48 protein-coding genes, 2 tRNA genes and 1 pseudogene (1 of these 51 running past the window's edge) are annotated in these 57671 nt (G+C 41.0%); 33 read left to right on the top strand and 18 right to left on the bottom strand.

Translation table 11 applies throughout. The features are described from left to right. Positions 1-1861, top strand: partial view of a hypothetical protein gene (locus CDG77_RS10900; RefSeq protein ID WP_190233951.1) — the 3' portion only. 1370 nt of this gene lie to the left of the window's left edge; 1861 of the gene's 3231 nt are visible here — the last part of the coding sequence; its start codon lies beyond the left edge, outside the window; its stop codon occupies positions 1859-1861. Positions 1862-1931: 70 nt separating this feature from the next. Here CDG77_RS10900 and CDG77_RS10895 read toward each other — a convergent pair whose 3' ends face one another. Both CDG77_RS10895 and CDG77_RS10890 read right to left on the bottom strand, forming a co-directional pair. Then, on the bottom strand, positions 1932-2363 hold the full coding sequence (locus CDG77_RS10895; RefSeq protein ID WP_094329405.1) for a hypothetical protein: 432 nt from the start codon (positions 2361-2363) through the stop codon (positions 1932-1934). Between the two features lie 557 nt (positions 2364-2920). Next, entirely contained in the window at positions 2921-3328 is a 408-nt protein-coding gene (locus CDG77_RS10890) for a hypothetical protein (RefSeq protein WP_094329397.1), read from the bottom strand. A 703-nt stretch (positions 3329-4031) separates the two neighbouring features. Between CDG77_RS10890 and ppk1 the strand changes: the two genes are divergently transcribed. Beyond that, positions 4032-6212, top strand: a complete 2181-nt coding sequence (ppk1, locus tag CDG77_RS10885; protein ID WP_094329396.1) for a polyphosphate kinase 1 — start codon at positions 4032-4034, stop codon at positions 6210-6212. 298 nt (positions 6213-6510) lie between these two features. Next, positions 6511-6927 (top strand): response regulator, encoded by a 417-nt coding sequence (locus tag CDG77_RS10880; protein WP_094329395.1) that lies wholly within the window; start codon positions 6511-6513, stop codon positions 6925-6927. A gap of 129 nt (positions 6928-7056) precedes the next feature. Here CDG77_RS10880 and CDG77_RS36420 read toward each other — a convergent pair whose 3' ends face one another. Then, positions 7057-7230 carry a hypothetical protein gene (locus tag CDG77_RS36420; protein ID WP_094329394.1) on the bottom strand — a complete coding sequence of 58 codons (174 nt, stop codon included), beginning with the start codon at positions 7228-7230 and terminating at the stop codon, positions 7057-7059. 493 nt (positions 7231-7723) lie between these two features. Here CDG77_RS36420 and CDG77_RS10870 point away from each other — a divergent pair, with 493 nt between their 5' ends. Beyond that, positions 7724-8293 carry a DUF2854 domain-containing protein gene (locus CDG77_RS10870; RefSeq protein ID WP_094329393.1) on the top strand — a complete coding sequence of 190 codons (570 nt, stop codon included), beginning with the start codon at positions 7724-7726 and terminating at the stop codon, positions 8291-8293. A 104-nt stretch (positions 8294-8397) separates the two neighbouring features. On the opposite strand, the gene CDG77_RS10865 is transcribed toward CDG77_RS10870, so the two are convergent. Further along, positions 8398-8470 (bottom strand) — tRNA-Arg (locus CDG77_RS10865). Between the two features lie 146 nt (positions 8471-8616). Here CDG77_RS10865 and CDG77_RS38485 point away from each other — a divergent pair. The 4 genes from CDG77_RS38485 (at position 8617) to CDG77_RS10850 (ending at position 11503) form a co-directional block, all read left to right on the top strand. After that, a complete protein-coding gene (locus CDG77_RS38485) occupies positions 8617-8742 on the top strand; it encodes a hypothetical protein (RefSeq protein WP_262985148.1) in 126 nt (41 codons plus the stop codon). 85 nt (positions 8743-8827) lie between these two features. Further along, positions 8828-9487, top strand: a complete 660-nt coding sequence (locus tag CDG77_RS10860) for an Npun_F0813 family protein (protein WP_094329392.1) — start codon at positions 8828-8830, stop codon at positions 9485-9487. Between the two features lie 141 nt (positions 9488-9628). Then, on the top strand, positions 9629-10480 hold the full coding sequence (locus tag CDG77_RS10855) for a hypothetical protein (protein ID WP_094329391.1): 852 nt from the start codon (positions 9629-9631) through the stop codon (positions 10478-10480). Positions 10481-10501: 21 nt separating this feature from the next. Then, positions 10502-11503 carry a transposase gene (locus CDG77_RS10850; protein ID WP_094329390.1) on the top strand — a complete coding sequence of 334 codons (1002 nt, stop codon included), beginning with the start codon at positions 10502-10504 and terminating at the stop codon, positions 11501-11503. Between the two features lie 74 nt (positions 11504-11577). Here CDG77_RS10850 and CDG77_RS10845 read toward each other — a convergent pair whose 3' ends face one another. Together CDG77_RS10845 and CDG77_RS10840 are read right to left on the bottom strand one after the other, a co-directional pair. Beyond that, positions 11578-12519 carry an ADP-ribosylglycohydrolase family protein gene (locus CDG77_RS10845; RefSeq protein ID WP_094329389.1) on the bottom strand — a complete coding sequence of 314 codons (942 nt, stop codon included), beginning with the start codon at positions 12517-12519 and terminating at the stop codon, positions 11578-11580. An 87-nt stretch (positions 12520-12606) separates the two neighbouring features. Next, on the bottom strand, positions 12607-13548 hold the full coding sequence (locus tag CDG77_RS10840; protein WP_094329388.1) for an ADP-ribosylglycohydrolase family protein: 942 nt from the start codon (positions 13546-13548) through the stop codon (positions 12607-12609). Between the two features lie 393 nt (positions 13549-13941). Here CDG77_RS10840 and CDG77_RS10835 point away from each other — a divergent pair, with 393 nt between their 5' ends. The 7 genes from CDG77_RS10835 to CDG77_RS10805 all read left to right on the top strand — a co-directional run bounded on the left by CDG77_RS10835 (position 13942) and on the right by CDG77_RS10805 (position 22488). Next, positions 13942-14481, top strand: coding sequence for an outer membrane beta-barrel protein (locus tag CDG77_RS10835; protein WP_094329387.1), 540 nt, complete (start codon positions 13942-13944; stop codon positions 14479-14481). Positions 14482-14721: 240 nt separating this feature from the next. Further along, positions 14722-16638: a sulfite reductase, ferredoxin dependent gene (gene sir / locus CDG77_RS10830; RefSeq protein WP_094329386.1), complete on the top strand. Its 1917-nt coding sequence runs from the start codon at positions 14722-14724 to the stop codon at positions 16636-16638. Positions 16639-16750: 112 nt separating this feature from the next. After that, positions 16751-17395 carry a Uma2 family endonuclease gene (locus tag CDG77_RS10825; protein ID WP_094329385.1) on the top strand — a complete coding sequence of 215 codons (645 nt, stop codon included), beginning with the start codon at positions 16751-16753 and terminating at the stop codon, positions 17393-17395. 13 nt (positions 17396-17408) lie between these two features. Beyond that, on the top strand, positions 17409-18137 hold the full coding sequence (locus tag CDG77_RS10820; protein ID WP_094329384.1) for a 16S rRNA (uracil(1498)-N(3))-methyltransferase: 729 nt from the start codon (positions 17409-17411) through the stop codon (positions 18135-18137). A gap of 68 nt (positions 18138-18205) precedes the next feature. Beyond that, positions 18206-19270, top strand: a complete 1065-nt coding sequence (locus CDG77_RS10815) for a tetratricopeptide repeat protein (RefSeq protein ID WP_094329383.1) — start codon at positions 18206-18208, stop codon at positions 19268-19270. Between the two features lie 18 nt (positions 19271-19288). Further along, positions 19289-20167, top strand: coding sequence for a DUF4351 domain-containing protein (locus CDG77_RS10810; protein WP_094329382.1), 879 nt, complete (start codon positions 19289-19291; stop codon positions 20165-20167). Between the two features lie 5 nt (positions 20168-20172). Then, the gene (locus tag CDG77_RS10805; protein ID WP_094329381.1) at positions 20173-22488 is read left to right on the top strand and encodes a VIT domain-containing protein; all 2316 of its coding nucleotides are present in this window, start codon (positions 20173-20175) and stop codon (positions 22486-22488) included. A gap of 34 nt (positions 22489-22522) precedes the next feature. On the opposite strand, the gene CDG77_RS10800 is transcribed toward CDG77_RS10805, so the two are convergent. Next, positions 22523-23047, bottom strand: a complete 525-nt coding sequence (locus CDG77_RS10800; protein ID WP_094329380.1) for a hypothetical protein — start codon at positions 23045-23047, stop codon at positions 22523-22525. A 400-nt stretch (positions 23048-23447) separates the two neighbouring features. Here CDG77_RS10800 and CDG77_RS10795 point away from each other — a divergent pair, with 400 nt between their 5' ends. Beyond that, entirely contained in the window at positions 23448-24128 is a 681-nt protein-coding gene (locus CDG77_RS10795; protein WP_223269778.1) for an esterase/lipase family protein, read from the top strand. Here the strand turns inward: CDG77_RS10795 and CDG77_RS35360 are convergent. Beyond that, on the bottom strand, positions 24027-24458 hold the full coding sequence (locus CDG77_RS35360) for a VOC family protein (RefSeq protein ID WP_143857004.1): 432 nt from the start codon (positions 24456-24458) through the stop codon (positions 24027-24029). The two genes, CDG77_RS10795 and CDG77_RS35360, sit on opposite strands and share 102 nt — an antisense overlap. Before the next feature lie 611 nt (positions 24459-25069). Here CDG77_RS35360 and CDG77_RS10790 point away from each other — a divergent pair. The 5 genes from CDG77_RS10790 to CDG77_RS10770 all read left to right on the top strand — a co-directional run bounded on the left by CDG77_RS10790 (position 25070) and on the right by CDG77_RS10770 (position 35863). Beyond that, positions 25070-25867: a TIGR00297 family protein gene (locus CDG77_RS10790; RefSeq protein WP_094329379.1), complete on the top strand. Its 798-nt coding sequence runs from the start codon at positions 25070-25072 to the stop codon at positions 25865-25867. A gap of 309 nt (positions 25868-26176) precedes the next feature. Next, positions 26177-26959 (top strand): peptidylprolyl isomerase, encoded by a 783-nt coding sequence (locus CDG77_RS10785; RefSeq protein WP_094329378.1) that lies wholly within the window; start codon positions 26177-26179, stop codon positions 26957-26959. Continuing rightward, the gene (locus tag CDG77_RS10780; protein WP_094329377.1) at positions 26908-29610 is read left to right on the top strand and encodes a type I secretion system permease/ATPase; all 2703 of its coding nucleotides are present in this window, start codon (positions 26908-26910) and stop codon (positions 29608-29610) included. The genes CDG77_RS10785 and CDG77_RS10780 overlap by 52 nt, the downstream gene beginning before the upstream one ends. A 383-nt stretch (positions 29611-29993) precedes the next feature. Further along, entirely contained in the window at positions 29994-33764 is a 3771-nt protein-coding gene (locus CDG77_RS10775; RefSeq protein ID WP_223269777.1) for a CARDB domain-containing protein, read from the top strand. Between the two features lie 458 nt (positions 33765-34222). Then, positions 34223-35863: a S8 family peptidase gene (locus CDG77_RS10770; protein WP_094329376.1), complete on the top strand. Its 1641-nt coding sequence runs from the start codon at positions 34223-34225 to the stop codon at positions 35861-35863. A gap of 240 nt (positions 35864-36103) precedes the next feature. On the opposite strand, the gene CDG77_RS10765 is transcribed toward CDG77_RS10770, so the two are convergent. Continuing rightward, on the bottom strand, positions 36104-36595 hold the full coding sequence (locus CDG77_RS10765) for a Dps family protein (protein ID WP_094329375.1): 492 nt from the start codon (positions 36593-36595) through the stop codon (positions 36104-36106). A gap of 117 nt (positions 36596-36712) precedes the next feature. Further along, on the bottom strand, positions 36713-36976 hold the full coding sequence (locus CDG77_RS10760; protein ID WP_094329374.1) for a ParB N-terminal domain-containing protein: 264 nt from the start codon (positions 36974-36976) through the stop codon (positions 36713-36715). Positions 36977-37091: 115 nt separating this feature from the next. On the opposite strand from CDG77_RS10760, the gene CDG77_RS10755 reads away from it, so the two are divergent. Next, complete coding sequence (locus CDG77_RS10755) at positions 37092-38840, top strand: SpoIID/LytB domain-containing protein (RefSeq protein WP_094329404.1); 1749 nt, start codon at positions 37092-37094, stop codon at positions 38838-38840. Between the two features lie 264 nt (positions 38841-39104). Here the strand turns inward: CDG77_RS10755 and CDG77_RS10750 are convergent, their stop codons facing one another. After that, entirely contained in the window at positions 39105-39404 is a 300-nt protein-coding gene (locus CDG77_RS10750) for a ferredoxin (RefSeq protein WP_094329373.1), read from the bottom strand. Between the two features lie 475 nt (positions 39405-39879). On the opposite strand from CDG77_RS10750, the gene CDG77_RS10745 reads away from it, so the two are divergent. Genes CDG77_RS10745 through CDG77_RS10735 form a run of 3 tightly spaced genes read left to right on the top strand, consistent with a single transcriptional unit; the run spans position 39880 to position 42280 of the window. Continuing rightward, entirely contained in the window at positions 39880-40863 is a 984-nt protein-coding gene (locus CDG77_RS10745; RefSeq protein ID WP_223269776.1) for a Gfo/Idh/MocA family protein, read from the top strand. A 10-nt stretch (positions 40864-40873) separates the two neighbouring features. After that, positions 40874-41641, top strand: a complete 768-nt coding sequence (gene map, locus CDG77_RS10740) for a type I methionyl aminopeptidase (protein WP_094329371.1) — start codon at positions 40874-40876, stop codon at positions 41639-41641. A gap of 24 nt (positions 41642-41665) precedes the next feature. Further along, complete coding sequence (locus CDG77_RS10735) at positions 41666-42280, top strand: Uma2 family endonuclease (protein ID WP_094329370.1); 615 nt, start codon at positions 41666-41668, stop codon at positions 42278-42280. A gap of 10 nt (positions 42281-42290) precedes the next feature. On the opposite strand, the gene CDG77_RS10730 is transcribed toward CDG77_RS10735, so the two are convergent. Beyond that, entirely contained in the window at positions 42291-43625 is a 1335-nt protein-coding gene (locus tag CDG77_RS10730; RefSeq protein WP_094329369.1) for a pentapeptide repeat-containing protein, read from the bottom strand. 275 nt (positions 43626-43900) lie between these two features. Between CDG77_RS10730 and rsmA the strand changes: the two genes are divergently transcribed. The 6 genes and pseudogenes from rsmA to CDG77_RS10700 all read left to right on the top strand — a co-directional run. Beyond that, positions 43901-44743 (top strand): 16S rRNA (adenine(1518)-N(6)/adenine(1519)-N(6))-dimethyltransferase RsmA, encoded by an 843-nt coding sequence (rsmA, locus tag CDG77_RS10725; RefSeq protein ID WP_094329368.1) that lies wholly within the window; start codon positions 43901-43903, stop codon positions 44741-44743. Between the two features lie 52 nt (positions 44744-44795). Next, positions 44796-45749: a 4-(cytidine 5'-diphospho)-2-C-methyl-D-erythritol kinase gene (ispE, locus tag CDG77_RS10720; RefSeq protein WP_094329367.1), complete on the top strand. Its 954-nt coding sequence runs from the start codon at positions 44796-44798 to the stop codon at positions 45747-45749. A gap of 70 nt (positions 45750-45819) precedes the next feature. After that, the gene (locus CDG77_RS10715) at positions 45820-46149 is read left to right on the top strand and encodes a DUF3082 domain-containing protein (RefSeq protein ID WP_094329366.1); all 330 of its coding nucleotides are present in this window, start codon (positions 45820-45822) and stop codon (positions 46147-46149) included. Between the two features lie 302 nt (positions 46150-46451). Then, positions 46452-47072: a sporulation/spore germination protein gene (locus CDG77_RS10710; RefSeq protein WP_442946415.1), complete on the top strand. Its 621-nt coding sequence runs from the start codon at positions 46452-46454 to the stop codon at positions 47070-47072. 176 nt (positions 47073-47248) lie between these two features. After that, a tRNA-Gly gene (locus CDG77_RS10705) sits at positions 47249-47320 on the top strand. A 998-nt stretch (positions 47321-48318) separates the two neighbouring features. Next, positions 48319-48510, top strand: a pseudogene (locus tag CDG77_RS10700) (DUF2811 domain-containing protein); the annotation flags it as partial. A 770-nt stretch (positions 48511-49280) separates the two neighbouring features. Here the strand turns inward: CDG77_RS10700 and CDG77_RS10695 are convergent. Next, on the bottom strand, positions 49281-50000 hold the full coding sequence (locus tag CDG77_RS10695; RefSeq protein ID WP_094329363.1) for a response regulator transcription factor: 720 nt from the start codon (positions 49998-50000) through the stop codon (positions 49281-49283). Positions 50001-50646: 646 nt separating this feature from the next. Between CDG77_RS10695 and CDG77_RS10690 the strand changes: the two genes are divergently transcribed. Continuing rightward, entirely contained in the window at positions 50647-51273 is a 627-nt protein-coding gene (locus CDG77_RS10690) for a CPP1-like family protein (protein WP_094329362.1), read from the top strand. A 150-nt stretch (positions 51274-51423) separates the two neighbouring features. Here the strand turns inward: CDG77_RS10690 and CDG77_RS10685 are convergent, their stop codons facing one another. Next, positions 51424-52116, bottom strand: coding sequence for an HAD family hydrolase (locus tag CDG77_RS10685; protein ID WP_094329361.1), 693 nt, complete (start codon positions 52114-52116; stop codon positions 51424-51426). A gap of 242 nt (positions 52117-52358) precedes the next feature. On the opposite strand from CDG77_RS10685, the gene CDG77_RS10680 reads away from it, so the two are divergent. Then, entirely contained in the window at positions 52359-52964 is a 606-nt protein-coding gene (locus CDG77_RS10680; protein WP_094329360.1) for a hypothetical protein, read from the top strand. Between the two features lie 31 nt (positions 52965-52995). On the opposite strand, the gene hppD is transcribed toward CDG77_RS10680, so the two are convergent. The 4 genes from hppD to CDG77_RS10660 form a co-directional block, all read right to left on the bottom strand. Then, a complete protein-coding gene (hppD, locus tag CDG77_RS10675; protein WP_094329359.1) occupies positions 52996-54072 on the bottom strand; it encodes a 4-hydroxyphenylpyruvate dioxygenase in 1077 nt (358 codons plus the stop codon). A gap of 106 nt (positions 54073-54178) precedes the next feature. Continuing rightward, complete coding sequence (locus tag CDG77_RS10670) at positions 54179-54883, bottom strand: SDR family oxidoreductase (RefSeq protein ID WP_094329358.1); 705 nt, start codon at positions 54881-54883, stop codon at positions 54179-54181. Between the two features lie 81 nt (positions 54884-54964). Continuing rightward, on the bottom strand, positions 54965-56239 hold the full coding sequence (locus CDG77_RS10665) for an IS1/IS1595 family N-terminal zinc-binding domain-containing protein (protein ID WP_094329357.1): 1275 nt from the start codon (positions 56237-56239) through the stop codon (positions 54965-54967). A 185-nt stretch (positions 56240-56424) separates the two neighbouring features. Continuing rightward, complete coding sequence (locus CDG77_RS10660) at positions 56425-57204, bottom strand: phosphate ABC transporter ATP-binding protein (RefSeq protein WP_094329356.1); 780 nt, start codon at positions 57202-57204, stop codon at positions 56425-56427. Between the last annotated feature and the right edge of the window lie 467 nt (positions 57205-57671).

Here is a 57671-nt window from a genome sequence, read left to right as displayed (position 1 = left end):
TTTAGATGCTGCCAATGCTCCCAAAATTTTGCAAGGCTTTCCAACGACGAACATACAGCCTTTATTAGATGGTGGAAATGTCAAACTCAAGATAGGTGAAGTTATTCCTAATAGTGCCCTAGAAGCTGCTGGTATCTCCTGGGGAAATATATTGACAGGAGAAGGTTTTGGTTTTAATGCTCCTGTTTCTTCCTTACCAGGTATTAAGGTTGCTCAACTTGGCAAATTTGATAACTTTGACTTGTTAAATGTAGCAGTCAATCCTTTTCTATCTCAATCTGAGAAAGACTTTCATTATCTTAACTCTTTACAGTGGGTATCTTTAGGGAGAAGACAACCTGTATTTGAGACACTATCCCAAACTCAAGAAAGTTCAGATTGGCACAGACTGTATGTTAGTCGTCCTCATAATCGCAGCTTAATTCAATACGATCCAGTTGCAGCTAAGGCTACTTATTCTAATATTTTTTCTGCCCCAGGATTATCTCTCACAGCTAAATTCAGCGATACTAGCCTTGATGCTATTCAATCAGTAAATTCTACATTAGGTTTACTATTAGGTGAAGTTTTTGAAGCTATTAAAATTGATAATATTCAACAAGGTTTACATGAAGCTAGGGAAAAGTTTAAGAATGGGGAAGATTTTACTTCTTTAAGTACAACTGCTACATCTGAACAAAGAAGACAAATCAATAACAGGTTGAATCGCACCTTATCTTATGCCAATGCATCTAGTGGACTAGAGCAGGTATCTGGAACTTACACATTTCCGAGTCAAGTAACTCCTAAGAACTCTAGTATCTTGCAAATAAGAACGGGAAATCACAAACGAGCAGTTCAGTTTCTTGAAAGAGATATTTCTATTTTAAATGAAGGTAATACATTCTTTTCCGATCTCAGGCTCTCTAATGAAAAATTTGGCCCTTTGACTTACATTGGTCTTCCAATTCCTTTAAATGATACTTCCATTGATCCTGTTAATCAATCCTCTGCTGCCGAAGTTATTTTGACAAACGCCCAAGGACAACAATTTGTAGAAAAATTTAATTCAGCAGATTCGACCATAGTACCGATACAGGTGCGAGCAGCCGATTTAGCATTTGATTATATGGAACTCACTAGAGTTGACAAAATAGGTGTTAGTTTTAATAGCTTTAACGGTTATCTATCTTTGCCAACAGTTGAATTATTAGCAGCAGGCTCTTCTGGAAATTTTAACTATAGTGCCAATGTAGGAACGTGGTTTAATATAGATGCTAACTCAGCACCAGGCGTTTCTAATAATAATTTAGGCATAGAAGAACCAACTTTAGGTTTCTACACTAATATACTTCTTAATTATATTAAAACTGATGTGCGTCTAAATTCGGCCAAAAAACCTGTAGCTATTAACACTCACGTACCATACTTGAGAGTTGATTGGAATAGTGCCTCTAATAAAAATAATCCTTTTTCTACTTATTTAAGTTATTTATATCAGCATCAAGAAAGAAATTTCGGTTTTTCTTTAGCTCCTGGCATCGCTTTTATTGAGAATAATAGCAATGGGGAATTACTAGGTCTTTTTAATGGAGAATTTAGTACTAGTCATGGTTTGAACCTCAAGACAAATTTAGAAATGGGTAAAGAGTATTTCTTTCAATTTCAAGGCTTGCATCGAGTCAGCAAAAATATTTCTGCTGGTATTTATTTTAAAAATTATAGTATTAATAATCTAGGTTTGAGCAGCCGAGTTTCTGGTTTCAACTATGGAGTTATTCTGAGGCATAGTTTTCCAGATAATAGTGTGTTTATAGAAACTCAAATTGGTACAGGCGAGAATGGATTTGACCTACAGCTTCAAGGTGGTTATCGATTTTGATGGCATCAAAAAATATCCCCCAACTTTAAAAAAATTCGGGAATCTAAGGTTTTTAGTTTGTCAATTCTGTTTAATCTAAGCCACCTAAGCTATTATTACCAGCGCCCGCTCGGATTATAGTTGTTAAATCTTCAACAGAAGTAGTATTTTTTAATAAATTCGCTGTTGTATCAATAAATGAGCTTGGATTAGAAAGTGTAGTAGTTTGAACTAATCCTGGAGTTATAGTCAGACTAGTTATGGTTTCGTCATTTCCACCTGCGATACCTCCATAGGTGGGAGAAATTGTTAAACCTCCGTTAAAGGAAGAGCCAGAAGGTAAAGTTACCTCGCCGCTGATACTGAGAAAACTACCAGAAGGTCTAATAAGAGTAACAGCACCACGAGCAGTAGCTTGTTGTGCATTTGCTGGTGTAGCTAAAAAGTTTCCTACACTTATTAAACCTAATAGGCAGATACTTCCTTGAAGAATTATAGATAATTTGTTGGATAAGCTATTCATTTTTTCTAAACTCCTCATGTTCTTCGCCTTAGCTTGTTTCCAGATTCTGCTTGGAAATGCAAAATTAACCTCGACTAGCAAAAGTAAAGGCGGAATCTTTCTTTATCGTTTTTTATTACTCTGGTCAGATAAAAATATAGAATCCCTGATATGAGCGTTTTGTTAACGATGAACATTCTGAGGGTTGGTATTGTTACGTAAGCGCTCGATTCATTATTTTCTAGGAGTTTCAGGGTTTATATTGATATCACTAAAGCTATGTAAAGGATTGATGAGGAGTCGCATCATAATTCTAGAACTTACGTAAAACACAAAGGAAAAATGTAATCTTTGTATCAGAGTTGTAACAGAAGGTAGGAGGAACTATGTTCCTCTACGAAAAACTCGTACAACAAAATTCCCGACTTCTTAAAAAAAGTCGGGAATCTGAGCCACAAAATAAATATAGGGAACAGATATAGCATTTGCTATTTCTCCTCCCTACGATCTATTAATTTATTCAACTGTTCTGTGAGTTGTTAAAAATTTTGTAAGTACTTACTAGGCAAAAATTCAATCTACTCTAGACCGCCACCAGCACCAGCTGCTCTGACAAGGGTTGCTAAATCTTCAACAGTTGTAAAAGTCTGTGCTGCAATCTGTCCTGCAATAGCTGCTGAAATTGTGGTAGGAGGTGTGGTTGAAGATGCTGCACTAACTGGGGTTAATGTGAGACCTCCGACAGTTTCTTGGTTTGTACCTTCACCAATAGGATTATTAACGATAACTTCTAGTCCGGTAAAGTCTGTACCCGGAGCTGCAACCACTTCACCACTGACGCTGATAGAAGAACCTGATGCTCTAACTATTGTAACCGCACCCCGTGCAGAAGCTTGATCTGCACTTGCTGGTGCAGCTAGGATGTTACCAACGCCAACCAAACCTAATAAGCAGATGCCGCCTTTAACGATCGCAGAAATTTTCATAATTAACGAACCTTTCGTGTTGTTTACCTTTGCGTTTTCAATATAACCATTGCTTACCAAAAATATCCCAGCAATAATACTGAAATTTTAAAAAATTCCATAGTCCTAAATAAAAAAGACTAATACATTGATATCTTAGCCTTTATTTGAGTAACAGCAAGGGAAAACTCATGAAAATAGAGTTAAAAAAAAGCTTCTATATACTTAATACCTGTACAGAAATTGTTCTAATAATTACTAAAAATCTAGATTTTAAGTTCTAATCCAGAAATCACTATAGGTAAGGCTTTAGACTGCTTCTTACACCACGAGCCTATGTAAACACCGCTTGAGAATTCGTCAGCAATTGTCAGAAACGCCTATGTCATATCTTTGCTAAATCTTAGAGGTTGAATGAATAAGTGTTTTGCTGTGATTTTAGGCACTTTTAGATCGCCCCTAACCCACACCAGTTGCTCCATTTGGGGAAACCCCTTGGCGTTAGCCTCTCCCTTTGGGAGAAGGTTTATTTTTGAGTCTTTGACTGACGTTATTTAAATACAAATAGATTTTTGATTAAGTATGATATTGATTCCTGACCAGTAGGAGGTAAAGAATCAATATGACCAAAAATTGCTTCAGCGTTCTGCTCAAGCACCCTTTAACTTAATATGTTTATTGTCCCCCAATTCAATGGGCTACATCTGCCTGCCCTTAGGTCATTATGGCAAAATCTAAGAAAAGCGCTACCCCCATCAATCTCAGCGATCCACAATATTATCTTAACCGAGAGTTAAGCTGGTTAGAATTTAATGGCAGGGTGTTACATGAAGCCTGTGACGATCGCACGCCGCTTCTCGAACGCCTCAAGTTTTTAGCAATCTTCAACTCTAATTTAGATGAATTTTTCATGGTGCGGGTTGCTGGTTTAAAACAACAAGTAGAGGCGAAAGTCAGCCTATTAACTCCCGATGGTCGGACACCACAACAACAGCTAGACGATATTAGGTCTACCCTGATTCCTCATGTAAAGAAAGAGCATCAACATTTTGAGGAAATACTTCGTCCATTATTAGCAAATCATGGCATCCATATTCTGGATTACATAGATTTGAATCAAAAACAGCGCACTCATCTAAATAACTATTTTGAGGAACATATATTTCCAGTTTTGACCCCTTTGGCTGTTGATCCTAGTCATCCGTTTCCTTTTATTTCTAATCTCAGTCTGAATCTTGCTGTGGTAGTTAAAAACCCAGACACTGAAGAAGAATTCTTTGCCAGAGTTAAAGTCCCTAGCGTATTACCACGATTTTTACCGATTCCGCCTGAATTGGGAGAGCAAAATAATGACAAACCTACCCACTGGACTGGAGTATCTTTAGAACAAGCGATCGCTCATAACTTGGAATCTCTATTTCCAGGGATGAACATTCAAGAATATCATCCGTTCCGCATTACCCGTGATAACGATTTGGTATTAGAAGAAGATGAAGCAGATGATTTGCTATTAGCGATTGAACAGGAATTGCGAAAACGCCGATTGGGTGGAAGTCCAGTCAGGCTAGAAATTCAATCCCAGACTCCTGAAATAGTGCGATCGCGATTATTGCACGATTTGGAATTAACAGAAAGCGATCTCTACGAAGTAGACGGTCTGTTGGGATTGCGAGATTTGATGTCTTTTATGGCCTTGCCATTGCCGGAACTCAAAGATCCACCACGCCAATCTGTTGTACCATTACGCCTGCAAAGGCTGAGGGAACCAAGTTTAGATCCAGATGCACTGGAGACAGACGAAGGAAAAGACTTTTTTGCTGTGATTCGAGAAAAGGATTTACTAGTACACCATCCCTATCAATCTTTTTCGGCAACAGTAGTGCGCTTTATTACCCATGCCGCCTACGACTCGGATGTGTTAGCTATCAAGATGACACTTTATCGGACTTCTGGCGACTCACCCATAGTCAACGCCTTAATTGCTGCCGCCGAAAATGGCAAGCAGGTATCCGTGTTGGTGGAATTAAAGGCGCGATTTGATGAGGAAAATAATATTTACTGGGCAAAACGACTAGAAAGAGTTGGAGTTCATGTAGTCTATGGTTTAGTGGGACTGAAAACCCACAGTAAAACCGTCATGGTGGTACGGCGCGAAAAAGACCGGATACGTCGCTACGTGCATATTGGCACTGGTAACTATAACCCCAAAACAGCACGATTGTATACAGATTTGGGATTATTTAGTTGCCGTGAAGAATTAGGTGCTGACATCACGGATCTATTTAATTTCTTGACAGGATACTCCCGACAAAAGTCTTATCGAGAGTTGCTGGTTGCACCAGTGAATATGCGCGATCGCTTTTTAGCACTAATTCATCGAGAAATTGAAAATGTCCAAAATGGGTTTTCTGGACGCATTGTTGCCAAAATGAATTCCCTAGTCGATCCAGAAATTATCGCCACTTTATATGAAGCTTCCCGCGCCGGAGTGCAAATCGACTTAATTATTAGGGGCGTTTGTTGTTTGCGTCCAGGACTCAAAGATATTAGTGAAAATATTCGCATCATTAGCATCGTCGGTCGCTTTTTAGAACACTCTCGGATTTATTATTTCCATAACAATACACAGGAGGAAATCTTTATTGGTAGTGCCGACTGGATGCGCCGCAACCTAGATCGCCGAGTAGAAGTAATCGCCCCAGTGAAAGACCCTGACATTGCGAAAGATTTACAAGAAATTATGGGAATTATGCTTGCAGATAATCGCCAAGCTTGGGAATTACAAGCCGATGGCAGCTACATTCAACGCCGTCCTTATGATGATTCTCCAGAAGCTAATTCACAAAAAATTCTCATGAATATGGTATTACGGTCAACTGGCCTAGCCTCAAACCTGATTGATTAAAGACCTAGTACCGCAAGGCGGAATTCGTAATTCGTAATTCGTAATTCGTAATTACGATTGCGTAAGGGTTCTAGACATTTCCAATGGTTGGTTTATTTCCGCCGTGTTGTACTAGTACGTTCTACCGTGACAACTAGCTCAACTTAGTTACTTTTTGAAAACTTTAATTTTTTAAAAAGTTATCTAAGTTGTTTGTCATCGGTTTACGCAAGTTATTCAACCATTCGATAGATTCAGTGCTGGCACTTGTTCGGATAAACTAGAGAGGTTATTCTGAATAAATTTGTCTTTCCCCTCAATGTTAATGTTATCCCGTGAGCTTTCTACCTTGCGTGTTCTAGTAGTTGATGACCACGAGCTGACTCGTTTAACCTTACAATTAGTTTTTTCTTGCCAGGAAAATATTCAAGTAGTAGGTTTAGCCAGTAATGGTGAAGAAGCTATAGAAATGGTTAAACGCTGCCATCCTGACGTGATTGTTCTAGATTTACAGATGCCGGTCATGGATGGCTGGAGTGCGTCTAGTCAGATTAAAGCTATATCTCCGAACACCCAGATCCTTGCTTATTCCTCAGTGGAAGACGTAAATTTTCAGGGGAAGAAGGCAATGTCTAGCTTTGATGATGTTTGCAAGAAAGATGTACCAACAAGCGAACTCATTGCCTTAGTTAGGGAGTTAGGTCAGCGTGCAGCAGATGGTTCGGTTGCAGGATAAATGATACAGCTATGTTGCTTCGCCAACTCAGGCTTAGTTCAATTCTGGGGATTTAAGGACACAATAGTACTGAAGAGCGTCGGTATAACCTGAAGTTTAGGGTTAAATCGACGCTCTTTTTGATAATTTCTACTCTACCGAAATGGTGCGTCTAAATTCATCAATTAATTCATCCAGTTCTTCTAAAGCCTGATTTACGTCAACCCTCAAAGTTCCCAGATTTGGTTGCTCCAGTAGGCTTAACAGGTAATCGCGTTTACTTTGAACTGCAACAATCCGTTCTTTTATAGTCTGTAAATCCATTATTTTTTGCCGATCTTTAAACTACCTTTAAGTTTTAAGTTAACTTAAAACCAAGCATTCTGGGGTGTTTAATTAGGTTGACCTAATTAAACATTAAACGCTCAAGAGATAGATCCGAGGATATGGCTTTTTATTTATACCACCCACTTGGTGGCTTAAGCTAATACTCTTTCCTAATTTGTTACTCATAGCCGATGATAATAAAACTGATACCTTTTCACAAAATTACTGCTACAAGTACGTTGGTAGGATCGTACTGCTGTCCATTTGTCAACTTAAACTAGAACTCCTCTAAAACCTTGTTTCAGGTAGAGGCTAGGCATTCTCTAGTCAGAGACTCTTGGGGAGACAATCTCTAAAAGCTTCTTAGAGACTGGCTTTTACCTTAAGTTGACAATAATGACAGATATACGCCCCTACAGCCGATTAATTTGTTACCAAGATTTTTGGAAATTGTATTGAGGGTATTCAGAATTTATATTAATTTAAGCTCATGCTACGCAAAATCTCTTTGGGAACACTCGGTTTAACTATCGGCGGTATATTAACCATCATTGGCTTTGTCGCCTATGCCGGTAATAATGCCACACTCAATCTTGTCGGATTTTTTTACGGGATTCCTCTATTGTTGGGAGGGCTGGCACTAAAAGCTAATGAACTCAAGCCAGTTCCTTTTACCCAAACTACATCACCGTCAGCATTGATATTGCGCCAACAGCAAGCAACTGATACTCAAAATAAAATTCGCAAAGATATCACCCGATATTGTTACGGTCAAGATGCTCATTTAGATACAACACTTTCTTTTCTAGGTTTGAGTCCCACAGACCAGGAACGACCAACTGTCACAGGGTTACAAGAAAAAGAAATCAATGGTAACTATGCCCTAATTTTAGAATTTGATTCACCGCTAATATCAATTGATGAGTGGCAAAAAAAGCAGGAAAAAATGACCAAATATTTTGGCCCTGGATTGGAAATTCAAATAACGCAGCCATCAGAAAATACTATTGAGCTAGCGCTGATCAATACTCCAAAAGAGTCGCTAGTAAGTAGTCAATAGTCAAAGACAAACCGCGATCGCTTTGGTAGCAGCAATAACAAACCCTCAAACGTGGAAATTATCATATCACTTCACGGTGCTTGAGGGTTCATGTTGAGTTAAAACGAGCGCGGCAGGGTTCGAACCTGCGACCAACGGATTAGAAATCCGTGGCTCTATCCACTGAGCTACGCGCCCAACATAAATTAATGGCTCCCAAAAGAGTCATCCAAACTATTATATCCTCTTCACCTACCAAGAAGCAATCGAAAATTGCAGATTTCCTGCTAGCAAGGCTAAGATGCTAGTCGCTAGCTAGTTAATTTACACTAAAAACGAAACAGATGGAGTATTGGTTTAGATATATTGAGTTGTCAAGGGGTTCTTTGCCTGTTAACGCCAACCTCCTCTGGGCGACTACCTTCGGGAAGGATCTGGCGATCGCTAGGCCGATTCCCACAGTATGCTAGGTAATTTCAGCCTTGGCGATACTGCCAAATCCCATTATATATTCCATATTAAGAGTGCCCCTGTGAGGAGTTATTTGCTAGTGCCATGTTTATTCTCAAACGGCAGGATGTTGAAATATCAAGCATTCAGCACCCAAAAAAGGATCAGCAGGTGCCGATCCTTAATTATCAAGGGCAAACTTTTCGCTTGATTAGTGTTTTTAAAGCTAGTCAAGAAGAAGAAGCTAGAGCCTTATGGAGAGAATTAACGGATAACCGGGGTAAAGCCTGTGTTTTGCTGGAGGAACCGGAACGTTTTAGCGTCTGGGGTAAAATCCGTTTAGAGCAGCTGGATGGTGACACAGGTGGTCATGGCAAAACGGCGATTTTAATCCAAGCCAGTATTTTGCTGTTGCAGGGTGTTTCTATCGACATTGAAGAGTTTTTAGGTGCTAGGCAAGCTTCATTATTTGAAAAAGATATTGCGGAGGTCTTAAAGCAGAAGCAATTTCCTCAAGTATCTTCTCTAGAAGCAGTTAAATATTTGGTATCGACTAATCCTTTGCCGACAGCCAAAATACCTGATTGGCAAGAAAATCATGTAGTTATCTTGTTACAAGAACTGCATCGATTAGGAAAGGCGTATTTTGGCAATGCTAATTTTACCAAACAAGTGATTTATAAGCTAGAAGATATGCCAGAAGCCGAGCGATCGCTGTTTATCACTTGGCTAAATCAATCGCCACTGGGTAAACTGTGGCAGTAGTATGGAAATTTCTTAACAAAATTTCGGCTACTAGCACTTGCTTTTGGTGTCCGATTGTGTTTTACCTGGCAGATCCACTGCTAGATATACAGTCCTTTAAATCAAAATACTGCCAGAGTGCATCTACATAAGTCTTGTCCTATGAATAACTCTTACGAGAATTCTTCCATTTCTAAATCCATTTTCAATACTCAGAACATTGTTTTAGCTAATATTGGCTGGGCCGTACTGGCACTGCTATACTTTTTGTTGTTTAGTGCCAAAGTTCCCGGAGCTGATGGCATAGAAACCCGGGCCGAATGGTATGTGATTGGCACAAATATTTTTGAAGCTTTAGCTTATTTGGGTGCCAGTATCTTATGCTTGAGGAACTGGCTGAGTCCACAAATCGTCAGTGGGCGAAATGTTTGGCTCTTGATTGGCTTAGGTATGCTTTCCTATTTCGTTGGGGGGATAATTTTCGGATATACCGAAATAATTTTAAAAGATGAACCAGACGTGTCTGTAGGCGATATATTTTTTGTACTGAATTATCTATTCCTTGGCGCAGGCATGATTTTAGCTGTGGCTTCCAGGCGAATCAATCTGGAAAAATGGCAGTGGCTAATTGTGTTAGCAATTGCAGTATTCGGTAGTTTGTTGGCATGGTGGATTTCTATGCAGCAAGAAAGACCCTCAGAACTGCTAGTCGCTATTTTGAATTGGTTTTACATAGTTAGCGATGTCTTTCTGTTAATTATTGCTACCACTCTGCTGTTAGCCTTTTGGGGGGGAAGAGTTTCCCAGTCTTGGCGAATGATTGCAGCTGCGGCCTTTTCGCTTTACATTGCAGATATGTGGTTTAAATACGCCCAAGGCCCCAACTATCAAAGTGGGGAGATATTAGAAGTGTTTTGGGTATTTAGTGGAGTGTTATTTGGTATGGGCGCTGTCTTAGAATATGACGCATCACTAAGACGAACGCGCCGTACCAGCGGACGTAAACGAGCTTAGTAAAGATTTTTGGTATCTACCGTGAGAAAACTAACAGACTCTGACAAGCAAGAAATTCTTAAGTTATATCGAGAGACTGCCGAAACAACCTCAACTTTGGCAGAACGCTATGGTGTGAGTAACTCGACAATTAGTCGCCTGCTCAAAAGCACTTTGCCAGAGGATGAGTATGAATACTTAGTCTCCTTAAAGCGGGCTGCGAGAACTCCTGAAGGGAGGGCGCAGGTAAGCTACGAGCAGTTACCTCTACTGACTCAACCGGAGCCGGAGCCGGAGATAGAAGTTCCACCCATCGAAAGCCCACCCTTAGAAATACCAAAGGTTGAGCCATTACCACGTCGCATAATTCATGTAGAGCAGGAACTTTTCTCAGAGGAAACGGCAGAGTCTCTCGCTGCTAGACGGGTGCGCCGTCGCCCCTCGGCGGCGGAAAAACCGAAGCTCAGAGTCACAGAGAAATTAGAAACTCCAGAGCAAAAGCCGCCGGAAATAGTCAGCATCTCTATCCCACCGCTAAAGAATGAACATCCAGCAGCGGCTATCATCGCGCACATGCTGGGCGATGATTTGCTAGACGAATCAGAAGATTTGGACGATTTAGAAGATGATGATTTAGAAGATGACGACTTTGAGGAAGAAGACTTTGATGATGATGACCTGGATGATGAAAGGCCGTTAGTTACAAAAAGAAGACCAGGTGAAGCATCGGTTCAAGTTTTACCTCTGTCGATAGCCAATTTGCCGAAAACTTGCTATTTGGTAATTGACCGTTCCTCGGAATTAATTACCCGACCCCTCAAGGACTTTGGTGATTTAGGGCAAATTCCCAGTCTGGAAACCCAGCAGAGAACTCTGCCGGTGTTTGATAATCATCGCGTCGCCAAGCGTTTTTCTACCAAGCGCGATCGCGTGATTAAAGTTCCTGATAGTAAAATGCTTCATAAGGCTCGGACTCATCTCCAAGCTAAGGGCATTACACGACTGTTGATTGATGGTCAGGTCTATTCCTTGTCTACGGTTTAAGATTGGGCATGGGGCATTAGGCATTGGTTATTCCCCTTGTGTTCCCAGTCCCCAGTCCCCAGTCTCTAGTCCCTTCAACTATAGACAGCCCTTGTAAAACGCTCTGCCAAGTAGATAATGTCTTGTCTACGGGCAATTTGGTTCATCCATTTTTGGGGAATATTTTCCACCCCGTAATAAATTCCCGCTAACCCACCAGTGACAGCAGCAGTAGTATCGGTATCTCCGCCTAAGTTGACAGCTTTCAGCACTGCTTCCGAATAAGACGAGCTATTTAATAAACACCATAGGGACGATTCCAAGGTATCAATCACATAGCCACCAGAATTAATCTCTTCAACTGGTAACTTGGCAATCTCACCACTGAAAATTCTACCAAAATGCGGCTTTTCTAACAAAAATTCTCGAACAGAATATATTGTTTGGATATCTTGTAATGCTTGTAGATAAGCTGTTTGGGGGTTAGCACCTTCTAAGAGCGCCACTGCAATACTAATATAAATGCCACAGGCCATTTGCGATCGCGGATGAGCATGAGTAATGCAAGAAACTTGATGCACCCGCGCAATCAATTCATCCAGAGTTAAACTTTTGTGACAATAAGCCATCGGCAAGATTCTCATTAAAGAACCATTGCCATTGCTATTTTCACTACTACCACCGGCTTCCAAGGGTGGAGTCCCTTGTTTCCAGTTGACAATTGCTAAAAATGTGGTGTTACCGATATCAAATACTTCGCCTTGAGCAGTCCAGTAACTTTCGTGATACCAGCGCCAGAAGGAATCAGCAATCGCATCTAGTGAAAATCCGTCACAAAGACATTCTGCCAAACAAAAGGTCAACGAACTGTCATCTGACCACGTACCAGTAGGAACATCCCAAGTTCCATAACCCAGCATCGATATGACTGGAGATTTTACTCGTTCGGCGCGGCTGGTGAATTCTACTGGCACACCCAACGCATCACCAACACATAAACCCATCAAACCAGACAACGTTTTTGCATCGGTTAGCATTGTTCAACCAGCATAAAACTTTTCTACAACTGATTTTACTTGCGAAAAGCCGTTAATAAAACGCTTGGTATAATTTCTAATTCCAAACTAGCTGTAGACGGCCCTTGTAAAACGCTCTGCCAAGTAGATAATGTCTTGTCTACGGGCAATTTGGTTCATCCATTTTTGGGGAATAGTTTCCACTCCATAATAAATTCCCGCTAACCCACCAGTGACGGCGGCGGTTGTATCGGCATCTCCGCCTAAGTTGACAGCTTTCAGTACCGTTTCCGAATAAGACGAGCTATTTAATAAACACCACAGCGATGATTCTAAAGTATCAATCACATAGCCACCAGAATTAATCTCTTCCACTGGTATCTTGGCAATCTCACCACTGAAAATTCTGCGAAAATGCGGCTTCTCTAACAAAAATTCTCGGACAGAATATATTGTTTGGATATCTTGCAATGCTTGTAAATAAGCTGTTTGCGGGTCAGCCCCTTCTAGGAGCGCCACTGCAATACTAATATAAATGCCACAGGCCATTTGCGATCGCGGATGAGCATGGGTAATCGCAGAAACATCATGCACCCGCGCCAGTAATTCGCCTAAAGTTAAGTTTCGGTGACAATAAGCCATTGGCAAGATTCTCATCAACGAACCATTGCCATTAGTATTTTCAACCTTCCCGCCCGCCTGATGGGGAACAACTCCCTGTTTCAGGCGCATAATTGCTGTGTGGGTAGTTTGACCAATATCAAAGACATCGCCCCGAGGAGTCCAGTAAGCCTCCTTGTACCAACGCCAGAAGGAACTAGCTATGGCATCCAACGAATACCCCCGACAAAGGCATTCAGCCAAGCAAAAGCTTAACGAACTATCATCTGACCAAGTTCCTGGTGGTTGATTCCATGTGCCATAACCCTGCATCGTTGTCACTGGAGATTTTACTCGTTCAGCACGGCTAGTAAACTCCACCGGTACACCCAACGCATCACCGACACATAAACCCATCAAACCAGACAACGTTTTTGTACCGGTTAGCATTATTCAATCTCCACGATAACTGCTCAAAATTAACTTTATAGATTCCCTCTATAGCTTGTTGCAACAGATGCTACAGCCGAGTTTTTCATCCTCTGTGAAAAGCTTGGCAAAAAATGTTAATCGAGTATTTTATTTCCACTATTCCGATATAGTTTAAGTTCCAAATATTGTGCCAGTTTTAAAAGCGTCTATCTTTGGAACAAAGAACCCATATTAAAAGACATTGAATGTAATTATAACAGCTTGGTTATTATTCTCAAGGATAGTTAACCTCTCAATCTTATGCATTAATAGCAACATGGATGTAATAAAATTAGGGAAACATTTGGAACATTAGCAAACGATTTTCGACAAAGAATATACAAGTAAAAAATACAAATTTTGGTAAAAACTATGAAACGCTTACTCAAGTCTTTCATCACAATTTCTGCATTGTCTTCCTTAATAGTTGCTCCTTTTGTTCTATCAGCTGGTCAAGCGTCTGCTGAAACCAAAAAGGGTACTGACGCTAGTTATATTGGTGCTGGTGTTGCAGCTGGCGTTACGAGTGGCGGACAAGGTATCAACGATGCTGCTACATTTGGTGGTAATGTCACAGGCCGCGCAAAATTAGGAAATACGCCATTTTCTGCACGCGGTAATGTTCTCTGGAGTGATAAGACAAGTGCTATCATCCCAGAACTTTCTGTGGATGTGCCTATCGCTAATAGAACTAACGCCTATTTAACTGGTGGTTATTCTTTTGTAGAAAAAGATGGCTCACCAACCCCTATAGGTAACAGAGATTCAGTAGTAGTAGGTGCTGGTGTTGAATCGGAAGTTGCTAACAATTTTCTCGTCTACACTAACGCTAAAGTAGGACTTGGTGCTTACCAAAATAGCGATGCTTCTGCTGTCACCATCAATGGTGGTCTTGGCTATCGCTTCAAATAAAAAATTATTGAGTCCTCAGTCACTCTATACTTTATTTAAGTACTCAGGACTTAGCACTAAAAACTCACTACTCCCAAAGGCTGGTTTTGTTAAGTGTTACATCACTGACAAAGCCGGCTTTTGCCGTGGTAAAATTAAATCATTCCTCATTATTCCGGCCGGATTACCGGGGATAAAGTAGCCGAAGGGTGCTGATTCGGTGTCTACCTAATGCTTTATTGAGAATCCTATACAAGTCTAATGGTTAAATCTGCTCCTTCCCCAATCGCTAGCCGTAAGCCTTCCAAAGTAGAAGGAATCAAGGAAAATAGTAATTTTTTGCGTGAACCTGTAGCAACTGAGATTCTTGAAGATACTACCCATTTTACCGAAAATGCGGTGCAGCTTTTGAAGTTTCACGGTTCTTATCAGCAAGATAACCGCGACAACCGCACCAAGGGACAGGAAAAAGATTACCAGTTTATGCTGCGGACAAAAAATCCTGGTGGTTTAGTACCGCCGCAGCTGTATCTGGCTTTAGATAAAATCGCTGATGAGTATGGCAACCACACGTTACGAGCAACTACCCGTCAAGGTTTCCAACTGCATGGTATTTTAAAGAAGAATCTAAAATCATCAATCGCCACAATTGTCAAGAATCTGGGTTCGACTTTGGGAGCTTGCGGTGACATCAACCGCAACGTCATGGCTCCACCAGCCCCCTTTAAGAATCGCCCAGAGTATCAGTATGCTTGGGAGTATGCTCAGAATATTGCTGATTTGTTGTCAGCACAAACAGGCGCTTATTATGAAATTTGGCTAGATGGGGAAAAGGCAATTAGTGCTGAGGAAAACCCAGAGGTGAAGGCAGCGCGACAACGCAATGGGAATGGCACAATTATTCATGACAACGAAGAACCGATTTATGGCACTCACTATATGCCTCGCAAGTTCAAAATTTGCGTGACTGTACCAGGGGATAATTCGGTAGATTTGTATTCCCAAGACTTGACGTTGGTAGTAATTACCAATAAGAAGAAACAATTAGAAGGATTTAATATTTTTGCTGGTGGCGGCTTAGGGCGGACACACGGTAAAGAAGAAACTTTCGCTAGGTTAGCAGACCCCATCGGTTATGTTACGAAAGATGACGTTTATAACGTAGTGAAAGCGATTGTTGCTACTCAGAGAGATTATGGCGATCGCACCGATCGTCGTCATGCCAGATTAAAATATCTAATCAACGATTGGGGTGTAGATAAATTCCGCACCCAAGTTGAAGAATATTTTGGCAAACCAATCGAAGCCTCCAAACCACTGCCAGAGTTTAAATTTCACGACTTCCTCGGCTGGAATGAACAAGGTGATGGCAAGCTATTTTTAGGAATTTCCATTGACAATGGTCGAATTAAGGATGAAGGTTCGTTTCAACTGAAAACTGCTTTGCGGGAAATTGTCGAGCAGTTTAACTTACCCATCCGCCTCACATCCAACCACAATGTGATTTTTTACGATATCGAACCAGATAGCAAGGAAGCCATTCAAGATATTCTCAGCCGTCACGGTGTTGGAGATGACCCCAGTAAAATCGAACCTTTAGTACGGTATGCAATGGCTTGTCCGGCTTTGCCCACGTGCGGTTTGGCAATCACAGAATCAGAACGGGCAATACCAGGTATTTTGGAGCAAATTCGCGCTCTATTAGATAAATTAGGTTTACAAAAAGAGCATTTTGTGGTAAGGATGACAGGATGCCCTAACGGTTGCGCTCGTCCTTACTTGGCAGAATTGGCTTTTGTCGGTAGCGCTCCAGAATCTTACCAATTATGGTTAGGGGGTTCGCCAAATCAGACTCGATTGGCGCAACCTTACACAGAAAAGCTGCACCATAATGATTTAGAAAGCTTCCTAGAACCGATTTTTGTTTACTTTAAGAAATCTCGGAAATCAAAGGAAAGCTTTGGTGATTTTTGCGATCGCGTTGGTTTTGATGCCATCCGCGAATTTAGTGCCACCTACGAACCCCAAGCAGCCAATGGTGCAAACAAATCGCGCCATCGGGTGAACTTGAAAGAAGAGGTTTATAGCAAGTTGAAGGACGTAGCAGAAAGTCAAGGTAAGCCGATGACTCAGTTAGTGACTGAAGCGCTAGAAGTTTACTTCCAGAATCTTTCCTAAGCCGAAAAATTGAAGATAATTAAACTACAGATAGACACAGATGAATTTATCTGTGTCTATCTTGTGTAAATCCTAATGTAGTTAGGTAAGACATCCACAGGAAAACGGAACTATGGTAACGACAGCAAAATTTGCAGAAACTAGGGATGTGCTGCAAAACATTAGCTGGCAGACATTCAAAGCTATCCTGGCAGATATGGGATCTGAACGAAATAAAAGGCTAGCTTATGACAACGGAATTGTAGAAATTATCACCCCGTTAATGGCACACGAAAATTCAAACCGTCTAATTGAAAGTTTTGTTCTTGTGCTGTGTGAAGAGTTTGGTTTAGAAGTTAAAAGCGCTGGCTCGTTGACTATGACGCGAGACGATTTAGAACGAGGAGCCGAGCCTGATAGTAGCTACTATATTCAAAATGAATTGTTAGTCCGTAACAAAGAAAATATTGACCTGAGTACATATCCACCACCAGATTTGGTACTAGAAGTAGAATATTCCAGATCCAAAATAGATAAGTTGGCTCTTTATGCTTCAATGGGAGTCCCAGAATTTTGGCGGTATAACGGAAATGTGTTGAGAATCTACACCCTTAACAGTGGACAATATTCGCAAAGCGATCGCAGTCCAACTTTTGCGCCTGTGTTGGTGACAGAGATTCCGCGATTTATCCAAGAAAGCAAGAAAATTGGACAAATAGCAGCAACTCGCGCTTTCCGTACTTGGGTTAGACAACAGATGTCTACAGCAGAGCAATAGTTTATTAAGAAAAATGTCTCAACTGCAAAGAATTGCGATCGCACCCTCCCAATTTCAACAAGGGCAAATTTTACTTACAAAAGAACAGCAACACTATTTAGGGCGGGTGTTGCGTTTGCGTGAAGGCGATCGCTTTATTGCAATGGATGGTGAGGGAAAATGGTGGTTGTCGCAGCTAGCAGGGGAGCAAGCTGAGGTTTTAGAGCCGCTTTTGGTGGAAACAGAATTACCTATATCAATTACGTTAATGGTGGCGTTACCTAAAGGTAATGGATTTGATGAAGTGGTGCGATGTTGTACAGAGTTGGGAGTAACTTGTATTGCACCAGTATTGAGCGATCGCACCTTACTTCATCCTAGTCCTCAAAAGCTCGAACGTTGGCGGCGCATCGCAACAGAAGCCGCCGAACAATCAGAGCGCTCTTTTGTACCAACAATTTTAGAACCTGTTGCTTTTAATACGGGTTTGTCATTAGTCATTGGTCATCTGTCATTCGCAAATAGCCAGCAGTATATCTGTGAAGCGCGTGGTGAGTTTCCCCATTTAAAAGATTGCTTACAGCACAAAGGACAAGAAACGATTGTTATTGCTACTGGGCCAGAGGGAGGATGGACAACACAAGAAATTGAGAATGCGAAGTCAGTTGGATTTCAACCTGTTTCCCTTGGTCGCCGCATCCTGAGAGCAGTGACAGCCCCAGTAGTAGCATTATCCTTGATTACCGCAAGTTGTGAAGTATAAATGATTTATAGCTCACGCAAAATTACTTTTGCGCGAGACATCACTCCAACGTGTATTTAAAGTAAGTGATGATTGAGCAAGTTGCGATCGCTTTTGACCATAAAGACTATCAAACAGCTGCCAAATTACTCAAACAGCTGCTATTAGAATCGCCAGACAATCCTTGGGTGCAGTTTTATCATGGTCGGTTGCATGAAGTATCTAGAAAATATCAGGATGCAGAAAAAGTTTATCGCCAACTGCTGCGAAATACAACAAATACCAAAATAGTGAGCCTAGCACGTCAAGGTTTGCAACGATTACAAGAAATTGAGCTTGAAGAAAGACAAAGAGCCATTTCCCAAGCAAAATCTGAACCGAATAATACCGAAATCGGCGTACTAGTTTTAGAGCCACTCAGTAACGAACTAAAAACAGAAGCATCTCGAAAATTCGCCCAGATTATGCAGTTAGATCCCTACACTGCAAGGCTATTACTGCCAAGTCGTGGCTGGAGGTTGTATCGGACTGGACAAGTAGGAGAACTACAATTTTATGGCAAACAATTACAGCAGGCTGGCATTCCTTGCTTTTGGGCAACAATAGCTCAAATTCAGCAAATTCAAGTTTATCAAGTCAAACATTTTCAAGAATCTACTCCACAAGCTACTGTTGTTTGCCTTAATGACACAAATCAACTCGGTTCTCTCACCTTTGACTGGTCAGAAGTTACAGCAAAAGTAGTGGGACTATTGCCAATTTTTGAACAAGTTATAGATGTTGATGCTCACCGTAAACTGGAATGGAAAACTCAAACACAAGACTATGCCCAGTTTTGTGATTTACACCTACCTGGTAGGCGTTGCATTCTCCGTTTTGATGATAACGGCTATGAATTCCAGCAAGGTTTAGAAATCATTCCTCAAACTAGCCAAAATACAATCAGAATTAATTGGAATAGTTTATCGAGTTGGATCGATCGGCAATTACCTCAAGTAAAAATTTGGTCAGATTTTACACCTTTTGCAGATACAACATTAGATCAAACAGAAATGCTGGGTAATATCAAGTCTCATGTTCATTTGTTTCGCAGGGAACAGAGCAATTGGGACTCAGCTTTTCATTTATATAGTGGACTGGTGTTTGTTAAATAATTAGTAGATAACTATAAGATGACCCGCTTTATCCATGACAAATTCGCCAAAGACTATCTAGAAGAATTACTAAAAAATTACGGAGAGGTCAAATCATCAGAGAAAGTCTCAGGAGAGATTAAAGAAATAGATGTTTTATTCACTCCTTCTAAAGAGCAAAACTCTAATTTGCAAATACTGGGTTTACTAGGAAGATTTGCTGAACATCCGGCAATATTGGAACCCTTCCGCAATCCTGCTTCTACTGATGAAATATGCGACTGTATTCTCAAATTATTAGAAATAAAGGCTCTCGTGCGACGAGAAGCTAAAGCAAATAAAACCAAAGTTCAAGACTCAGAAATTCCTAAGTTGTGGGTTCTTACACCTACCGTATCTGAAACTAGATTGTCTAGCTTTGGAACTATTGAAAAAGCAGGTTGGTTATCAGGAGTACATTTTCTGCCAGATGCCTTGCGGACAGCAATTGTGGCGATACATCAACTACCGCAAACACCGGAGACTTTGTGGTTGAGGCTTTTGGGAAGGGGAAGTGTGCAGTCACAAGCGATTGTCGAGTTGCAAGCGTTACCATTAAATCATCCTTACCAGAAAGCAACACTCGAATTAGTTTACAACTTACGCGAAAACTTGAAAGTAAATCAACAATTAGAAGAAGATGATCGGGAGTTAATTATGCGACTAGAACCACTTTATCAAAGAGATAGAGAACAAGCTATACAGTCAGGAGAACAACGTTTAGTTCTCCGCTTACTCAATCGCCAGATTGGGGAAATTAATTCATCATTAATCGAGAGAATTAAAGGATTATCTATTGAACAATTAGAGAATCTAGGAGAAGCATTACTAGACTTTTCTAGTGTCGCTGATTTAGAAACTTGGTTAAATCAACAATAAAACCTATGAATATAGTAAGTTCTAAAAACCAACAGTTAGGGGGTTTGTATGTTGAATCTTCTGAAGGAGAACAGCTAGTTTTTCCGCTCAAACATACGGAAGTTTTAGCAAAAATTGCAGGTAACTTGTCAAGAGTTGAGGTGATTCAAAGCTTTGAGAATCCCTTTACGGAGCCTTTAGAAGCAGTATATGTCTTTCCGTTACCCGATGAGGCGGCGGTGGATGACATGGAAATTAAAATAGGCGATCGCACCATCAAAGGTAATATAAAAAAACGTGAAGAAGCTGTAGCCATCTACGAAAAAGCAAAACAAGAAGGGCGCACTGCTGGACTTCTTGAACAAGAACGAGATAACATCTTTACCCAATCTCTCGCTAACATCAAACCTGGCGAACAAATTGATGTCACAATTCGTTACACCGAAAGTTTAAAATTTGAGGCGGGAAACTACGAATTTGTTTTTCCGATGGTGGTGGGGCCAAGATATATTCCTGGAACGCCGATAGATGGTAGCGGTGACACAGATAAAGTTCCTGATGCTTCCCGCATTACACCGCCTGTAGTTCCAGACGGAATGCGATCGCGTCACAATATTAATGTCACGGTAGAAATTAGCGCGGGTTTACCAATTTCTGAAGTACGTTCTCCTTCACATCAATTAAAAATTGAACACTCAGGTGAAATTGTGCGAGTTCAATTAGCCGGAGAAGATAGAATTCCCAACAAAGATTTAATTCTCCGCTATCAAGTTTCTGGACAAGAAACTCAATCCACAGTATTAACTCAAACCGACGATCGCGGCGGACACTTTGCAATTTATCTAATTCCAGCTTTGGAATATTCCCCTGATGAGATTGTCGCCAAAGATGTCGTATTTTTGGTGGATACTTCCGGTTCGCAATCTGGCGATCCGTTATGGAAGTGTCAGGAATTGATGCGGCGATTTATCAATGGGTTGAATCCCAACGATACTTTTACAATTATCGATTTTTCCGATACAGTCAGGCAGTTATCGCCAAAACCTCTGCCGAATACAGCAGAAAATCGTGCTAAAGCGATCGCTTACATTAACAATTTACAAGCTGATAGCAGCACAGAAATGCTCAGTGGCATTCGTACAGCCATAAATTTTCCCACACCAATCGGAAGATTACGTAGTGTTGTCCTCTTAACCGATGGCTACATCGGCAACGAAAATGAAATTTTGGCAGAGGTGCAACAGCATCTACAACCAGGAAATCGCCTTTACAGTTTTGGTGTTGGTAGTTCAGTTAACCGTTTTTTACTGAATCGTATCGCCGAAATTGGCCGGGGAATATCTCAAATTATTCGTCATGATGAACCCACAGAAGAAGTTGCCGAAAAGTTTTACAGGCAAATTAACAACCCGGTACTCACAAATATTCAAATCTCTTGGCACGGTGACACAGAATCGCCTGTGATTTACCCAGCCATAGCGCCTGATTTATTTTGCGAACAACCATTAGTTTTATTTGGTCGCAAACAGGATAGAGTCGGAGGTAATCTGCAAATCTCCGGCATCGCTGCGGGCGGTAAGCAGTACGAAAAAACGTTTAAACTCAAATTTGAAGAAATAGGAAATATTGCTGTAGCGCAGTTATGGGGACGCGCTTGCATCAAGGATTTGATGAATCAAATGGTAAGTTTTGAAACTAAAGCTGGTGTAGAAGCGGTTACAGAAACAGCCTTAACTTATCAACTGCTTTCTCAATACACTGCTTTCGTTGCTGTCAGCGATGACGTGCGGGTTGAACCAGGAAGCGAATATATATCTATGCAAGTACCGGTGGAAATGCCGGAAGCCGTTAGTTATCAAGGAGTATTTGGCAGTCCTCCGCCTGGTGGTTTTGCGCCTAAGATATCACTCTCAATGCCATCACCATCAGCAGAAGCTCCAGATTTTCTCCGCAAAAGGCGATCGCCACCATCTCCAGTAGCCAAAGAAGTCGGTATCTCTTTGAGCTTTGATTCCGAGGAAATGGAACAAGATGAAATATCAGACGCAGCCATCAACCATCATCAGTTAGAGGTTATCAGCGTCACAGGCTTGGATGATATAGAGATTGCTGACCTAACCCAACATCTGCAACAACTAAATTTGCCTTCTGGCTTCAGTGGTGAAATTGTCTTTGAGTTCAGCGTTAATAAAGGTCGAGTCGGAGGGGTACTTTTGGATGAAAAAGCCTCAACCGTAAAAGATGCAGTTGTAGTGGAGAAAATTAAGCGATCGCTCCTACTTTGGAGAGTTCCTTCATCTACAACTGGCAAAGTTATCTTAACCTTGCACGTTCAAGTTTAATCTATAGAGACCGTAAATTTACGGCCTCTATAAATTATTTAGACGTTTTGATCTGACGTGCCATATCTAGGTAAGCACTCATATTAGCTCCTGGACGGCGACGGCCATTTGAGCTAGTAACCGAAGGAGAGAGATATTTAGGTGCAAAGGTTGTTTCTTTTGGCTCCTCTTTGAGGACTTTGGCTGCTGCGGCTTTTGCATTTTTGCCGGGTTCAACTTTAAGACCCTCAGCAGTCTGGACTAGCGTAACATCAGCTGGTTTGGGATTTTTAGCTGATTTTGCTTTACCCTTCTGTGCGGCGGTTTTTGTTCCGTTCAATGAATCTGGCTTGGATTGGGTTGGTGCTTCTGATGTAATTGCTGTCGTTACTTTCTTAGCACTTGATGTAACTGTCTCCGCTACTTTCTTCGCGTTCGATGCTACTTCTTTAGCAACATCTTTGGCAGCATCTTTGGCTTCGTCCAATTCTAAGAAGTAGCCGTTGCTTTTCTTCTTCCCTGGTAACAACCCAGTTATGAAACCGAGAATACCTGAAAATAACTTTTTGATAAAATCCATTACAATTACTCCTGCCTGTTATATTTTGGAACTCGACCGTAATTGTTAAAAATTACGAAAAAATGTAACATTTTCTGCCTTGCGTCACCTCATTTTGGTGACAACCCTTATAGGTTTATGCTTAATCAACATTGTAGTAAAACTATAGGGCAAATGTTCTTTATGCAAGCACTTGCGACCTGTATACACCGAGAACTAATTATTAAATTTTACTGTAACTAAGAGCAAGATTCTGAAAGCAAGCTTTATAAAAATTAACACTCCTTCCTTTGAAAATTATTGATTGGAGAAAAGTAAGCGGTTTACTTTTAACCAGTGGGAGGAGTGTCATAGACTGTTGGCAGATAGCAACAGTACTCAGTTACATTTTTTACAGACTTAATTCAGCCAGATTTTAGAGATGAATACTGAAAATCAGCAGCGCAATCCCGTGTTATTAGTACACGGCATTGATGATACGGGGGCAGTTTTCCATAAAATGGCGGGTTACTTAGGATTACAGGGTTGGTCTGTATATTCTCTGGATCTGGTTCCTAATAATGGTGATGTGGGTCTAGATAAATTGGCAAAGCAGGTAGCCGATTATGTTGCAGCCACCTTTGCGCCAGAACAGCGCCTAGATTTAGTAGGCTTCAGCATGGGAGGAATTGTCAGCCGTTATTATATCCAGCGACTGGAAGGAATTAACCGCGTGCAGAGGTTTATCACAATCTCATCACCCCATCATGGAACTGTGGTAGCTTATGCTTCCCAGCGTCCTGGTTGCGTACAAATGCGCCCTAACAGCATTTTTCTCAAGGATTTAAATTCTGATGCTGTAATCTTGGGGCAGCTAGATTTTACATCTATCTGGACACCTTATGATTTGATGATTGTCCCAGCCAATAGTTCACAAATGCCCGTAATTACGAATTACGAATTACGAATTACGAATTACGAATTACGAATTACGAATTACGAATTACGAATTACGAATTACTTAAATCCTATCCCCAATTTGCGTATGTTCGTAACTCCCAAAAATAGCCTCTGGGTGACGATAATACTTGAACTCCATAAGGTTATAAAAGGGATCTTCTAAAAAGAAAGTGCGATGCTCAAGAGGAGAACCGACAAAGCGATTTTTGGTTTCTTCATGAAAAAGTAGCTGTTGTTGTTGTGCCCTTTCTAGTAAGTCTTGCCAGTCACGTTCTTGAGTAAAAATTAGCCCAAAGTGTCTGGGATAGATACTCTTTTGCGGTATCAAGGGTTCTTTTGTGACGTGAGCCACTAGCTGATGACCATAGAGATTGAGAATTAGGGCATGATGGTTTTCACGACCAGGAATGCAGCCCAAGCCATCCACGTAATATGCTTTTGTTTGGGAAATGTCAGTCACAGGGAAAGCAAGATGGAATAAAGTTTGGCTCATAGATTGTGGGAAAAATATTCAGTAGTTGATACTATCTACAATTGATTCTGTTAAGTTTTGATTGTGGTCAAGTTGAACACAGTTTTAATTGACAATAACTTATATTCTTTATCTTTATAACTAAACAAGGAACTGAGTACAACTTCAGTCACTGCACCTTGTGGCTAAGGACTTCGCCTTACATTTACATAATTTATACCTAATTATTTTGGGGTGACTCCTTTCTCTTGTGCAGGCAGGTATACTAATTTATGTTTGCATAGGCACACACTCAGGAACGTAGATTTAATTGCTTACAACTTTATTATGGATGGTGTGTTGGGAACTTAACGCACAATCCATAATAAAGTGCTTTGGATCTTTTACTAGAAGAGTCCACCCAAGTAAACAAAAGTTTTGCATTTTGTTTAATCCTCGTTCTTTAGTCAATATTGCAGTGTATATGTAAAACGTTGTTTGTAATTTTACACTCAGCTTTCAGATGATGCTTATGCAATTTAGTTAGTAATACAAATATATTACTTTAGCTGAAGAGGTTTCAGAAATTAAGCAATAAGTAGACAAATTCGCTATTCTGTTGATGTTCAGACAAAATTACTCATGATTTGCTGATGTCATCCTTAATTGATTCTGTTAATCCCTGGTTAGTGGCAGTAGTATTAAACACAATTTTATTGGGTTTAGCTTGGATTGCTCCGAAAAAGCTGCTTACCCCTGCTGGTTCATTTCATGCGTGGTTTCTAGCCATCCTAATTTGGGTAACTCTAGGCTGGCAAGGATATGTAGTAGTAATGTTCTATTTTCTGGTTGGTTCTGGCGTTACCCGCATCGGGATGGCAGAGAAAGAGGCTGAAGGAATTGCCGAAAAGCGTTCTGGGGCAAGGGGGCCAGAGAATGTCTGGGGTTCGGCTTTGACTGGGGCGCTGTGTGCCTTGGGAGTAGGGATAATAAATTCGGGATTTCTTGTACCTAGTCCCCAATCCCTAGTCCCTAATCCCCAGTCCCTATTATTACTAGGCTATGTAGCGAGTTTCAGTACCAAACTGGCTGATACTACTGCCAGTGAAGTTGGTAAAGCTTATGGTAAAAGCACCTTTTTGATTACCACACTCAAACCAGTGCCTCGCGGTACAGAAGGAGCGGTAAGCTTAGAGGGAACTTTAGCTGGGATTGTGGCTTCTGTTGCGATCGCATTTGTTGGTTGGGGAGTTGGTTTAATCGATCTATTAGGAGTCGCTTGGTGTATACTGGCATCATTTATTGCCACTAACTTAGAAAGTGTGATTGGGGCAACACTGCAATCTAAGTATAATTGGCTGACCAATGAAGTAGTAAATATTTTTAATACATTAATCGGTGCGATCGCGGCTGTGCTACTTGCCTGGACATGGGTAAATATCATTAACTAGATCGGTGATGTTGAAGAAAAACTCAGAAGTCGGAATGCTACGCCGCAGGCTTTACACTACGCTATCCTGACTCCTGAATTTTTCTCTACTGCACTACCTCTGATATTTTCAATCCTGTTTTGTCCCCGCTAGACTGTAAACATAATCATGGGAAATTATTGTATTTTCTAGCTATATAATTTTTTGACCATTTTCATACAATTAGTTTATGGAATCTTTATCATATTTATTCATCAACAACCAGATGATTTTTATATGATTTAATTTAAAAGTCCTATAAGTGTTTAACCATTTTCACATAATTAATTCATGGAATCTTTATCGTTTTTGACAATTAATGACAAAATAATTTCTATTGAGTCAGCAGTAAAATACCTACAAGCCTCTGGAAAATTGGGGCAGTTCATTGGGGATATTCTCCGTCAGTACGTAATTGAGGAAGAAATCCGAACGCGAAACGATATTGAGATTGGCACCGCAATAACTGAACAGGCAATTATTGATTTTAGACTGAAAAATCAACTCACCGATCCCCAAAGTTTTCAAGAATGGTTAAAGACTAATAACACAGATTACGCTACCTTTCACACATCGGTTACTTTTGGTTACAAGTTAGAGAAGCTGAAAGCTGTAGTGACGGAGACAAAACTCCAAGAATATTTTATTGAACGCAAAATTTTTTTGGATCGGGTGGTACTTTCCCGGATTGTTGTTAATAATCGAGAATTGGCAGACGAACTCCACACCCAAATTGAAGAAGGAGGTAGTTTTGAGCAACTAGCTAAAGAGTATTCACTTTCAGATGACCGAATAGTGAACGGCATGATGGGAATCGTCAGCCGGGGAAGTATGCCGGATATATTACGGTCAGCTATTGACGTAGCCAGTCCTGGACAATTGGTAGGACCAATAGAAATCGTTGGCAAAGACTCTCCTCAAGGAGAAGGCCCTTATGGTTTGTTTCGAGTAGAACAATTTCTGCCAGCATCTTTAGAAGATACTCAACTAAATCTTGCATTACAAAATGAGTTATTTGAAAAATGGCTAGCAGAGAAAATTCAAAAACTGACAGTCAAGTTACAAGTGAGTTAAATATTCTGGATAATGAATCTTTACGATTAAAAGTGCTAGCTTCTTTGCCTTGGAGTCAGCCACCACTATGCTGGCTAACTCCCGAACAAAAATCTCAATTAGAAAATGAGTGCCAAACTCGTCAATATCGTTTGGGAGAAAAAATTTGGTCAAACGATGTTGGGCGTTACCAATTCTTAATTGTGGCTGGAAAAGTTCGCTTACGGGAAGAGGGCATTGGCAAACCAATAGCCGCCCTAGATGTGGGGGATTGGTTTGGTGATTTACAAAAGCTGTCTGCGGATTTTAAAGCTGTAGCTGCTAGCAAAGAAGTAATAGTAGTATCTTGGGATTCAGCCCTGTGGACAGAATTTTCTAACCCACAAATTAAAGAATTTTGGCAAGTGTTACCGGTGAATATGGAGGGAGAAAGAGAGACATTTTCCTTCTCTTCCACTCCTTCACTCGCGCCAGCTTCAGAGGGGACTTCCAGCCCTCACAGCCTCCAACCCCAAAGAGGACTCCCAGCCGCCAATTTAATCGTCTCAAATTATCCGTTTGTTGCCAGTTGGAATACAGCTGCTGCCTGTTTAACAATGGTGGCGCAACAGTTAGAAAATTCTGTGCAACTGGAATGGGTGCAGCGTCAACTCAGAGGACAACGCCCAAAACAGGTTGTAGAAGCAGGAGAAAAGCTAGGGTTATCGTTGCGGCGGTTACAAGTGAGTTGGGGAGAGTTGCGACAGCTATCATTTCCAGCTTTACTGTTGTGGAATTCTGACTCTCCGCAGAGTCCATCTTGGGTGGTAGCTTATGGAGTTAAAGGCGATCGCTTAATTATCGCTAACCCTCTAAATCCCGATCGCATTTGTGAAAGCTTACCGCAGTCGATAGTTGAGGCATCGTGGGATGGGCGATTGTGGCAAGTAGAACTCATATCCCAGCAAGAAAAGTTTAACCTCAGTTGGTTCACTCCAGCAGTTTGGAAATATAAGGGATTGCTAACAGAAGTGTTGTTAGCATCTTTTACCTTGCAGCTTTTGGGGTTAACAACACCGCTAATTACCCAAGTCGTCATTGATAAAGTGATGGTGCAGGGGAGTTTGCCGACTCTTGATGTCATGGCGATCGCACTTTTATGCGTAGCCATCTTTGAGTCTGTACTTGGCATCCTGCGCCTATTCATCTTTACCCATACAGCCCGTCGTCTAGATTTAAGTTTATCAGCACAGCTATTTCGCCATCTGATGCGGCTGCCTTTGGCTTATTTTGAGTCGCGGCGCGTCGGAGACACAGTAGCACGAGTCCAGGAACTCGAACAAATTCGTCAGTTTCTCACAGGTACAGCATTAACTGTGATTCTAGATAGCATCTTTGCTGTGGTCTATCTAGCATTGATGTTTTACTATAATATCCCGCTTACCTTTGTGGCTTTAGCAGTATTGCCACTGTTTGCGACTTTGACGATAGTTGCAACACCAATTCTGCGTAACTGGCTGAACGAAACCTTTAACCGGAGTGCTGATAGTCAATCCTTTCTAGTAGAGACAATCACCGGGATTCATTCAGTTAAAGCCCATGCAGCAGAACCAGTCGCCCGCGATCGCTGGGAAGGCTTATTTGCTCGCTTCATTCGCACAGGTTTTAAAGCTTCTACTACCTCCAATATCAGCAGCAATATCGGTGACTTTCTCACCAATTTTTCTACCATGCTGATTCTCTGGTTTGGAGCCAAATTAGTCATCGAACAAAAGCTGACAATTGGACAGCTAGTTGCTTTTCAAATGCTATCTGGCAGAGTAACAGGCCCGCTTTTGCGCTTAGTACAGTTATGGCAAACCCTCCAACAAGTGCTACTTTCTGTAGATCGCATTGGTGATATTCTCAACGTTGCTCCAGAAGCTGAACTGGGAACCGGTCTAGTTTTACCACCCCTGAAAGGACAAGTCACCTTCGAGCAAGTATTTTTCCGCTACCGGCCTAACTTTGAAGCAATTCTGCGGGGAATCTCTTTTAATGCCGAACCAGGCCAATTTGTTGGCATTGTCGGACGTAGCGGTTCTGGGAAAAGTACCCTGTCTAAACTATTGCAACGCCTCTATCAAATTGAATCAGGACGCATCCTTATTGATGGTTTTGATATAAAAAGTGCCGATTTAGCCTCACTGCGGCAACAAGTTAGTGTAGTTCTCCAAGAAGACTTTTTATTCAACGGTTCCATTTTGGAAAATATCACTCTCGGCACTCCCGATATTACCGCAGAGCAAGTAGTAGAGGCGGCAAGACTAGCAGTAGCACACGACTTTATCAGTCAATTACCTTATGGTTACGAAACAAATGTGGGTGAACGCGGTACAGCTTTATCTGGGGGACAAAGACAACGTATTGCCCTCGCAAGGTTATTTCTTTCCCAAGCGCCGATTTTAGTTTTGGATGAAGCTACCAGCGCTTTGGATAGTGAAACTGAACAACAAGTACTACAAAACCTGCAAAAAGTTTCCGCTAACCGTACCGTGTTCTTGATTGCTCACCGCTTTGCCCCCCTCAAACGCGCCGATTTGATTTTGGTATTAGAGCAAGGCGTAATTGCTGAACGTGGTACTCACTCAGAGTTATTGCAGCAAAAGGGTTTGTATTGGTCACTATATCAACGGCAGCAAGCAAATATCTAGTACAACACGGCGGAAATAAACCAACCATTGGAAATGTCTAGAACCCTTACGCAATCTGAATTACGAATTACGAATTACGAATTACGAATTCCGCCTTGCGGTACTAGTAGCTGTAACAAGCTTTTAACTTGTGCTTACTTGATACCCTGAAAATCGGCTTAAAGATAGCCTTTGGCGAATGGAGTTCTGCTCTATTCGCCTTTTGAATTTCTTAAGTATGCAGAAAACTGTAATTTTACTTGCTAATTACGCAATCTTATAGTTAAGTGTATTTGTAGCACTTGTCTTACAAAGAAATATTTTCCGGCTCAATCCCTTATATATCTGGATTTGAGTACTTTTTTTCGTGCAAATTTACTTGAATATACGAGGTGAAATTACTAATGTTTTTTACCAAAGACCGTAACTCTATTAATGAAAGTTCTGGTATAAAAATTAGCTTTAGATCGTCAGAAATATCTAATAATTCCTCTAGCTCCAGTCTGAGTGATGTAAATAGTTTTAGATCGAGCGATCGCAGTAGTTACACTTCTACAGAAATTGACACTTTTCGATCTAAAAATTATACGGATAATTATGCTTTAAAGAGCAGCAAAAGCAACAAAAATGATACTCAAGCGATCGCAGCTATTCAACCAGACCTGATAGCACGTACTGTTTCGCCTCCCAGTTCTGCCGCAGCTGGCAGTACAATTCAACTAAGCTATGAAATTGAAAACCAAGGCAATGCCAGTGCTGGTTATAGTTATACCAAGTTTTATCTGTCTCAGGATCTCTCTTTAGGAAGTGAAGATATATTCTTAGGTGATGACTACGTTGATAACATTTTATCTGGTTACTATCGGTCAGAGTCAACCACACTCACCATCAGTAATAGCGTTGCCGCAGGTAGCTATTATCTGGTGTATCAAGCCGATGGCTATAACTATGTTGCCGAAAGCAACGAAAACAACAACGCTGTTGCTGACGTAATTAATATTACTAAACCAGACCTGATAGTACAAAATACCTCAAATCCCAGTTCTGCGGCGGCTGGAAGTAGCATTCAACTGAACTATCAAATCAAAAACCAAGGCAATGCTAGTGCTGTTGCTAGCAACACCAAGTTTTATCTCTCCCAAGATTTAAATATCGGCAATGAAGATGTGTACTTGGGCTATGACTACGTTAGCGGCATTGCTGCGGGTAATTATAGTTCTGAGTCAACCACGCTGACCCTTGGCAGTAACATCACTGCTGGGAATTATTACCTAGCTTATGTAGCCGATGGTGATGGGAATGTTGCCGAAAGCAATGAAACTAACAACGGTATTGCCGGCGCAATCACCATTACTCCAGCGCCAAAATCAGACCTGATAGTTCAAAATACCTCAGCCCCTAGTACAGCATCCGTTGGTGGCACCATTCAACTGAGCTATCAAGTTAAAAACCAAGGTGTTGGTGGTGCTGTTGCAACTACTACCAAGTTTTATCTATCCAAAGATACCGCTTTTAGTAATGATGATGTGTTGTTAGGCTCCGATGGAGTTAACGCTATTGCCGCAGGTGCTACTAGCTCAGAGACAGCATCAGTCATCATTAACAATGCGATCGCCACAGGTAACTATTACTTACTCTATCAAGCTGATGGTGCAGGGAATGCGGTTGAGAGCAATGAAACTAACAACTTTGCTAGTAAAGCGATCGCAATTACCCAAGCAGACTTAATAATCCAAAACGCTGTAGCTCCCAGTACAACCGCCGTTGGTGGCACCATTCAACTCAGCTATCAGGTGAAAAACCAAGGTATTGGTGGTGCTGTTGCAACTACCACCAAGTTTTATCTATCCAGGGATAACGCTTTTAGTAATGATGATACGTTGCTCGGCTCTGATACCGTTAACGCCATAGCCGCAGGTGCTACTAGCTCAGAGACAGCATCGCTGATTATCAACAATGCGATCGCCGCAGGTAACTATTATCTGTTGTATCAAGCCGATGCTAATGGCAATATTGGCGAAAGTAACGAAACTAATAATATTGTCAGCCGAGCGATCGCTATTAATGGCCCCAAACCAGACTTAATCATCCAAAATGTTTCGGCTCCTAGTCTTGTTGACCCCGGTAGCTTAATCGCAGTCAATTATCAACTGGCAAATCAAGGTACTGCAACTGCTGGTACAAGTACAACAAAGTTTTATTTGTCTAAAGATGCCGCTTTGAGCAACGATGACACACTCTTAGCCTCTAACCAGAACTACTTCTATTCTGGATTGGGTGGTGGTTACTATAGCTCAGAATCTGACTTTTTCGTACTCAGCAGTAGTACCACTTTTGGAAACTACTATCTGCTATTACAAGCCGATGGCAATGACGAGATTTTTGAAAGTAATGAAAGCAACAACGTCACTGCCAAAGCAATTACGATCGCTGCACCAGACTTATTAATACAAAATCCTTCTGCTCCTGCTAGCGCTAACATCGGCACTTCAATCACACTCAGCTATCAGGTGAAAAACCAAGGTAATGGCAAAGCTAGTATTAACTCTACATACTTTTATCTTTCCAAAGATGGAAGCCTCAGTAATGATGATGTCTATTTAGGTTCTGACTTCGTTAATAACTTGAACGACCTTGCACCCTCTACCATAAGTTCAGAATCTACATCTTTGTCCATTTCTAGCACCATTACCACTGGTAATTACTATCTGCTATTACAAGCCGATGGCTCTGGGTCTTTGAGAGAAAGTAATGAAAACAACAACGTTGTTACCAAAGCAATTACAATTACTGCACCAGATTTGGTCATCCAAAATACTACATCTGCTAGTAGTGCTGCTATTGGTACTACACTCCTAGTTAATTATCAACTGAAAAACCAAGGTAATGGCAGTGCTGGGGCGAGTAAGACAAGTTTTTATCTTTCACGAGATACAACATTTGGTGATGATGATATCAGCTTAGGGACTGAAATTGAGGGGAGTGCAAGTCTGACACCTTCTGCTGTTATTTCTCGCTCCACTTCTATTACGCTTGCTCCTACAATTAGTGCTGGCAAATACTACCTGATATTGAAAGCCGATGGGCCGGGAAATGTTGCTGAAAGCAATGAAAGTAACAACGGTGTTTACATCACCACACAAATTACTTTGAATCCTGTCAATGGTGGCGGATTTAACTCAACTACAGGTTATGGCTTAATTAATGCCGCAGCAGCAGTAGCAAAAGCTTTAGGTCAGAGTACCTTTGCTGATGTGCCTGACTTGGGTGGTGATAATTGGGGAGCCGACGCAATTAAAGCACCGGAAGTCTGGGCAAAGGGATACACAGGTCAGGGCGTTATTGTAGCTGTCATAGATACTGGGGTAGATTACAATCACCCTGACTTGAACAGTAATATTTGGAAAAATACCAAGGAAATTGCTGGCAACGGCAAAGATGATGATGGCAATGGTTACATCGATGATGTCAACGGTTGGAATTTCTTAGACAACAACAACAACCCCTTAGATAAAAATGGTCATGGCACTCATGTAGCTGGTACTATTGCTGCTGTAAAAAATAACTTTGGTGTTACTGGGATTGCCTATAATGCCAAAATTATGGCACTGAAAACTGGGGGTAGCAGTCCCTCTGATGAATCTATTAATAGTCAAGCAGTTGTCAAGGCTATTCGTTACGCAGTGGATAATGGAGCTAATGTCATTAACCTCAGCTTAGGTAGCTCTTCTCCTAACAGCGATGAACAGTCAGCTATTCAATATGCTGCCAGCAAAGGGGTATTTGTCGTCTCAGCAGCAGGTAATGACGGCGGGACAGCACCAATCTATCCAGCTCGCTATGCTGACCAATGGGGGCTTGCTGTTGGAGCAGCCTACTATAATAAGACATTGGCCGACTTCTCCAACAGGGCAGGAACAACCCCACTTACATACGTTACAGCTCCAGGAGCATACTTTGAAGGCGACCTGGATCTAGTTGGAGAAGATGGGCATCAATTAATCGGTATCTATTCGACACTTCCGGGTAATAAGTATGGTTTTGAAGACGGAACATCTATGGCGGCTCCTCACGTTGCTGGGGTAATAGCTTTGATGCTCAGTGCTAAAAAAGGTCTAAGTAATGCCCAAGTGCGTCAGATTGTCACAACGACAGCAGCAAATAGCTTGGCATAGAACAATCCCTTAAGTGTGGTTGAGCAAAAGTAAAATAGAATTACTATAGGACTAGTATTTGATTTCTGAAAAAATCTAAGTATGTGTAGGGTGTGTTACGGCTTCCGTAACGCACCAAAACATAAAGGGTGGTGCGTTAAGCCTACGGCATAACACACCCTACGTGTATTTCAAAAATCAAATATGAGTCCTATATAAGCGGCAGAATGACCAGCAAACGCCACTCCTTCTGCCGCTTATTTCATAATTAAGCATATTTTAAATATGTGAAAATCAGTGTAGCTCTTCAGAAAAAACACGATTCTCATAATATTTTTTGGTAATAAAATTAGCATTTTATTATTAGATTTCATAGTAATTATTAACAAGACGGCTAATTTACACATTAAAATTTTTGTTTTGCAGAAGTTTTAATGTTTTAGCTGTAAAAAAAACATTGCTGATTTTGAGAAAAAATTATGCTCAATGATAAGACGAATAACAATTTTTTTTCTACTAATAAAAGCTTAAAATTTACTTCAACCTCTTCATTAGATACATTTAATACTAAGGATGACTCTAGCCTCAACTTAAGCGGACGTAGTAGCTACAACTCAGGCGATTCTGATGTGCAGTTGCTAAATAATAGTGACCCTACGACTAATGCTTTTAGCACGGAAAGTTATAACTCCACCAACGGCTATGGCTTAATTAATGCAGCAGCAGCAGTAGCTAAAGCTGCTGGTCAGAATACCTTTGCTGATGTTCCCGATCTTGGCGGTAATAATTGGGGCGCAGACCTCATTAAAGCACCGGAAGTTTGGGCACACGGATATACAGGTAAGGGAGTCGTTGTTGCTGTTTTAGACACTGGGGTTGACTACAACCACGAGGATTTAAAAAATAATATCTGGACGAATACTAAGGAAATTCCAGGTAACGGTATAGATGATGATGGTAATGGCTATGTTGATGATGTTTCCGGCTGGAACTTTGCTGATAAAAACAACAACATCCTAGATAAAAACGGTCATGGCACTCATGTTTCTGGTACGATCGCAGGAGAAAATAATAGCTACGGTGTCACTGGTATTGCTTATGATGCCAAGATTATGCCCGTCAAAGTGTTGAATGACTCTGGCTCTGGTTCCTATAGTTCCATATCTAAAGGCATTCACTACGCTGTGGATAATGGAGCGAATGTGATTAACCTCAGTTTAGGAGGCCCATCTTCCAACAGTACTCTGGAGTCAGCTATTAAATATGCCAGCAGCAAAGGAGTGATTGTCGTCATGGCAGCAGGTAATGATGGTGACTCATCACCAGGTTATCCTGCCCGCTATGCATCCAAGTCGGGAATTGCCGTTGGAGCAGTAGATAGCAATAACAATTTGGCCGACTTCTCTAACCGTTCTGGAACGAATAAAATCACTTACGTCACAGCCCCAGGAGTTAAGGTTTATTCATCGGTTCCAAATAACCAATATGCCACTTATAGCGGTACTTCTATGGCGACTCCCCACGTTGCTGGTGTAGTTGCTCTGATGCTTAGTGCTAACCACAATTTGACTGATGCCCAAGTCCGTCAGATTATCGCAGAAACCGCAGAAAATAGTACACAAACTACAAACTCTAGTTTAAATCTTTCTAATGCCAGTTCTCTAGTGAATCAAGCAATTGCAAATACCGCAGGAAATAGTACACAAATTACAAACCCTAGTTTAAATCTTTCTAATGTCAGTTCTCTAGCAAGGCAGGTGATTTCTGATAACAACCTGCTACGCATCTATGGACAAACGGCCAATAATCTCACGTCACAGACAATTTCTAGTTTTAATAACTATGATGTTAGTTCTCTACTGAGTCAGGGGATGTCTAACGACAAGGTGCTAGGCATCCACGCAGAAACAGTAAAATATCTGACATCAGAAACTATCGCTAGTTCTAGTAATTCTGATTTCAATTCTCCAACAGATCGGACAAATACAGAAACAGCAAAATATCTTATACCCGCCGAAGGTAATAACGGATTAGCCATTGATGAGAGCGATGTCTTCTCTGCGAGACGCTACGCGAACGACGGGCTACGCCTACGCTTTTCCGATCGCAAGTTTAGCTGAATGCTAGGGCGTGTTTTCAATTGTGGTTATAGTTTGAAAACACACCCTAGTAAGCTAAAACACATCTAACTTGCATATTCAAATTTGCTCAATATCTTGTGGGGTAGGCAACATGAGCGCCCTGATTATGCAATTTAAATGCCGATTAGCTTACAACACGCCGGAAATAAACAGACCATTCAAAATCAACGAAACGCTTACGCTGCATTAATTTTGAATTCTGCCTTGCGGTACTAGTCCCTATTCTTCCAGTAAGCTTCTCAACATCCAAGCTGTCTTTTCGTGTACTTGCATCCGTTGAGTTAATAAATCGGCAGTAGGTTCGTCGTTAACTTCCTCTGTGACGGGGAAAATAGACCGTGCAGTTCTGACTACGGCTTCTTGTCCTTCCACTAATAAGCGGATCATGTCCACAGCTTTGGGAACTCCGAGTGTTTCTGGAATCGAACTCAGTTTGGCATATTCGCTGTAGGTTCCTGGTGCGGGATAGCCAAGCGCTCTAATTCTCTCGGCTATTAAATCAACTGCTAAGGCTAATTCTGTATACTGGGTTTCAAACATCAAATGTAAGGTTTGGAACATCGGCCCCGTTACATTCCAATGGAAATTATGAGTTTTCAGATACAGTGTATAAGTGTCAGCCAACAGACGAGATAAACCCTCGGCAATTTTAGCCCTACTAGCCTCGTCAATGCCGATATTTACATTTTTGACTGTTACTTTCGATGACATAATTTTCTCCTAATTAGGTTATATGTAATTGGGGATTGGAAATTCGGCATTGGGAATTGGGCATTGGCAAGAAAATTAAGTCCCCATTTCTCATTCCCCATGCCCCATGCCTATTATCTATGCCAAGTGCATCTTTAAAACGCTGCGGGGTGCTTTACGGACTCTGGCTAAAACGGTTTCTTTGCCTAAACGCTGGCAAGCTTCATACCGATGGCAACCAGAAAAGCCATAATATTGTCCATCTACTTCTAGGACATCAATAGGTTCTTGTTGCCCAATCTCCGCAATCGATTCCATTAAGGCTTGTACTTTATTTGGATCGTTTACACGGGGCAATGGTCGTTTTATCTGATTTAATGGAATTTCTTGGACTCTTACCATAAGGAGTTTATCCAACTAGTTCTGTTTTGTACCTTTAAATAAATCATAGTCGTTATGACTTCGTTTTGCAATGTATATTTGGGGCAAAACTGGTAATGGTATCATTGGGGCACTCATGCGACAAAAAGACCGCGCTGCAAAGCAATTGGAAAATCAGCTCCAACGCCGCATTAAGGGGCAAAAGAGGCTTTCTACGAGAAGAGGCTCCGCCAACGCGAAGGATTACTTACTACCGCTTCTCTACGAGACGCTGTGCGAATGCTATCAGATAGCCATGAAATTTTCGTTTTGGCGTTTTTCCCACACTGTGCTAACAACATTTTGTCTATTGGGGCTGACTGCTGCATCAGGGCCTGAGAGCAATATCCAGGATATGGAATTGAAAATTGGGATTGTGCAGCGATTTGGCTCACAACCCACAGCCAAACTGCAACTGGAACCCACAAAAGGCGATCGCTTAAAGCTAAAATTTCAAGCGGGCAACAAGCAGCAAACCCTGGTAACAAAGAACCCCGTAAAGCTGGAAACAGTCATGCAAGCTTTACCCCAGCCAGATGTTGAAGAAATGGTAGTTTTAGGCACATACCGCACTTTTGAAACGGCAGAAGATAGTGCTAACAAATGGCGTTCTCAGGGAATAGAAGTGGAAATAGCCCAGCCAGAACGCTGGCAGGTTTGGGCTAAACGAGATGTTTATAGCACTCCTTTACTGCGACGCTTGCTTTTGCAGAACATCCAAGCTTCTACTAAAGAAAAAGTATATCTTGATACTAAAGTCTTAAAACAAGTGCCGCAAGTTAGTTGGGTGGTAGATGGTAAACGCTATAGCCCAAATGATTTAGAAATCAGCACTGATAAAAACTTGATTCGGGTGAATAAAAGCGAAAAACCAGAAAATGCTCGTCTTTATGCTGGGCAACTGAATTTGCAGCCAAATGCCTATGGCACATACACTCTAGTTAACCAAGTCCCCTTAGAAACTTATTTACGTGGGGTTGTGCCTTACGAAATAGGTACGGATGCACCAACTGCGGCACTGGAAGCCCAAGCAATTCTCGCCCGGACTTATGCTTTAAGAAATTTACGCAGGTTTGCCGCAGATAACTACCAGTTGTGTGCCGATACTCACTGCCAAGTTTATTATGGGCTAAATGGAGCGGCTGCTAAAACAGATCGAGCGATCGCTTCCACCAGAGGTAAGGTAGTAACTTATAAAAACGAACTAGTAGATGCCCTGTATTCCTCCACCACAGGTGGCGTTACTGCTTCCTTCAGCGATGTCTGGAATGGCGACGATCGTCCCTATCTGCGCCCTGTACTAGATGCTGCGACTAATTTTTGGGACTTGTCTAAGCAGAGTTTGGCAGATGAAAAGAACTTCCAGAAATTTATTAATATCCAACAAGGATTTAATGAGAGCAAGTGGGATGCGTTTCGTTGGCATAAGGAAACCTCTTTAAAGGATATCATCAAGGACTTGCAGAAGTTTTTGCAGGTGAAAAACAGTCCCCATGCCAAATTTAAGACAATTCAGGCTATGGCAGTAGTGAAGCGAAGCCAGAGCGGACGCATCCTTGAACTCGCAGTTAAAACTGATAAAAGTACCTTTACTCTCCACAAAGACGAAGTTCGCAGTGCCTTTGCTGCTCCTACAAGTACGCTTTTTTACCTAGAACCTCTGAATAAGGGCAAAGCTGAACTGTGGGGATACGCTTTTATTGGTGGTGGATTAGGACATGGAGTTGGCTTAAGTCAAACTGGCGCTCAAAATCTAGCAAAATTAGGTTGGTCAAGTCCAAAAATTCTTCAATTCTACTATCCTGGTACTGAGATTCGAGTTCTTAATAAAGAGATTAAACCTTAAGCTAATCGCCATTTAAGTTGCATCTATCTTTAGGTAGGAATCAGGAATTAATAAAAGGAAAACAAAAAATTAAGCAGGAACACAGTAAATTTGGTGTTCCTGCTTAATAGTAAATCCCAGGCTTTTTGTCAAAGTGGCTTTAAGAGGCACACACAACTTGGTGTTTAGTCTTCTATGATTCAGACTTTCGGCGATCGCTCAGTTAAGAAGTTGAGCAACTATAATCACCAATTGAAATAGGTTTTTGGCTATTTAGTTTTGCTCTTAATAGAGTTCTTCTTCTTTGTGAGTTTCGATTGTCAGATTAGAAGTTGGGTAAGCAACACAGGTCAGTACATATCCAGCTTCGATTTGATCGTCATCTAAGAATGACTGATCGCCTTGATCGACGGTACCTGATACGAGTTTACCTGCACAGGTCGAGCAAGCACCAGCGCGGCAAGAGTAGGGCAGGTCAATACCAGCTTCTTCAGCAGCGTCTAGAATATAGGTATCGTCCTCAACGTCAAGGGTTGTGTTCAGCCCTTCAGCCTCATTGATTAGTGTCACTTTATAACTTGGCATTGAGTAATCCTCTCTTTTGTGAACGGCAGTATAAGTTATCTTAAGGCAAAGGTCGCGGCTGTTCTGGAGAATTAGCCGCTAGTTTATATTTGCTTCAATTCTGATACTACGAGAAAAATTAAACGATGTAACTGGAAATTGAACCCGATTAGTAATGAAATTTAGTTGCTTAATCCCAATAAGTTTTATTTATGTATTTACTGCCATAGTCGGGCTGTGATAATAAAAAACTATCTTTTAGCTAAAGAACTATGATTAAATTTGATATTATCTAAATTTGCCAAATGAATTTTCATTCATAAGACAAGAATTTTGTCAAGAAAATGGAGAGATTTGAAAAAGTTTGAAATCAAAAAATTTCCTCCAAAAACTCCGAGAATTTAAAGACGAAAAAAAATCTATTTGTAAGCACGTAAGATAATGGGTTTGTGCCAAATTTTTATATATCAGGATTGTGTATAATTCAGGAGCAGCTTTGGAAAAAGCAAGAGTGCGTGTAGGTTTGGTAGGTACTGGGTATGCGGCAAAGTTCCGGGCTGAGGCATTGCTCCATGATGAGCGATCGCAGTTAATTGCAGCTGTTGGTCATACCGCAGAAAAAACAGAAGCCTTTGTCAAAGAGTACCAAATTGAAGCGTTGAGTTCTTGGCAAGAGCTAGTAAGGCGTGAAGATGTAGACTTGGTGGTAATTTGCACTGTGAATCGAGATCATGGGGCGATCGCTCGTGCAGCACTTACCAACGGCAAACACGTAATTATAGAATATCCCCTTTCGTTAGATGTAGTCGAAGCAGAGGAACTGATTGCCTTAGCCAAAACACAACAAAAACTCCTGCACGTAGAACATTTAGAACTTTTGGGTGGTTTGCATCAAGCCTTGAAGCAAAACTTAGCCAAAATTGGTGAAGTATTTTATGTCCGCTACAGCACCATCAACCCCCAAAATCCTGCACCTCGCAAATGGACTTATAACCACGAGTTATTCGGCTTTCCCTTAATTGGGGCGCTGTCTCGCCTACATCGCCTCACCGATTTATTTGGTAAAGTATTTACTGTTAACTGTCACCAGCGATATTGGGAAATAGAACCAGAATATTACCAAACCTGTTTTTGTACTAGTCAACTCTGCTTTAACAGCGGACTTTTGGCCCAAGTAGTTTATGGCAAAGGCGAAAATATTTGGCAATCAGAACGCAAGTTTGAAGTTCATGGGGAAAAGGGTGGTTTAATTTTTGATGGCGACACAGGAATTTTCATCCAGCCAGGGGAAACAACAACTATAGAGGTTGGCCCTCGCCGGGGTTTGTTTGCCAAAGACACAAGTATGGTGTTAGACCATCTTTTTGATGGTACTCCTTTGTACGTTACCCCAGAGGAGAGCTTATATACCTTAAAGGTTGCTGATGCAGCCCAAAGGGCTGCACAGACAGGGTTAACTATGTTTATGAAAGATATCTAGATAAAAGTTAATGAAAACTGAACTAATTGTTATTTTATCCCAACGAGAAATAGAGAAAATGCGTCAAGCTGGGCGTTTAGCAGCCAAACTTCTCCAGCATCTCGAACCGTTTGTCAAACCAGGGGTTAGCACTCTGGAACTAAATGATGAAGCCGAACGTTGGACGCAAGCGCATGGAGCAAAAAGCGCACCCCTTGGCTATAAGGGTTATCCCAAATCGATTTGCACTAGTGTAAATGAGGTAATTTGTCATGGCATTCCCAATGCCAAGCAGATTCTCAAAGAAGGTGACATTATTAATATTGATGTAACGCCCATTGTTGAAGGTTATCACGGCGATACATCCAAGACCTTCTTTGTTGGCACACCTTCGGCAAAAACGAGGAAGCTGGTAGAGGTGACAGAGGAGTGTTTGCGCCTGGGGATTGCTGAAGTTAAACCTGGGGGACGCATTGGCGATATTGGTGCAGCTATTCAAGAATATGCTGAAGGACAAGGCTTTTCTGTAGTGCGAGATTTCGTTGGACACGGCATCAGTAATATTTTTCACACTGCGCCGGATGTTCCGCATTATGGCACACGCGGTAAGGGTAAACGTCTCAGACCGGGGATGGTTTTTACTATTGAGCCAATGATCAATGAAGGTACTTACGAAGTCGAAGTTCTCAGCGATAAGTGGACTGCGGTAACGCGCGATCGCAAGCTTTCTGCTCAATGCGAGCATACCTTAGCTGTAACTGAAGATGGCGTTGAAATCCTGACTCTACCTGAAGGTTAAAAAGTAAAGCATGGATGTAAGATTATGACCCAAGTATTGCCAAAATTACTCACCTTCAATGAATTTATTGAATGGTATCCCAATGATGGAAAACGCTATGAATTGCACAAAGGAGTAATTATTGAAATGCCACCCCCAACCGGTTCGCATGAAAAAGTTGTAGGATTCATAGCCCATAAGCTAACTGTCGAGTTCGATCGCCTGAATCTTCGCTACACTATACCCAAAACTGTATCGATCAAAACTCCTTCTGCCGAATCCGCTTATTCGCCTGATGTGTTGCTGCTAAATCTTGATAATCTCGACAATGAACCGCTTTTTCAAAAACAGTCAACAGTAAGCCAAGCAGCATCGGTTCCAATAGTTATTGAGGTTGTTTCAAGCAACTGGCGAGATGATTACTACAATAAACTTAGGGATTATGAAGAAATGGGAATTCCCGAATATTGGATTGCTGATTATGCTGCATTGGGTGCAAGAAAGTTCATCGGCAATCCCAAACAACCTACTATCTTTATATGCGAATTAGTTGATGGTGAATATCAAATGATATCATTTCAAGGTAACACCGCGATTTCATCACCTACTTTTCCTCAATTAAATTTAACTGCACAGCAGATTTTTAATGCGGCTAACTAATTTTTTATAACTATCTTCCCAACCTATTTGGAATACCTTCACAACCACCAGGGATAGTAGCTCTCGTTTTTTCGCCACCCCAACTGCAACAGTAGCAACGCGCAGCCTCAGACATCCGTTGCACATTGCTGAAATCAGCATTTTCCACCACAGCGCCAGTTTGTTCGCCGGTTTCATAATCTGGTGGTTCAGTCCGACTGCGGGGCGATGCTTTATCTACTACACCGTAGAATAGACGAATGCCGTTGATATCGGCATCACTGAGATTAGCACTATATAAAATTGTGCGGGAGAGGTTGGCTTTTACTAAGTCACAAGCGATCAGGTTAGCACGGACAAGATTAGCTTCGCTGAGGTCAGTCCAACGTAAATCAGTACCCGAAAGGTCTGCTGCGGCTAACATTACGCCTAAATCGATGACACGCAAACCTTCCAGGCGGTCTTCTGCATATCCGCCAGTCCCATCAAGAATGGCTCGACCTAATAGCCGATCGCGTTTTAAGGGTGATAGCAACTTCGAACGTGAGAGAAAGCGGAGAATTTTCGCTTTACCACTACCATCGACACTACTTAAAATTGCCGCAGTGCGTCCTTCAGCGATCGCTCTTTCTTGAGGCCAATCTTCTAATAATCCTTCTTCATCTAATACTAAGTCTGAAATGCCTTGGAAATAGGAATCAATTGTCTGTTGCTGGGTGATAATATTTTGCTGAATCGTCAGCATATTTTGCTGAATTGTCAAGTCTTTGGAAATTACATATTGTCGCCAAGCCACGTAAACGGCAATGATAGCGATGAGAATTTGTCCCAAAGCACCAAACCAATCTGCTAGGGTTCCAGCAATATCCCAGTTAATTTTGCGTCCTAAAACAAGTAAGCGATCGCCTACACCTGTGAACCGAATCAAGCCAACGATCGCCACTATTAGTCCCAAAAACGCCACAAACAGGGTGCGCTCTTGGGGTGAAAACCACTCGTTTAAAACTTCTTGGAACCAAGGCAATAATATCGCTAAAGATAACAACAAAGCTATCAGCGTTCCAATAATGCCGACGATCCAGTTATTGAAGATAATTCCGATGAAGGTGATGGCGATCGCTATTAGAGTAATTAGCAATGCCCTCGGTTTTACTGTGAATTGATTGGTAATGGGTTGCTTGAAGTCGGAACGGGCTTGTTGTATAGCAATTGTATGTTGCGGAGATTGTAAAGATCCAATCACCGCTAGTACTTCTGAGGTTAAGTTTTTCTCAGTTGAACTACCCTCAAAGTCATCCGGTTGCAAGTCGTTTTCAGGAACTGGTTCTGGGGTTGGTAGATTAGGGGAATCGGATTCAATTGTCATGTTTTCTATTTTGCTCCCTCAATCCAAATTATGCAGCGTTCCTACCGCAGAAAATTCATGAACTACTTCAGATTTTGCTTCGCTAGATTCAAAGTTTCTGAAATTTCAGCTGTTGAACTTGCTAAAGCCTCCACAATATTCTCCTTTTAGCGATTTTTCAACATTCCCGACCCGTTCAAAATCCGTTACAGTGAGTCTAGCGCTGTAGACGGATTTCACAATTTATAATAAGTTTTTGAGAAAAAGCGAAAAACTAGACTAGGCAATAAATACAGATGATCCGACCGCGTAAGGTCTTTGCTCAACATTGGCTCAAAAGTGAAAAGGCACTCGACGCAATTATTCGAGCAGCAGAGTGTAGAGAAAGCGATGGCTCCGCCAAGGGCGAACGCGTCCTAGAAATTGGCCCCGGAACCGGCATTCTAACTCGTCGTTTGTTGCCCTTAGTTCAATCTCTGATTGCAGTTGAAATAGACCGCGACTTATGCCACCTGTTGTCAAAACAACTGGGTAAGACTGAAAATTTCTTATTGCTGCAAGGCGATTTTCTCACCCTAGATTTACCATCTTATTTGGTAGCCTTTCCCAATTTCCAAAAGCCAAATAAAGTAGTAGCCAATATTCCCTACAACATTACAGGGCCAATCATTGAAAAACTACTGGGGACGATCGCCAACCCCAACCCCGAACCATTTGACTCAATAGTGTTGTTGGTACAAAAAGAAGTCGCAGAAAGATTGTATGCTAAACCAGGGTCAAAAACCTTTGGGGCGTTGAGCGTGCGGGTCCAGTATTTGGCCGAGTGTGAGTTAATTTGCACCGTTCCAGCCGCCGCATTCCATCCACCGCCAAAAGTCGATTCAGCAGTGGTGCGATTGCGCCCCCGAAAAATAGAAATACCAGCACTGAATCCCCGACAGTTTGAAACTTTCTTAAAATTGGGGTTTGGTGCCAAGCGCAAAATGTTACGAAATAATTTGCAATCTGTTATAGAACGCGATCGCTTGAGCCACTTACTGGAACAATTAAAAATAAATCCCCAAGCCAGAGCCGAAGATATCAGCGTTCAGCAATGGGTAATTCTAGCAAATGAACTAGGAGTGGGCAGCAAGGAATAGGGGACATTCCCAATTTCCAATTCCCCATTCCCCCATTCCCCATTCTTATAAAATGCGTTCCTACAGCCTAATTGCCCCTGCTAAAATCAACTTGTATCTGGAAATCATTGGCGATCGCCCCGATGGCTATCACGAGTTGGCCATGATACTTCAAAGTATTGGACTTGCAGACCAAATTGATGTGCGTTCTATCACCACTGACAGCATTCGCGTTCACTGCAACCACCCACAAGTACCGACAGATAAAAGCAATCTGGCATACCGGGCAGCAGAATTAATGGTAAAGCAATTTCCCGAAGCCTTTGCCAAATATGGGGGTGTGGAGATTACCGTCAATAAGCAGATTCCTGTAGCGGCTGGGTTGGCTGGGGGTTCGACCAATGCAGCAGCTGTGCTGGTAGGGATAGATTTACTGTGGAAGTTGGGATTAACTCAGTCAGAATTAGAGGAGTTGGGAGGCACACTTGGTTCAGATGTCCCCTTTTGTGTAGCGGGTGGAACTGCGATCGCAACAGGTAGGGGCGAACAACTTTCTCCCTTGCCGAGTTTAGATACTATATATGTGGTATTGGGGAAATACCGCAGTCTAGAAGTTTCCACACCTTGGGCATACAAAACCTATCGGCAGCAATTTGGTCATTCTTATATTAAAGATAGTTATAACTTGGCAGCACGTGCTAACGCAGTTCATTCAGGAGCAATAGTGAAAGCTATCCTGGACAAAGAGCCGCGAGAAATTGCCCAAAAATTGCACAATGATTTAGAGCGCGTGGTATTGCCAGCCTATCCCCAAGTCTTGCAGTTACGAGAAGTATTTGCAAATCAAGAAGGCGTTTTAGGAACAATGATGTCTGGTTCTGGGCCAACAGTATTTGCTCTGTTTGAGTCTCAACAGCAGGCAGAACTAGTTTTGCGGCAAGTCAGGGAAGCAATTCTTGATGAAGATTTGGAATTGTTTGTAACTCGGACAATCGCACATGGTATTAAAGTGTCATTGTCTATTTAAATAATTATTTTTCGCTAATGAAGCGAAGGCAATAGACAAGAATATTTCAAATCGCCCAATCGAAAATAGTATGAGTGACCAAAATTTAGCACCACAAACAGAAACTAAAACACAGGCAACAGCGAGTCCCTTACGCTGTTTTACTGGGTCAGTAATTTCTGGGGGAATGGGATATGCAATGTATTCGCTGATGATTGCGATCGCTACAAATTTTGCTAATAAACCTGTCCATTCAATTAATCCATTGGTAATTAAGATTTCTTCTGCTGTTCGGACTTTGGTTGTTGGTGTAGTTGCTTTAGGAAGCGGGATATTTGGTATAGTAGCAATTGGTTTGTTGGCTTTGGGAGTACAATTATTAGTCCAGGAGTTGACCAAGCAAAAAAGTAGTGAAAACTAGCAATTAGGGTTAATAGGAATTAACAACTAAAGTCTAGAATATTTTAGCGTCAATATTTCCTTATTTCCTTTGCTACACTCGTCCTTCTTATAGTCAAGCTTTTTAAAAGTGGTTTGTTGTCAGATATCGCTCTTTAAAAAGGAGATTTTTTAAATTGGGTGTATAGTGTAACCTTCGACTTTAACAGATTTCCGGTTGACACTTTATAGACTGGCCGAAGATTCACAATTTTATACGGAATTCATCCCAGCGACACTGAAGTTGATAGCAACAACATCATTTATGTATGTATGAGCAAAATTATGAACACACCCAAAAAATATTTTTTACCCCTTATTTTTGCGACAATCTTTGTCAGCCTCAGCAGTTGTAGTTCTAACCCCACCGTTCGTAATATTGAAAGCGGAACGCCATCCCCTACGACAACACCGACAACACCAACGAATAGCGTCTCTTCTCAAACTCCTAGCCAGATTCCTAGCGTAGCTCAGTTGAGAGAAAAATCTCCTAGTCCAGAATCTCCCAAAGATCCCAAAGAAAAGACACCTTCCCCATCAACTAAAGCTGTTACTGGCAAAACTACTAATGTCACACTATATACAAGTGATGCCCAGTGCCAAGAACTAATTCCCGAAAAGGTTTCTATACCAGCCGAAGAACCTGTGAAAAATGCAGTAAGTAAAATTTTAGAGAAACGAGATACAAGCGATTTTAGCTTGTCTGGATATCGTGTCAATATCAAAAATGGCATTGCTACAGTTGATTTGCGAATATCTCCTGAGTCGAAGCGGCAATTAGCTTCTCTTTCTAGTTGTGAACAGTTTGCTCTGTTTGGCAGTCTCCGCAAAACCCTAACTAGTAATGCTCAATGGAATATAAAAGAGGTTCGCTTCACCGAGGCAGGTAAGGACATTGTTCTTTAGTTAAATATGATAGTAAGTGCTGTCATTAGGTAGCTAAAAAGATTTTTCAATCTGAACAGCTATCAGATAAAAATATCCATCAGCAGTTATTAAAACAGTGTATATTCTAGCCAATTGAAAACAGCTATAAATAGTGGTATAATTGCTCTTATATTTAAATTATCTGGCAGCAATTCGCGGGTGTAATTCAGTGGTAGAATGTCATCTTCCCATGTTGATCGTCGTGGGTTCGAGTCCCATCACCCGCTTTAAAACTTAGGTACATTAACTAATTATTTGTCAGTTCTAACAAATTAGTGTCAGTTTTAACAAATTAAAGACAGAAACGGCACTCCAAAACCAATCAAACCAATTCCAAAATTTATCTGACTTGCGTTCGAGTTGCAATGAACACCACCAAGCTTCTTTGGGAGGGTTAAAGCTAGTTTGCCAGTCAGCAGTTTTGCAGATGATGGCGATCGCTCTTTTCCATTGTAGTTAGCATTGCTTGTCGTAGCCCTTGCGCTTTGTTGAGATGACGCTCTTGCATATTTCAGTATAATTCCATTATTTACTAGGAATACCAGCCGTCATAAACGTACGGGATAACCCGATGATTCCTCCACCCGTGATTTATCCTCTAGGTTTATCACACTAAATCAGCTGACAAAAAAGATAGGGCATAAAACGGGGTAAAGCCAGTACCACGCAAAAATCCAGACTTGGGGATGTATCGAAGGCAGCCACGATGATAGCCGAGATTAAGAAGATAATTTTATAAGTTTAAATATCATGGTTTCGTGACATTTTTGCAATTCTTATCATTGGCTGCTATTTTTCTCAATCATTCCACAGGGTTTCCACAGGGATTTTAGCAGTTTTCCACAGGCTGACAACGAACTAATAGGCTTCTTACCCTCTGGCTGGGGATTGTTAATTAACAGTGGCAAGGAACTTCAATGACTGAGTTTTTATAAATAAAAGTAACGAAAAATAGACTCAAGTGCTGATTATTTCGTTCGTATTTATTTTTTATACAATGGTTTTTAACATTTCGCAGCATTGACAAACCCACCCCCTCTTGGCGCACAATGATTCGGCTTGCTTTTGTAATTCGTTCAACCGTTGGCATCAAATGTGTAAAATATATTACCAACAGATGTAGGCGCAGATTGTCGAACTGGCAAAAGAGTGGTGAGGAAGCTTGATTGCCACTTCACCGCAAGCAACTTGTCCCTCTTGATTATCCTCATAGGAGGAAAATCTCATGAAATCAACGGTTAGCATCTTTACAGAAATTCCCGAAACACTCCACGAATCCTTAAAAAACTACTTAGAAACCCATCCTGATTGGGATGAGAACAGGGTATTGACGGCGGCACTATCATTGTTTTTACTCCAAAATGGAGATAGCGATCGCCGTGCTGCCCGAGTTTATCTGGAAACTTTGTTCCATCACTCCTCAGTAGAAACGCCTGTCATCGATTCACCCGCAACAGCTAATCTATTAGACACCCCATAGGTACGGGCGTTATTTTGGCTCATACCCGAATGTGGGCACGGTTTACCGTGTCCCATCAATGGGATTTGATCCAATAGCGATTAAACATATCGGCGCAATACTACAACAAAAAAGATCGGTAGATTCCGATCTTAAAAAGGTTCCAATAGTTTCTCGTCTTGCTAAAGCTAATTGGTAATAGTGCAAGATTTAAAATTGCTGACTGTTAAAACTTGTTACATAGCGGTTTTGGCGGTTTTATTTTGGATATAAACACGTTTATAGAGGTGCATAGCTATCATTGGTGTCAATTTAGAGCCAAGATAAAAATCATTAAATCATTTGTGGGTACACAAACAAAGCCCAGATCGCTGTGCTGAGAGAAAACAAGGGGATTAAGCTCCTTATTTTGAAACCTGCAAATGAAGGTTTTGTCTCTGATGCGGTTTCTAACCGCCGATTTCAGGTTAAATGGACAAGCTATGCGCCCCTACAAACTCCTTCATAAGCATCGTGACATCTGCCAGAACGGTCAGAGCAAAAGAAATATTTTCCAGTGGACTCTCTTCCTTGTCCACTATTTTAAATAGATAAACGAATATCTCAAATAACAGCCTGGTCTGTATTTGAGCAATATCCACCTATGTTCGATTGTCTAAATTTGTCTTTTACTAAATCATTACCCCAAGAGTCAACAGTCAAGAGTTAAAAAACTCTAGACTATAAACTCAGGACTTGGCTTCCAACTGTTGGGGGTGAGCAGGAGATTCAAACTTATACCCTACGCCACGTACAGTTTGAATTAATGCTGGCTGACTAGCATCAATTTCAATCTTCTTGCGAATTTGACCAATATGTACATCTACAACCCGTTGGTCGCCGACATATTCATAGTCCCATACCTCTTGGATTAGTTCTGCACGCCGCCAAACTCGACCTGGATGACTTGCTAAAAAATGCAACAAGTCAAATTCCAGAGCAGTTAAGGGTACTGCTTGGTTATTAAGTGCTACCTCCCGTCGCACCGGATCGATCATCAGTTTTTCAAATACCAAGCGTTTCTGCTCGGCAGTAGTTATCACTCGCTGCCGCCTCAAAATCGCTCCGACTCTGACTTCTAGCTCTCCCAACCCAAAAGGCTTGGTGAGATAGTCGTCAGCACCTTTGGCAAAGCCGCGAATTTTGTCAGCTTCGTCAGCACGGCTAGTCAACATCAGAACAAAAACACCATTACGACTTTGCATCTCTTGGCAGAGGTTAAACCCCGTTACATCTGGTAAATTCACATCTAGAATCACCAAATCAGGGTTAAACTGCTCAAATAGATTTAAGGCTGTCTTTCCATCTTCGGCAGCCTCCACCTGATAGTTCTGCTTAATCAAAAAGCGTTGGATTAAATTCCGAACCGCAGGGTCGTCGTCAACTACAAGAATCTTGGCAGGAGCCATGACCATTATTTTGCACAAAAATTCGTAAGATTAACAAGAGGAGTTGCGTAAAAACGCAGTTGCCACTTTAGGACTAACTAAGAATCTACATGGCTACAGTATGAGAATCCCGATCGTTTAAAAATAAATACTGCGATCGAGATTGTAGGCGATGAGAACGTGAAACTTATGTTAGCCACAGTATATAAGCACTCTGACTTTAGCCGCAACAGTTCTTGACACCAAAGCACCTTCTTGATCCCAGTTAGGTGGCAACTTAAAACGTTTCAATTTTAAATCGATATGCGGATATATACCACAAGCGATTATTCAGTATAATTAAAAAAACTCTACTAAGGCACTGTAAGTTGCCAAATGTGAAACAGTAAAGTAGATTTCTTCATAAAAACTATGCATTTTAGGTACTCTCCGTTCAAATTCTAGATTAGAGCCAGAATTAGACAACGACATGAGGGTATACACGGAGTTATAGCGATATGTTAAAGTGACTATAGTTGAAATTACAAAGTAAATCAAACTAACACGTGCTACTATCCTCGTAGGGCACAAAATAGGTTGGGACTTTAGTTTCGACCAAAAAAACCTAAAGCTGTTTTTTTATTCGACAAAAAACTGCCGCTGACTGAGGCTGAAGTAACAAACTCCCATGAGCGATCAAAATCCCTACGAAAAACTTGGGGTATCAGAAGAGGCTAGCTTCGATGAAATTCAAGATGCTCGCAATCGCCTATTCGAGCAACATGGTGGCGATACCAAGCATTTAGAAGTAATTGAAGCGGCTTACGATGCGATTTTAATGGATCGCTTACGGATGCGCCAGGAAGGTAAAATTAAAGTCCCTGAACGTATCCGGTTTCCAGAGTTGCGAGTGCAATCACCTCCTACAGAGAGTCCAACTCCTCGCGAGCAGTCACCTGCATGGCTGCAACGGATGCTGGATCAGCCAACACCTGCGGATATACTTTTACCAGGAGCTTGGTTTCTGGGTTTGAGTTCTATCAGCTTGTTTTACCCAGAGGGAGGCCAGCAGGTTTTACAGTTAGCATTGGTGGTTGGGGTAGGCACTAGTATTTACTTCCTCAATCGCAAGGAAGGCAAATTTGGCCGAGCAGTTTTGTTTACCCTGATAAGTTTAATCATTGGCTTAATCGCTGGGGGACTAGTTGCTAGCTGGCTCTTACCACAAATATCATTCATCAGTCTGGGAACAAATCAGTTCTCTACTGTAGTAACGTTTATATTGTTGTGGTTGGTTAGTAGTTTTCTCCGGTAAACCGCTATCTGTAAGCAAGTTTTTATAAAGAATACATGGTTTATATGTGTTCTTCTTAAATAATCAAGTCAGGAGTCAGAATCGCTATTCTGACTCCTGCTTTAATTTATATGATTAATTAATTCAATCTGTGACAGCTAAATAGCCTTTCTAGGCAAGGTGTTTAGGTTTTAAGACCAAATCTACAGCAGCGCTAAAATCTTTAACGATTAAGTCGGGGTGGTAAAGTTCCAATTGGGTGCGATCGCGGATACCACATTCCACAGCCATCACTTTAACATCATAATTTTTAGCTGCCGTGATGTCGGCTTCCGTATCTCCTACCATCCAGGTATCAGTAGCTGGGGGCAGTTCTTTTAATGCCCTAGCCATTAATAAAGGCTTATCTTCAATATCACGAGTTTTAACGTAGTCGTTACTCAGGCAATAACAGCGATTTTCTGGGAAAAATCTCCCTAAATCGTATTTTTTGAAAGCATAATCTAGTTCTCGAACTCGGCGCATGGTCATAACTGCTAAATCAATTCCGGCTTCTTGAATTTTTAGCAGTGCATCCACAGCACCAGGCGCGAGAGTATCGTAGTTGAAATAAGCTTCTGTATGTACAGTTTGCCGCCGCAGTTGGGCAAATTCTTGGGCTTGGGCTTCATCTAACCCTGAATTTAAAGCGATTTGTTTTTCGGGAACGCGCGATCGCTTTAACTGCCAAAATTCCGCTTTCGGAAGTTCTTGCACCGCTTGGTTTGGGCGACGGGTTTTCTCTAAGCAAAATTGATAAACACGGTAGTAGCGTTCCGAAACATCAATAATTGGGCCGTCGAAGTCAGTAATCAGTCTTAGCATCGGCGGTAAAAGTTAATTTTTATTAAAATTATCTCAGATATATTACTATTTTTTGAGAGTAACAGCGTGATTTAAGCGCGGCACAAAAATTAGCTCAAGAACTACCAGATATAGCAATATATTTCAATAATCAGTGTTCGGAATAATAGTACGGAAGGTTCTCCAACTATACAAGTTGTTCCATTAAGTACTAAAAAACACATAAAGCTTAAGTATAAGCCACCATTACCTTCAGGGAAATTATGAGTGAAGAATGGAAATTTTTAAAGCCTATTTTCAATAATGAAGAAGTAACTAAACTTAGGGAAAAACTAAACAAAGTTGTAATCGGTTCAGGAAGTACTGTCGAGCCTAGTAAACTTAATATTATTAAGCAGGCTGACTGGATTGCCGTACCAGCTGAAAGCGGAGATCACTTTTCTGAAGAAGATGAAATTAAACTCTTACAAGCATTATTGCAACATGGGAATCAAGAAATTGTAGCAATAGCATTTGAGCCTGTAGAACCTTTCCCTCTCGCACTCGTATTTCCAGCAACGGCTGAAGCAATTGCAGAGTTTAATTGGAAATGTACACTTTTTTGGTTTGCACTGTATGCTGGAGAACCTGATTGGGTCATTATTTGTACTAAGCTAGATTTCATTATTATTACAGGAAAACATAGTTTTGTTAAGCAATTTTTAGGCTGTGAAATTCAACAAGCTTTTGCTGACTTCTACGAATTAGCATTAAGTTATTCTGATGATGATCCTGAAAAAAAGTCTTTACTACACGTGTACAATCTGCTTTGGCATGAATATCCTAAGATAAATCCTGGAGAAATTATCCAACTTTTACCTGTGTCGTAAGCGGTGCGTATTTATATTTTGTACTGAGGCATCATTGCAAAGTACCGCGTTTGATTTGTTCGCTTTCAATGGCTTCAAATAAAGCACGAAAGTTACCTTCGCCAAAACCTTTAGCTTGGAAACGGCGTTCAATAAATTCAAAGAAAAATGTCGGCTGTTCAAAAATGGGCTGGGTAAAAATTTGTAGTAACAATGGTGCGCTATTTCCTCCCTCTAAAGGAGTATATTCTTGCCAGTCTACGAGAATTTCTTGTTGCGCGATCGCCTCAATTTCTAAAAGTGATAAAGGCAATCCTGGACGCTGTTTGAGTTGAGTGTAATAGGTTTGAGGAACAGAGAGTAAAGATAAACCACTGGCACGAAATTTAGCGATCGCACTGACAAGATTAGTTGTCCGTAAGGCAATATGTTGAACTCCTGGCCCCCGATTGACATCTAAAAATTCCTGAATTTGAGAATTTTTGGAAGCTGGTTCATTAATTGGCAATTGGACGCTGCCGTTATGCGAAACCATCACCTGGCTGTGTAAAGCAGAACGATTGGTTTTAATTTTAAATGCTTGCTGGGGTTGAAAATCTAAAATATTTTCGTACCAAGCGACGGCACGATCCAATTCCCCAACTGCCACATTTAGCACTATATGATCTATGGCAGTAATAATGTTGTCATTTGTCATTTGTCCTTTGTCAAAAACCAATGACGGATGATTACTGGCAAATGACCTTTCTATCAACGTATGAGTCAATCCACCCCAAGCGGCAATTTTGCCACATTTAATGAACGCCGTACCTACCTGGCGTTCCTGAATGGGTTGGAGGATTGTCGCACCGTGTTTTTCAGCAAGTGCGATCGCAGCTTCAACATCTTCTACAGCAAAAGCGACATCTGCCACACCAGGGGGATAGTTACGCAAAAACTCCGCTACTGGGCTTGTGGGCAACAGTGGTGAAGATAGAAAAAAGCAAACAGCACCACTTTTTACCACTTCTGTACAAGTGTGAAATGAATTGCTGCGATCGGCTACTGATTGAAAACCAAGATGGTGTACAAACCAATCCCGCCACATTTTGGCATCTTCTACATAGAAATGAACGCGATCAATTTTCATAGATATTGAAAATCCAGCATAACAGTTTATATATCTGTAAATTTTGCCTTTTTTGCTAGATTTTCACGTCCTTCCTAAGCAAGAATTATCTAGGCGCACTCCCCCTTTAAAAGAACAAATGACTATCAGGTTGAATGTTAATTTCCATTGGCACAGCTTGCGGTTCGGCAGAAAGGGCAAAGAAAATAGCATTGGCAGCAGTTTCAGGACTGAGCATTTTTTTCCGGTCTACTTTTAGGTTGACATTATCCCAGAAAGGAGAATCTACCCCACCAAAGTAGAATAGCGTGAACTTGATACCAAAACGCTTCAGTTCCTCTGCCATGCACTTGCTAAAACCCACAACACCAAACTTAGAAGCAGAATAAGCTGCTGCCATCCCCATCGAATGCTTGCCCAGAATTCCTACCACATTACAGATGTGACCAGATTTGCGCTTTTGCATCTCTTCAGCAGCCGCCTGGGTAGTATAAAAGCTACCTTTTAAGTTGACATCTAGCATCTTGTCTAAATCAGCGGGTTCCAGGCTGTTGTAAGGCTTGAGTATACCTACACCGGCTGCATTCACTAAAATATCGATTTGACCAAACGCCGCGATGGTCTTTTCTATCAAAGTATCTACCTGTTGGGGGTCAGTAATATCTGTGGGAACAGTCAAAACTTTCCCTGGTAAATCAGTAGCCAGTGTTGTTAAACGAACTGCATCTCTCGCAGCCAATACCAACCTGACTCCGGTAGACGCAAGTTTGCGTGTTAAAGCTGAACCAATACCACCAGTAGCACCGACAATAACGACAACTTTATCCTGCATTCCAATATTTATATTTATTTACATCTGTTTACATAATACTGAATTACAGGCTCAGGTTGTACGTAAACATCCAGAAACTATTTACTCGGAGAGTAGCGGCATTACCTCATATTCCTTGCCATTCATTTTTAATGTAAATGTGGAAGATGATTCTAAATATTTGGTAAAATTGGAACCTAACTTTAATTTTTTAATAATTGAATTAGGAGATTCTCCTGTTATTTTCTGTAACTCTGAACCTAGTTTTGACACAGATAATTTAGTTTGTGGAGACTTTGTTTGTATATTTTGAATAATTTTTAATAGTAATTTATCTAATGTTTTTTCATTAGGGATCTCCGCAGAATCTTCTTGAAGAGATTGTACAGATAAATTATCTATATTAGGGATAATTTCCTCTCTTTCTGGTTGCTTATGATTAGATTTATTATTGATATTGGATCTTTCTTGAAATAAACTTGTAATAGTTGCTAAACTGTGTAATCGAGTATTGATTGAATCTTGTTCATTTTTAATTAAATCTTGAATTTGCTCAACCACTTTTTCCAAAGATGGAACTTCTGTTGCCATTGTTAAGGAATAATGAGTTAACTTGCCAGTATTCCGGTTTTCTATATGTAAAGTTTGTCCTTGCCTACGTACCCAATAGACAATTAATCCTTGGTTTTGGAGTTCGTTGCAAAGGTGAATTAAAATTCCATCGCTAGAACAGACTAATATTTCTTTAACTGTTGGATAAGAGCGTAAAATACAAGCACCGAAAGCGATCATTTTTGCATCAGCACTATCCTTACCCTCTGGCACATGAACAAGTTGATAGCCCCGGTTATATAGTTCAATATCTTGCTTTCCAATACTTGGATTTTTCCAGTTAGCAAATGCCATTTTAAATTGGAGGGGATATTTGCAGATACTAGCTAAAAATAATTCTGAATTAATATCTAGTTTTAAGTTTTCTGCATCCAAAAGTAGAAGCGATATCCCTGTTTTTAGTTGATACTTTATTTCCGGTTTTTGTTGAATTTTTTCGATAAATTGCCTGAAAGCAGCAGATTCTAACCAACCAGGCGATAATATCGTTTGCAGTAGTTGTTCAGCTAGTGTCAAACTAAAAAAGCCAAGGCTTTTCTCTGTGATTTTTTCTTCTGGCAGGTTTTTTACCAAAGAAAGTTCCATCGTTTCAGCCGTAGATACTTTAGTATGTCCGTTGCTGTTAGCAAACAAGTCAGTTTCTAAGGAACGAGAGAATCCAGGTTCTAGGAATTGTTTACCACAATTTTTACAGAGGTAATTTTGCTTGTTATTCCGACGACCATTTTTCCGATATGAAGTAGACTCGCACCGGGGACATTTCATTTTGTAATTCAGGTGGCCTAGAGCAAATACTTGTCTTTAAGTATACAGTCCCAAAAAATACTGTCAACATCAGTCTGCATTGCCCAAGATAAGAAAAATTGAAAATAAGCAGAAATTAAATTCAACCTTAATTTCCGGCTGCACTATGTCATAGCCCTCTGAATAGTTAGAATTCAAGAAACGCTTCAACTGACACGGGCAAAAACATAGTCGCGAGTGCGAGAATCCACGGGGTTAGTAAATATCTTATTTGTAGTACCAAATTCAACCATTTGAGTAATCCGATTTTCATTACTGCAAAAGAATGCCGTAAAATCAGATAGGCGAGTAACTTGCTGCATATTGTGAGTAACAATCACAATTGTCAACTCAGAGCGCAAGTTATGGATAAGACTTTCAATTTTCATACTACCTATAGGATCGAGACCCGAACAAGGCTCATCCATCAAAAGAACATTAGGTTTGACTGCTAAAGCACGAGCAATACATAATCTTTGTTGTTGACCACCAGAAAGCTCTAAAGCAGACTTGTGCAGTTTATTTTTGACTTCATCCCAAAGTTCAGCAGATTTGATGGCAGATTCAACAACCCCATCTAATTCTACTTTCGGATGCCATCCAACTAATTTCACCCCATAAGCAACATTATCGTAAACGCTCATAGGAAAAAGATTTGGCTTGGGAAAAACCATACTAATTTGGCGACGTAACCGATTGATGTTCACACGACGCTCATAAATACTCTGCCCAAAAAATTCTACTCTTCCTTCAACTTTCACCTCTCCTTCTAATTCACTCATCCGATTTAACGATTTAATAAAAGTAGACTTGCCACAACCACTAGAACCAATAATTGCCGTGACCTGGTTTTGATAAATATCCATTGACACGCCTTCAACTATCTTTTGAGTGTCGTAAGATAAGCTGAAGTTTTTGACTCTGATGGCTGGAATTAGTTTACTCATATTCCCAAAACGTGTGAAATAAAACTCGATTAGGTAAAACAGTACAATTTAGCAATGCTGTTTCACTATGTTACTCCCAAAGGGAGATATTCATGGAAATTACGTAGCTATATAGTAGTTGTACAGCAGATAAACTGTTAGTAGATATTCATATCAAGGTTGTGTTCCAAAATATATCTTTTGCGTACTTTTTATACCTATCTTTTGCACCTTGACCTACATACCATCCTTTCTTATTAAAAATGATTTGGGCTGGTTCGATTTAAAATAATTATGTAAATATCAAAATTATATACCCCTCATGGATAGTGAGGAGTTAGTTTTTTTATCAGGATTCGCGGAAAACCCCATCCGTCTGTACGGTGGGGATTATTGCGGTCTGCGGAGCGGAGCGCAGTAGACAATCATTCTTTTCCGCCTGACTGCTCTTTAATGTAATCTTTGACTATTTCCAATGGCGCTCCACC

It is taken from the genome of Nostoc sp. 'Peltigera membranacea cyanobiont' 213 (assembly GCF_002245975.1).
Lineage (GTDB): Bacteria > Cyanobacteriota > Cyanobacteriia > Cyanobacteriales > Nostocaceae > Nostoc.
Note: the sequence above shows the minus strand (reverse complement) of the source record. Positions and strands in the feature narration are given on the sequence as shown.

Coding starts and splice junctions, on each gene's coding strand:
- CDG77_RS10895 (WP_094329405.1), bottom strand. CDS start 2,363: ATGAATAGCTTATCCAACAAATTATCTATAATTCTTCAAGGAAGTATC.
- CDG77_RS10890 (WP_094329397.1), bottom strand. CDS start 3,328: ATGAAAATTTCTGCGATCGTTAAAGGCGGCATCTGCTTATTAGGTTTG.
- ppk1 (WP_094329396.1), top strand. CDS start 4,032: ATGGCAAAATCTAAGAAAAGCGCTACCCCCATCAATCTCAGCGATCCA.
- CDG77_RS10880 (WP_094329395.1), top strand. CDS start 6,511: ATGTTAATGTTATCCCGTGAGCTTTCTACCTTGCGTGTTCTAGTAGTT.
- CDG77_RS36420 (WP_094329394.1), bottom strand. CDS start 7,230: ATGGATTTACAGACTATAAAAGAACGGATTGTTGCAGTTCAAAGTAAA.
- CDG77_RS10870 (WP_094329393.1), top strand. CDS start 7,724: ATGCTACGCAAAATCTCTTTGGGAACACTCGGTTTAACTATCGGCGGT.
- CDG77_RS38485 (WP_262985148.1), top strand. CDS start 8,617: ATGGAGTATTGGTTTAGATATATTGAGTTGTCAAGGGGTTCTTTGCCT.
- CDG77_RS10860 (WP_094329392.1), top strand. CDS start 8,828: ATGTTTATTCTCAAACGGCAGGATGTTGAAATATCAAGCATTCAGCAC.
- CDG77_RS10855 (WP_094329391.1), top strand. CDS start 9,629: ATGAATAACTCTTACGAGAATTCTTCCATTTCTAAATCCATTTTCAAT.
- CDG77_RS10845 (WP_094329389.1), bottom strand. CDS start 12,519: ATGCTAACCGATGCAAAAACGTTGTCTGGTTTGATGGGTTTATGTGTT.
- CDG77_RS10840 (WP_094329388.1), bottom strand. CDS start 13,548: ATGCTAACCGGTACAAAAACGTTGTCTGGTTTGATGGGTTTATGTGTC.
- CDG77_RS10835 (WP_094329387.1), top strand. CDS start 13,942: ATGAAACGCTTACTCAAGTCTTTCATCACAATTTCTGCATTGTCTTCC.
- sir (WP_094329386.1), top strand. CDS start 14,722: ATGGTTAAATCTGCTCCTTCCCCAATCGCTAGCCGTAAGCCTTCCAAA.
- CDG77_RS10825 (WP_094329385.1), top strand. CDS start 16,751: ATGGTAACGACAGCAAAATTTGCAGAAACTAGGGATGTGCTGCAAAAC.
- CDG77_RS10820 (WP_094329384.1), top strand. CDS start 17,409: ATGTCTCAACTGCAAAGAATTGCGATCGCACCCTCCCAATTTCAACAA.
- CDG77_RS10815 (WP_094329383.1), top strand. CDS start 18,206: ATGATTGAGCAAGTTGCGATCGCTTTTGACCATAAAGACTATCAAACA.
- CDG77_RS10810 (WP_094329382.1), top strand. CDS start 19,289: ATGACCCGCTTTATCCATGACAAATTCGCCAAAGACTATCTAGAAGAA.
- CDG77_RS10805 (WP_094329381.1), top strand. CDS start 20,173: ATGAATATAGTAAGTTCTAAAAACCAACAGTTAGGGGGTTTGTATGTT.
- CDG77_RS10800 (WP_094329380.1), bottom strand. CDS start 23,047: ATGGATTTTATCAAAAAGTTATTTTCAGGTATTCTCGGTTTCATAACT.
- CDG77_RS10795 (WP_223269778.1), top strand. CDS start 23,448: ATGAATACTGAAAATCAGCAGCGCAATCCCGTGTTATTAGTACACGGC.
- CDG77_RS35360 (WP_143857004.1), bottom strand. CDS start 24,458: ATGAGCCAAACTTTATTCCATCTTGCTTTCCCTGTGACTGACATTTCC.
- CDG77_RS10790 (WP_094329379.1), top strand. CDS start 25,070: ATGTCATCCTTAATTGATTCTGTTAATCCCTGGTTAGTGGCAGTAGTA.
- CDG77_RS10785 (WP_094329378.1), top strand. CDS start 26,177: ATGGAATCTTTATCGTTTTTGACAATTAATGACAAAATAATTTCTATT.
- CDG77_RS10780 (WP_094329377.1), top strand. CDS start 26,908: ATGGCTAGCAGAGAAAATTCAAAAACTGACAGTCAAGTTACAAGTGAG.
- CDG77_RS10775 (WP_223269777.1), top strand. CDS start 29,994: ATGTTTTTTACCAAAGACCGTAACTCTATTAATGAAAGTTCTGGTATA.
- CDG77_RS10770 (WP_094329376.1), top strand. CDS start 34,223: ATGCTCAATGATAAGACGAATAACAATTTTTTTTCTACTAATAAAAGC.
- CDG77_RS10765 (WP_094329375.1), bottom strand. CDS start 36,595: ATGTCATCGAAAGTAACAGTCAAAAATGTAAATATCGGCATTGACGAG.
- CDG77_RS10760 (WP_094329374.1), bottom strand. CDS start 36,976: ATGGTAAGAGTCCAAGAAATTCCATTAAATCAGATAAAACGACCATTG.
- CDG77_RS10755 (WP_094329404.1), top strand. CDS start 37,092: ATGCGACAAAAAGACCGCGCTGCAAAGCAATTGGAAAATCAGCTCCAA.
- CDG77_RS10750 (WP_094329373.1), bottom strand. CDS start 39,404: ATGCCAAGTTATAAAGTGACACTAATCAATGAGGCTGAAGGGCTGAAC.
- map (WP_094329371.1), top strand. CDS start 40,874: ATGAAAACTGAACTAATTGTTATTTTATCCCAACGAGAAATAGAGAAA.
- CDG77_RS10735 (WP_094329370.1), top strand. CDS start 41,666: ATGACCCAAGTATTGCCAAAATTACTCACCTTCAATGAATTTATTGAA.
- CDG77_RS10730 (WP_094329369.1), bottom strand. CDS start 43,625: ATGACAATTGAATCCGATTCCCCTAATCTACCAACCCCAGAACCAGTT.
- rsmA (WP_094329368.1), top strand. CDS start 43,901: ATGATCCGACCGCGTAAGGTCTTTGCTCAACATTGGCTCAAAAGTGAA.
- ispE (WP_094329367.1), top strand. CDS start 44,796: ATGCGTTCCTACAGCCTAATTGCCCCTGCTAAAATCAACTTGTATCTG.
- CDG77_RS10715 (WP_094329366.1), top strand. CDS start 45,820: ATGAGTGACCAAAATTTAGCACCACAAACAGAAACTAAAACACAGGCA.
- CDG77_RS10710 (WP_442946415.1), top strand. CDS start 46,452: ATGAACACACCCAAAAAATATTTTTTACCCCTTATTTTTGCGACAATC.
- CDG77_RS10695 (WP_094329363.1), bottom strand. CDS start 50,000: ATGGCTCCTGCCAAGATTCTTGTAGTTGACGACGACCCTGCGGTTCGG.
- CDG77_RS10690 (WP_094329362.1), top strand. CDS start 50,647: ATGAGCGATCAAAATCCCTACGAAAAACTTGGGGTATCAGAAGAGGCT.
- CDG77_RS10685 (WP_094329361.1), bottom strand. CDS start 52,116: ATGCTAAGACTGATTACTGACTTCGACGGCCCAATTATTGATGTTTCG.
- CDG77_RS10680 (WP_094329360.1), top strand. CDS start 52,359: ATGAGTGAAGAATGGAAATTTTTAAAGCCTATTTTCAATAATGAAGAA.
- hppD (WP_094329359.1), bottom strand. CDS start 54,072: ATGAAAATTGATCGCGTTCATTTCTATGTAGAAGATGCCAAAATGTGG.
- CDG77_RS10670 (WP_094329358.1), bottom strand. CDS start 54,883: ATGCAGGATAAAGTTGTCGTTATTGTCGGTGCTACTGGTGGTATTGGT.
- CDG77_RS10665 (WP_094329357.1), bottom strand. CDS start 56,239: ATGAAATGTCCCCGGTGCGAGTCTACTTCATATCGGAAAAATGGTCGT.
- CDG77_RS10660 (WP_094329356.1), bottom strand. CDS start 57,204: ATGAGTAAACTAATTCCAGCCATCAGAGTCAAAAACTTCAGCTTATCT.